At 66.7% G+C, this 56763-nt stretch carries 53 protein-coding genes and 1 tRNA gene (1 of these 54 only partly in view); 30 read left to right on the top strand and 24 right to left on the bottom strand.

Annotation, left to right across the window (positions count from 1 at the left end):
• Positions 1-93: 93 nt before the first annotated feature.
• The 7 genes from AC1RM6_RS16090 to AC1RM6_RS16120 all read right to left on the bottom strand — a co-directional run bounded on the left by AC1RM6_RS16090 (position 94) and on the right by AC1RM6_RS16120 (position 9035).
• On the bottom strand, positions 94-1926 hold the full coding sequence (locus AC1RM6_RS16090) for a flavin-containing monooxygenase (protein WP_493102953.1): 1833 nt from the start codon (positions 1924-1926) through the stop codon (positions 94-96).
• Positions 1927-2032: 106 nt separating this feature from the next.
• The gene (locus AC1RM6_RS16095; protein ID WP_493102955.1) at positions 2033-3223 is read right to left on the bottom strand and encodes an LLM class flavin-dependent oxidoreductase; all 1191 of its coding nucleotides are present in this window, start codon (positions 3221-3223) and stop codon (positions 2033-2035) included.
• A gap of 67 nt (positions 3224-3290) precedes the next feature.
• On the bottom strand, positions 3291-4667 hold the full coding sequence (locus AC1RM6_RS16100) for an aromatic ring-hydroxylating oxygenase subunit alpha (protein WP_493102957.1): 1377 nt from the start codon (positions 4665-4667) through the stop codon (positions 3291-3293).
• Positions 4668-4892: 225 nt separating this feature from the next.
• Positions 4893-5675 (bottom strand): enoyl-CoA hydratase-related protein, encoded by a 783-nt coding sequence (locus AC1RM6_RS16105; RefSeq protein ID WP_493102959.1) that lies wholly within the window; start codon positions 5673-5675, stop codon positions 4893-4895.
• Positions 5675-6946 carry an acetyl-CoA hydrolase/transferase family protein gene (locus AC1RM6_RS16110; protein ID WP_493102961.1) on the bottom strand — a complete coding sequence of 424 codons (1272 nt, stop codon included), beginning with the start codon at positions 6944-6946 and terminating at the stop codon, positions 5675-5677. The genes AC1RM6_RS16105 and AC1RM6_RS16110 overlap by 1 nt, the downstream gene beginning before the upstream one ends.
• Complete coding sequence (locus AC1RM6_RS16115) at positions 6943-7830, bottom strand: HpcH/HpaI aldolase/citrate lyase family protein (RefSeq protein ID WP_493102963.1); 888 nt, start codon at positions 7828-7830, stop codon at positions 6943-6945. The genes AC1RM6_RS16110 and AC1RM6_RS16115 overlap by 4 nt, the downstream gene beginning before the upstream one ends.
• A gap of 38 nt (positions 7831-7868) precedes the next feature.
• Positions 7869-9035, bottom strand: coding sequence for an acyl-CoA dehydrogenase family protein (locus AC1RM6_RS16120; protein ID WP_493102965.1), 1167 nt, complete (start codon positions 9033-9035; stop codon positions 7869-7871).
• 157 nt (positions 9036-9192) lie between these two features.
• Between AC1RM6_RS16120 and AC1RM6_RS16125 the strand changes: the two genes are divergently transcribed.
• Positions 9193-10368 (top strand): CaiB/BaiF CoA transferase family protein, encoded by a 1176-nt coding sequence (locus AC1RM6_RS16125; protein WP_493102967.1) that lies wholly within the window; start codon positions 9193-9195, stop codon positions 10366-10368.
• Positions 10369-10467: 99 nt separating this feature from the next.
• Here AC1RM6_RS16125 and AC1RM6_RS16130 read toward each other — a convergent pair whose 3' ends face one another.
• Both AC1RM6_RS16130 and AC1RM6_RS16135 read right to left on the bottom strand, forming a co-directional pair.
• Positions 10468-11076: an outer membrane protein gene (locus AC1RM6_RS16130; RefSeq protein ID WP_493102969.1), complete on the bottom strand. Its 609-nt coding sequence runs from the start codon at positions 11074-11076 to the stop codon at positions 10468-10470.
• A gap of 215 nt (positions 11077-11291) precedes the next feature.
• Positions 11292-12215, bottom strand: coding sequence for a DUF808 domain-containing protein (locus tag AC1RM6_RS16135; protein WP_493102970.1), 924 nt, complete (start codon positions 12213-12215; stop codon positions 11292-11294).
• 108 nt (positions 12216-12323) lie between these two features.
• Here AC1RM6_RS16135 and AC1RM6_RS16140 point away from each other — a divergent pair, with 108 nt between their 5' ends.
• Complete coding sequence (locus AC1RM6_RS16140) at positions 12324-13361, top strand: potassium channel family protein (protein ID WP_493102972.1); 1038 nt, start codon at positions 12324-12326, stop codon at positions 13359-13361.
• A 22-nt stretch (positions 13362-13383) separates the two neighbouring features.
• Here AC1RM6_RS16140 and AC1RM6_RS16145 read toward each other — a convergent pair whose 3' ends face one another.
• Both AC1RM6_RS16145 and AC1RM6_RS16150 read right to left on the bottom strand, forming a co-directional pair.
• Entirely contained in the window at positions 13384-14157 is a 774-nt protein-coding gene (locus tag AC1RM6_RS16145; RefSeq protein ID WP_493102974.1) for a VOC family protein, read from the bottom strand.
• Between the two features lie 99 nt (positions 14158-14256).
• A complete protein-coding gene (locus tag AC1RM6_RS16150) occupies positions 14257-14724 on the bottom strand; it encodes a VOC family protein (RefSeq protein ID WP_493102975.1) in 468 nt (155 codons plus the stop codon).
• Between the two features lie 115 nt (positions 14725-14839).
• Between AC1RM6_RS16150 and AC1RM6_RS16155 the strand changes: the two genes are divergently transcribed.
• Positions 14840-14974, top strand: a complete 135-nt coding sequence (locus AC1RM6_RS16155) for a hypothetical protein (RefSeq protein ID WP_493102977.1) — start codon at positions 14840-14842, stop codon at positions 14972-14974.
• A gap of 3 nt (positions 14975-14977) precedes the next feature.
• Here the strand turns inward: AC1RM6_RS16155 and AC1RM6_RS16160 are convergent, their stop codons facing one another.
• From AC1RM6_RS16160 to AC1RM6_RS16175, 4 genes are all read right to left on the bottom strand, one after another.
• Positions 14978-15529 carry a hypothetical protein gene (locus AC1RM6_RS16160; protein WP_493102979.1) on the bottom strand — a complete coding sequence of 184 codons (552 nt, stop codon included), beginning with the start codon at positions 15527-15529 and terminating at the stop codon, positions 14978-14980.
• Positions 15526-16689 (bottom strand): hypothetical protein, encoded by a 1164-nt coding sequence (locus AC1RM6_RS16165; RefSeq protein WP_493102981.1) that lies wholly within the window; start codon positions 16687-16689, stop codon positions 15526-15528. Before AC1RM6_RS16165 ends, AC1RM6_RS16160 begins: the two co-directional genes overlap by 4 nt.
• Positions 16690-16839: 150 nt before the next feature.
• A tRNA-Pro gene (locus AC1RM6_RS16170) sits at positions 16840-16916 on the bottom strand.
• 119 nt (positions 16917-17035) lie between these two features.
• On the bottom strand, positions 17036-18298 hold the full coding sequence (locus AC1RM6_RS16175; protein WP_493102983.1) for an MFS transporter: 1263 nt from the start codon (positions 18296-18298) through the stop codon (positions 17036-17038).
• 113 nt (positions 18299-18411) lie between these two features.
• On the opposite strand from AC1RM6_RS16175, the gene pnuC reads away from it, so the two are divergent.
• Together pnuC and AC1RM6_RS16185 are read left to right on the top strand one after the other, a co-directional pair.
• Entirely contained in the window at positions 18412-18990 is a 579-nt protein-coding gene (pnuC, locus tag AC1RM6_RS16180; RefSeq protein ID WP_493102985.1) for a nicotinamide riboside transporter PnuC, read from the top strand.
• Positions 18987-19523 carry an AAA family ATPase gene (locus tag AC1RM6_RS16185; protein WP_493102987.1) on the top strand — a complete coding sequence of 179 codons (537 nt, stop codon included), beginning with the start codon at positions 18987-18989 and terminating at the stop codon, positions 19521-19523. The genes pnuC and AC1RM6_RS16185 overlap by 4 nt, the downstream gene beginning before the upstream one ends.
• A 55-nt stretch (positions 19524-19578) precedes the next feature.
• Here the strand turns inward: AC1RM6_RS16185 and AC1RM6_RS16190 are convergent, their stop codons facing one another.
• Entirely contained in the window at positions 19579-20541 is a 963-nt protein-coding gene (locus AC1RM6_RS16190) for a CsgG/HfaB family protein (RefSeq protein WP_493102989.1), read from the bottom strand.
• Positions 20542-20797: 256 nt separating this feature from the next.
• Between AC1RM6_RS16190 and lepA the strand changes: the two genes are divergently transcribed.
• From lepA to AC1RM6_RS16235, 9 genes are all read left to right on the top strand, one after another.
• On the top strand, positions 20798-22609 hold the full coding sequence (gene lepA / locus AC1RM6_RS16195) for a translation elongation factor 4 (protein ID WP_493102991.1): 1812 nt from the start codon (positions 20798-20800) through the stop codon (positions 22607-22609).
• Between the two features lie 281 nt (positions 22610-22890).
• Positions 22891-23259 (top strand): carboxymuconolactone decarboxylase family protein, encoded by a 369-nt coding sequence (locus AC1RM6_RS16200; protein WP_493102993.1) that lies wholly within the window; start codon positions 22891-22893, stop codon positions 23257-23259.
• 361 nt (positions 23260-23620) lie between these two features.
• Complete coding sequence (gene rimP / locus AC1RM6_RS16205; RefSeq protein WP_493102995.1) at positions 23621-24181, top strand: ribosome maturation protein RimP; 561 nt, start codon at positions 23621-23623, stop codon at positions 24179-24181.
• 8 nt (positions 24182-24189) lie between these two features.
• Positions 24190-25803: a transcription termination factor NusA gene (nusA, locus tag AC1RM6_RS16210; RefSeq protein ID WP_493102997.1), complete on the top strand. Its 1614-nt coding sequence runs from the start codon at positions 24190-24192 to the stop codon at positions 25801-25803.
• The gene (locus tag AC1RM6_RS16215; protein WP_493102999.1) at positions 25803-26039 is read left to right on the top strand and encodes a tautomerase family protein; all 237 of its coding nucleotides are present in this window, start codon (positions 25803-25805) and stop codon (positions 26037-26039) included. Before nusA ends, AC1RM6_RS16215 begins: the two co-directional genes overlap by 1 nt.
• Before the next feature lie 85 nt (positions 26040-26124).
• Positions 26125-26829 carry a DUF448 domain-containing protein gene (locus AC1RM6_RS16220; protein WP_493103001.1) on the top strand — a complete coding sequence of 235 codons (705 nt, stop codon included), beginning with the start codon at positions 26125-26127 and terminating at the stop codon, positions 26827-26829.
• Positions 26830-26850: 21 nt separating this feature from the next.
• Positions 26851-29571: a translation initiation factor IF-2 gene (gene infB / locus AC1RM6_RS16225; RefSeq protein WP_493103003.1), complete on the top strand. Its 2721-nt coding sequence runs from the start codon at positions 26851-26853 to the stop codon at positions 29569-29571.
• Positions 29572-29624: 53 nt separating this feature from the next.
• Positions 29625-30035, top strand: coding sequence for a 30S ribosome-binding factor RbfA (gene rbfA, locus AC1RM6_RS16230; RefSeq protein WP_493103005.1), 411 nt, complete (start codon positions 29625-29627; stop codon positions 30033-30035).
• Between the two features lie 64 nt (positions 30036-30099).
• Entirely contained in the window at positions 30100-30693 is a 594-nt protein-coding gene (locus tag AC1RM6_RS16235; protein WP_493103007.1) for a hypothetical protein, read from the top strand.
• Here AC1RM6_RS16235 and AC1RM6_RS16240 read toward each other — a convergent pair.
• Positions 30678-31409 carry an HPP family protein gene (locus AC1RM6_RS16240; protein WP_493103009.1) on the bottom strand — a complete coding sequence of 244 codons (732 nt, stop codon included), beginning with the start codon at positions 31407-31409 and terminating at the stop codon, positions 30678-30680. The genes AC1RM6_RS16235 and AC1RM6_RS16240 overlap by 16 nt on opposite strands.
• A gap of 101 nt (positions 31410-31510) precedes the next feature.
• Here AC1RM6_RS16240 and AC1RM6_RS16245 point away from each other — a divergent pair, with 101 nt between their 5' ends.
• The 8 genes from AC1RM6_RS16245 to AC1RM6_RS16280 all read left to right on the top strand — a co-directional run bounded on the left by AC1RM6_RS16245 (position 31511) and on the right by AC1RM6_RS16280 (position 38563).
• The gene (locus tag AC1RM6_RS16245; RefSeq protein WP_493103011.1) at positions 31511-32116 is read left to right on the top strand and encodes a thymidine kinase; all 606 of its coding nucleotides are present in this window, start codon (positions 31511-31513) and stop codon (positions 32114-32116) included.
• On the top strand, positions 32107-32643 hold the full coding sequence (locus AC1RM6_RS16250) for an HIT family protein (protein WP_493103013.1): 537 nt from the start codon (positions 32107-32109) through the stop codon (positions 32641-32643). The genes AC1RM6_RS16245 and AC1RM6_RS16250 overlap by 10 nt, the downstream gene beginning before the upstream one ends.
• 50 nt (positions 32644-32693) lie before the next feature.
• Positions 32694-33077, top strand: coding sequence for a DUF6491 family protein (locus AC1RM6_RS16255; protein WP_493103015.1), 384 nt, complete (start codon positions 32694-32696; stop codon positions 33075-33077).
• A 46-nt stretch (positions 33078-33123) separates the two neighbouring features.
• The gene (gene truB, locus AC1RM6_RS16260; RefSeq protein WP_493103017.1) at positions 33124-34008 is read left to right on the top strand and encodes a tRNA pseudouridine(55) synthase TruB; all 885 of its coding nucleotides are present in this window, start codon (positions 33124-33126) and stop codon (positions 34006-34008) included.
• Positions 34009-34028: 20 nt separating this feature from the next.
• The gene (gene rpsO, locus AC1RM6_RS16265; RefSeq protein ID WP_493103019.1) at positions 34029-34298 is read left to right on the top strand and encodes a 30S ribosomal protein S15; all 270 of its coding nucleotides are present in this window, start codon (positions 34029-34031) and stop codon (positions 34296-34298) included.
• A gap of 199 nt (positions 34299-34497) precedes the next feature.
• Positions 34498-36852 (top strand): polyribonucleotide nucleotidyltransferase, encoded by a 2355-nt coding sequence (gene pnp, locus AC1RM6_RS16270; protein ID WP_493103021.1) that lies wholly within the window; start codon positions 34498-34500, stop codon positions 36850-36852.
• Between the two features lie 143 nt (positions 36853-36995).
• Complete coding sequence (locus tag AC1RM6_RS16275) at positions 36996-37508, top strand: CcdC protein domain-containing protein (RefSeq protein ID WP_493103023.1); 513 nt, start codon at positions 36996-36998, stop codon at positions 37506-37508.
• Between the two features lie 83 nt (positions 37509-37591).
• Positions 37592-38563: a sensor histidine kinase gene (locus AC1RM6_RS16280; protein ID WP_493103025.1), complete on the top strand. Its 972-nt coding sequence runs from the start codon at positions 37592-37594 to the stop codon at positions 38561-38563.
• Positions 38564-38588: 25 nt separating this feature from the next.
• On the opposite strand, the gene AC1RM6_RS16285 is transcribed toward AC1RM6_RS16280, so the two are convergent.
• The gene (locus AC1RM6_RS16285) at positions 38589-39044 is read right to left on the bottom strand and encodes a hypothetical protein (protein ID WP_493103027.1); all 456 of its coding nucleotides are present in this window, start codon (positions 39042-39044) and stop codon (positions 38589-38591) included.
• A gap of 39 nt (positions 39045-39083) precedes the next feature.
• Positions 39084-40502 carry a helix-turn-helix domain-containing protein gene (locus AC1RM6_RS16290; RefSeq protein ID WP_493103029.1) on the bottom strand — a complete coding sequence of 473 codons (1419 nt, stop codon included), beginning with the start codon at positions 40500-40502 and terminating at the stop codon, positions 39084-39086.
• 112 nt (positions 40503-40614) lie between these two features.
• Between AC1RM6_RS16290 and AC1RM6_RS16295 the strand changes: the two genes are divergently transcribed.
• The 6 genes from AC1RM6_RS16295 (at position 40615) to AC1RM6_RS16320 (ending at position 48207) form a co-directional block, all read left to right on the top strand.
• Positions 40615-42147, top strand: coding sequence for an acyl-CoA carboxylase subunit beta (locus tag AC1RM6_RS16295; protein ID WP_493103031.1), 1533 nt, complete (start codon positions 40615-40617; stop codon positions 42145-42147).
• A 56-nt stretch (positions 42148-42203) separates the two neighbouring features.
• Complete coding sequence (gene mce / locus AC1RM6_RS16300; protein WP_493103033.1) at positions 42204-42641, top strand: methylmalonyl-CoA epimerase; 438 nt, start codon at positions 42204-42206, stop codon at positions 42639-42641.
• Positions 42642-42665: 24 nt separating this feature from the next.
• Positions 42666-44810: a methylmalonyl-CoA mutase gene (gene scpA, locus AC1RM6_RS16305; RefSeq protein ID WP_493103035.1), complete on the top strand. Its 2145-nt coding sequence runs from the start codon at positions 42666-42668 to the stop codon at positions 44808-44810.
• Positions 44810-45805 carry a biotin synthase BioB gene (gene bioB, locus AC1RM6_RS16310; RefSeq protein WP_493103036.1) on the top strand — a complete coding sequence of 332 codons (996 nt, stop codon included), beginning with the start codon at positions 44810-44812 and terminating at the stop codon, positions 45803-45805. The genes scpA and bioB overlap by 1 nt, the downstream gene beginning before the upstream one ends.
• 16 nt (positions 45806-45821) lie before the next feature.
• Positions 45822-47804, top strand: coding sequence for an acetyl-CoA carboxylase biotin carboxylase subunit (locus AC1RM6_RS16315; RefSeq protein WP_493103037.1), 1983 nt, complete (start codon positions 45822-45824; stop codon positions 47802-47804).
• Positions 47805-47925: 121 nt separating this feature from the next.
• Entirely contained in the window at positions 47926-48207 is a 282-nt protein-coding gene (locus AC1RM6_RS16320; protein ID WP_493103039.1) for a hypothetical protein, read from the top strand.
• 110 nt (positions 48208-48317) lie between these two features.
• On the opposite strand, the gene eda is transcribed toward AC1RM6_RS16320, so the two are convergent.
• From eda to zwf, 5 genes are all read right to left on the bottom strand, one after another.
• A complete protein-coding gene (eda, locus tag AC1RM6_RS16325) occupies positions 48318-48929 on the bottom strand; it encodes a bifunctional 4-hydroxy-2-oxoglutarate aldolase/2-dehydro-3-deoxy-phosphogluconate aldolase (RefSeq protein WP_493103041.1) in 612 nt (203 codons plus the stop codon).
• Entirely contained in the window at positions 48926-49894 is a 969-nt protein-coding gene (locus AC1RM6_RS16330; RefSeq protein ID WP_493103043.1) for a glucokinase, read from the bottom strand. Before AC1RM6_RS16330 ends, eda begins: the two co-directional genes overlap by 4 nt.
• A gap of 4 nt (positions 49895-49898) precedes the next feature.
• Positions 49899-51719 (bottom strand): phosphogluconate dehydratase, encoded by a 1821-nt coding sequence (gene edd, locus AC1RM6_RS16335; protein WP_493103045.1) that lies wholly within the window; start codon positions 51717-51719, stop codon positions 49899-49901.
• 136 nt (positions 51720-51855) lie between these two features.
• Positions 51856-52560 carry a 6-phosphogluconolactonase gene (pgl, locus tag AC1RM6_RS16340; RefSeq protein ID WP_493103047.1) on the bottom strand — a complete coding sequence of 235 codons (705 nt, stop codon included), beginning with the start codon at positions 52558-52560 and terminating at the stop codon, positions 51856-51858.
• Between the two features lie 19 nt (positions 52561-52579).
• Positions 52580-54037 carry a glucose-6-phosphate dehydrogenase gene (gene zwf, locus AC1RM6_RS16345; RefSeq protein WP_493103049.1) on the bottom strand — a complete coding sequence of 486 codons (1458 nt, stop codon included), beginning with the start codon at positions 54035-54037 and terminating at the stop codon, positions 52580-52582.
• A gap of 142 nt (positions 54038-54179) precedes the next feature.
• Between zwf and AC1RM6_RS16350 the strand changes: the two genes are divergently transcribed.
• Together AC1RM6_RS16350 and AC1RM6_RS16355 are read left to right on the top strand one after the other, a co-directional pair.
• Positions 54180-54947, top strand: coding sequence for a GNAT family N-acetyltransferase (locus AC1RM6_RS16350; RefSeq protein ID WP_493103051.1), 768 nt, complete (start codon positions 54180-54182; stop codon positions 54945-54947).
• Positions 54948-55054: 107 nt separating this feature from the next.
• Positions 55055-56763 carry the 5' portion of a TonB-dependent receptor gene (locus AC1RM6_RS16355; protein WP_493103053.1) on the top strand. The gene runs 274 nt beyond the window's last position, so the window shows 1709 of its 1983 coding nt (coding positions 1-1709); the start codon lies at positions 55055-55057; the stop codon falls past the right edge of the window.

Below are 56763 nucleotides of genomic sequence, written 5' to 3' on the forward strand. Positions count from 1 at the left end.
GACCTGACCCAGCCGGTGGCATGACCCGTTCACCATGTCCCCGAACGCCGTCTACCTTGTACCCGGTCTAAACACCTCCGCCGGGGCGACGAATTATTTCCCCAGCATCATGCCTTCCATGTCGCCCTGATCGCGCCAGCCGTCGAGCACTTGGCCATAAGCATAGAAGCCCGGGCCATAAGGTTCGCCGGTGTTCGACCGCAGCTCTTGGGCGCCTTCGTTGTTGTAATAGCCGGGCGTGCATTCGCGCTGGAACTGGGTGAGGTCGAATGCGGTCTCGCGGATGATCCGGCACCAATCGGCCTCGGCCTCGGCGCTGGGTTCGACCGTGGTCGCGCCGCGGGCGAGGGTCTCCTTGATGATCCAGGCGATGTGGCTGACCTGCTGGTCGAACATCGCGGTGACGTTCGCGGCGAGGCCGACCTGGGTGTAGCCATTGTGGAACTGGTTGGGGAAGCCGTGGACGCTGAGGCCATGGAAGGTCTTATAGCCCTTGCGCCAATGGTCGTAGAGCGAGCGGCCGTCGCGGCCGGTGATCGCGTCGATCCCCCAGCGCCGGTCGATGTCGGTGGTGATCTCGAAGCCGCTGGCGAAGATCACGCAGTCGACCTCATATTCGACGCCGTTGGCGACGATGCCCTTCTCGGTCATCCGGTCGACGCCCTTCGCGGCCGACACGTCGACCAGGGTGACGTTGGAGCGGTTGAAGGCCTGGAGATATTCGTCGTTCGAGGTCGGCCGCTTGCACAGGAAACGGTAATAGGGCTTGAGCGCCTCGGCGGTCTCGGGATCCTCGACGATGCCGGCGACGCGGCGGCGCAGCCGCTCCATCACCTGATAATCCTCGACCTCGCGCATCGCCATATATTGTTCGAACGACAGCTGCGGCCAGCCGGCGGCCTCCATCTTCGCCTGCATGTTGCGGTTGATCTCGGTCCACAGGTCGCAGACCAGGTCGACCTGGCCGGGGGCGAAGCCGTCGATCGCGCCGGCGTGGAAATTGGCTTGGCGCTCGGCCTTCCAGCCGGGCTTGAGCGTCTTCACCCATTCGGGGTCGGTCGGCGGGTTGGGCCGCTCGTCGACGCTCGAGGGGGTGCGCTGGAAGACGTAGAGATGCTCGGTCTGGTGGCTGAGATGCGGCACGAGCTGGATGCCGGTGGCACCGGTGCCGATCAGCGCGACCTTCTTGTCGTGGAGATTGTCGAGCCGGCCGGTCGCGCCGGTCGGATCGCCACCGGTATAGGCATAGTCCCACCGCGCCGAGTGGAATTTATGGCCCTTGAAGCTGTGGATGCCGGGGACGCCAGGCAGTTTCGGCCGGTTGGCGGGGCCGCCGCCGATGATCACGAACCGCGCCAGTATCTCGTCATGGCGGTTGGTGCCGATCCGCCAGCGCGCGATCGCCTCGTCCCACACCAGCGACTTGATCAGCGTGTGGAAGATCGCATTGTCGTACAGGCCGAAATGATGGCCGATCCGCTGGCAATGCTCGTAGATCTCGGCGCCGTCGATGAAGCGCTTGGTCGGCATATAGCCGGTCTCTTCGAGCAGCGGCAGATAGCAGTAGGATTCATTGTCGCACTGGATGCCGGGATAGCGGTTCCAGTACCAGACCCCGCCGAAGTCGCCGGCATGGTCGATGATGTGGACGCCGTCGACGCCGGCTTCCTTGAGCCGCGCCGCTGCCAGCAGCCCCGAAAAGCCGCCGCCGAGGATCGCGACCTCGATCTCCTCGCGGATCGGCTCGCGCGGGGTCACCGGCTTGTGCGGATCGACCTCATAATATTCGGCGAAGTCGCCGTCGGCCTCGACATATTGGGTGCCGGCATCGCTGCGGATGCGCTTGTCGCGCTCGTGGCGATATTTCTCCCGCAGCGCCGGGATGTCGATATCGTCGGGCGTCCGCGTCGGCTGGCACTTCGTCATGGGAGCTATCCTGGTGGGTTTTGGCCTGGCGGGCTTTGGCCTGATCGGCGTGGGAAGCGGCCGGACATCGCTGCCCGGCCGGTCCTCATATATCCGGCGTGGCGGTTTATTCCGCGGCGTCGCGCAGCGGCAGCGCGCTGGCGTGGAGCGGGGCGTCCATCTTCTGGACGACCGGCAGCACCTCCTCGGCGAACAGGCGGGTGCTCTTCATCGCCTCCTCATAGGGCATGTCGCCGAACTGGCTGACGATCGTCATCTCCGAGAAGGAGCAGGCCTGCTGCGCCGCCTGGATGCGGCGGATGATCTCGTCGGGGGTGCCGATCAGCAGGTTCGACGGATGATAGCCCGGGGACTTGGGCGCGGCCGGCTTGGTCGGATCCTTGCCCTCGACCGCCGAGGCGAGCAGCGCGGTGGCGGCGCCTTCGCGCGAGGCATAGGCCTCATAGCCCTTGATGCCCTTGAAGTTCGAGGCGTCGGCGAAGCCATAATGGAGGTTCACGTCGACATTGGCCTGGACGATCCACGGATCGGCTTCGGCCGCCGCGGCGGCGTTCGGGGTGCAATAGGTGAACAGCACATTCTTCGGCTGGCACGGGGCGAGGCCGACCTCCTGCCGGATCGTGTTGACGAGCTGGACCTCCTTGCCGGCATCCTCGATCGGCTTGTTGCCGACGAACAGCGGCACCATGCCCTGGCGCGAATTGATCTCGAGCGAGTCGCGGGTCGACGAGGATCCGAAGATGCGGGTGGCGAGATCGGTGCTGAACGGCGCCGGACGCAGCGACATTTCGGGGATCTTGTAGATCTCGCCGTCATAGGAGAAGCGCTCCTGGGTGAAGGCGAGCTTCAGGATCTCGACGGTCTCGTAGAAACGCTGGCGGCTTTCCTCGCGGGGCACGCCGACCGCGTCGAATTCGGACTTGGCGACGCCGCGGCCGATGCCGATCGTGGTGTAGCGGCCCTTCGAGATGATATCGAGATAGGCGATCTGGTGGGCGAGGCGGATCGGGTGCCACCAGGGCGCGACCGCGACCATCGTCCCGAACGAGACGCGTTCGGTCTTGCCCGCGAAATAGCTGAGCGTCTGGATCGGGTTGGGGGTCATGCCATAAGGCGTGCCCTGATGCTCGGGTGCCCAGATGCCGTCGAAGCCGAGCGGTTCGGCGAGATCGCCAAGCGCCAGGCCGGCCTCGACGAAGGTCCAGTCGGGGGTTTCGGCGGGACGGCTATAATCCCCGCTCTGGACGCGCTCCCAGTCATTGGCGTTGTGCGCGAAAACTCCGAGATTGACCTTCATCGACCAGCTATTCCTTCGTTCGATGACGCGTCGGCCGATCGTGGCGCGGCGCGTCGGATGTGATGTTTCAGCCGAGCTTTCGCGGCGCGCCGCTGCCCATATATTTCGCCAGATTATGGTGGAGGCTGGGGATCGCCCGCTCGCGATAGGGGTTGGGCTGGGTGCCGCGGAAGCCGACATTCTTCATGCCCTGCTGGACCGCCGCCATATTGGCGAAATCCTGCTGCAGCACCGGCGGCCAGTCCTCGGCCTTGGTATATTCCCATTCGGTCTCGGGGGCTTCGCCCTCGGGATAGAGTTCGTAGACCGACGCCTCGAAGATGCACTTGTCCGGATCGGCGCGATAGGGCCGCGCCTGGTAGCAGAGCATGTTGTTGACGGCGTGGCCGATCTGGAAATTGGGGAAGATCTGCCAGGCGGTGCCGGCCTTGGCGTTGTGCGCCGGATCGACCTCGGGCCAGACCACGCCGCGCGCCGCGTCGGTCTCGCGCGCCGATTTCAGCCAATGCTGCAGCACTTCGCCCGACGGCGTGCCCTCGGGCAGTTCGTCCTTCAGCCGGATCGCCGCCTCGACGAGGGTGCGGGTGGTGTTGGTGTTGGCATTTTCCCAGGTGAAGACCTGCATCTCGGCGGTCGAGATGCGGGCGTCGCCGGTGCCGATGCGCAGCTTGGCCTGCTGGTTGGCGTCCATCGCCTTGGGTGCGTCATAGCCGATATTGCTGTGCAGCCCCTGGTTGCGCGCCCAGCCGGGGAAGTCGCCGAACGCCATGAACTCGGGATGGGTGCCCGGGACATGATAGGTCTCGTCGAACGCCTCCATCGCAACCTTCCAGTTGCAGTCGAAGACGATCCATTTGCGCCAGCGGCAGCGCATATTCTGAAGCTGGAACGGATCGAGCAGCGAGGCCGCGGGTTCGAGATAGTCGCGCAGCGGCTCGGCTTCCGGATCCATGTTGATCCAGATCCAGCCGCCCCAGTTGTCGCACTTGACCGCGCCGAGCCGGGTGTTCTCCTCGCCGAGCACGCCCTGCCAATGGTCCTTTTCGGGCACGTTCACGCAGCGGCCGTCGAGATCGAAGGTCCAGCTGTGGAAGCCGCAGACCATCCGCATCTTCTTGCCGCGGGCGTTGCGCGCGCCCGGCGGGGTGTCGACCAGCCGGCGGCCGCGATGCGGGCAGACATTGTAATAGGCCTTGATCGTGTCGGGGGCCGACCGGACGATCAGGATCGAATCCTCGAGGATGTCGAAGGTCAGATAATTGCCGACCTCGGGGATGTCCTCGATGCGGCCGGCCTGCAGCCAGGTCTTGCGCCAGAGCTTCGCCTGCTCGGCCCGGGCATATTCGGGCGAGATATAGGCCTCGACGCCGATCGTGACCGGTTCGGCCAGTTCCTCGGCGGATTGCACGACGGCGCCTTCCAGCTTGCCGAAAATCTCGTTCATGTCATCCTCACAGACTGAGACTGCCAAACCCCGGTTTCACCATCTCATTGCTGGCAGCGTTCCTAGAAAACCGCGCCGCATCGCTGTCGCGGAGTCGATTCGCCGATGGCGCCGACGCACGGCGTCCTCGATGGGCAGAATGGCACAGGCGGCCGCGGCCGCCTTGACCGATGCGGACAAAAAACTGCGGAGCCACGACCCCGGCGCCCCGGATGATCGCGACGTTCATCGCCCCTTCCATTCGGGGCGGCGCTTTTCGGCAAAGGCGCGCGGGCCTTCCTGCGCGTCCTCGCTGCGGTACATCGCCTCGGAGGCATGGCGCGCGGCCTGCAGCGCGGCCGCCCGGCCCATCTCGGTCGCGAGCATCACCGTCTCGCGGCCTGCCTTGACCGACAGCGGCGCGCCATCGAGGATCTCGGTCGCGAAGGCGATTGCGGTGTCGAGCAGCGCCTCGGGCTCGGCGAGTCGGTTGACCAGGCCGATCTCATAGGCGCGCTGCGCGGTGATCGGCTTTCCGGTCAGGATGATCTCCATCATGATCCGCTGCGGGATCATGTGGATCAGCGGCGACGCCCAGGGCGATCCGCGGCCCACCTTGACCTCGGTGATCGCGAAGCGCGCGGCAGTGCTGGCGACGCACAGGTCGCAGGCCTGCGCGATCATCCAGCCGCCGGCGAAGGCGACCCCGTTGACCGCGGCGATCGTCGGCTTCGACAGTTCGACCGTGTCGTAGGGCAGCGCGAACATGTCGCGCGGCGGCACCGCCATGCCGGTCTCGACCATCTCCTTGAGGTCGCCGCCGGCGCAGAACGCCTTGTCGCCGGCGCCGGTCAGGATCGCGACCCGCAAGGCGGGATCATGCTCGAACCGCTCCCAGGCCGCGGCGAGGCCGTCGCGGATATCCTTGCCGAGCGCATTGCGCGCCTCGGGCCGGTTGAGGGTGATGATCGCGATCCCGTCGTCGCGCGCGTCGAAGAGAACGGCGTCGTCCCTGAAGGATTCCGGCATCAATACCCCCTCTGCTGGATGGCGTGCGCGGCGCGGTCGAGTTCCTCGCGGAAATCGGGATGGGCGATCGCGATCAGCCGGCGGCTGCGTTCGGCCAGCGTCTGGCCCTTGAGCTCGGCGGCGCCATATTCGGTGACGATCACGTCGACGTCGCTGCGCGCGGTGGTGACCGGCCCCGACAAGCCGGTGGTGATCCGGCTGACCTTGCCGCCCTTGGCGGTGGCGGGCAGCGCGATGATCGCGTGGCCGCCCGGCGACCGGCTGCCGGCGCGGACGAAATCGACCTGGCCGCCGGTGCCGCCGAGATAATGGTCGCCGCTCTGTTCGGCGTTGACCTGCCCGGTGAGATCGACCTCGACCGCCGAATTGATCGTCACCAGCCGTTCGAGCCGGACGAGCGTCGCGGGGTCGTGGGTATAGGCGGTGCTGCACATCCGGATCAGCGGATTGCGGTCGGCGAACTGGTACAGGCGGCGGGTGCCGATCAGCGCGCCGTTGATCGAGACGCCGGTGTCGATCGCCTTGCGGGCGTTGGTGATCACCCCCGCCTCGACCAGCTCGACCAGCCCGTCGCCGAGCATCCCCGAATGGACGCCGAGGTCGCGCCGATCATGGAGCAGCCGCAATATCGCGTCGGGAACCGCGCCGATCCCGGTCTGGAGCACCGCGCCGTCGCCGATATAGGCGGCGCAGTGGCGGGCGATCGCCTCGTCGGTCGCGCCGATCTTCGCCGGGGCGACCTCGACCGGCATGCGCGAGACATGGACCGCGCAGTCGATCCGCGACGCCGGCAGCAGTTCGCCATAGGTGAAGGGGACCTGGTCGTTGACCTCGGCGATCACGACCCGCGCCTTGGCCACCGCCGCCTGGACATGGTCGGCGATCAGCCCGAAGCTGTGGTTGCCGTCGGCATCGGCCGGGCTGACCTGGACGAAGGCGACGTCGCTGCCGATCAGCCCCTGCTCGATCATCGGACCGACCTGGCTGACATGGCAGGGGACGATCCCCAGCCGGTGCGCGGCGGCGAGGGTGCGCAGCGCGCCGATCGCCCCCATGCTCGACACCGCGATCGTCTCGCCGGCGGCGGCGTCGAACAGCCCCGAAAAGCTGGTGGCGATGAACGCCGAAAGCGGACCGATGCCGCCGGCCTGGGCGAGCAGCGCCTCGACCAGGCTGGTCGGCTCGCCGCACGCCTGGCCGATCAGGATGCGATCGCCGGGCCGCAGATAGCGGCCGAGATCAAGTCCGGCGGCATCGGTCGCGAAGGTCATTTTCGGCCAGCCTGCGCCAGCAGCGTCTGCGCGCGGGCCAGATAGGGACGATCGAGCATGCCGCCTTTGTAGCCGATCGCGCCGACTCCCGGGTTGGCGGCGAACAGATCGACGATCTCCTGCGCCTGGGCGAGTTCCTCGGCGCTCGGGGTGAACGCCTCGTTGATCACGTCGACCTGTGCCGGATGGATCGCCAGCATGCCGCGATAGCCGTCGCGGCGGACGCCCTCGGCGCGCTTGCGCAAGGTCTCGAGGTCGCGGAAATCGCCCTGGATCGTCTCGATCGGGGCGACCCCCGCGCTCGCCGCGCCGAGCAGGCACAGGCTGCGCGCGAGTTCGTAGGTGAAGGAATAGCTGCCGTCGGGGTTGCGGTTCGAGCTGGCGCCGATCGAATCGGCGAGATCCTCGGCGCCCCAGGTCAGCGCGACCACCCGCGGCGCGTCCTTATAGTCGCCGGTGGTGAACATCGCCGCGGCGGTTTCGGTGATCAGCACGATCACCTTGGTCGATCCCTGCGCGATCCCGTTCGCGACCTCGAGCGCCGACAGATAATGGTCGAGCCGGTCGACATCGGGGCGGCCATAGACCTTGGGCAGCATGATGCCGCCGGGCCGTGCCGGCATGACCGCGGCGAGATCGGCGAGGGTGTGCGGGCCGTCCATCGGATTGACCCGGACCCAGATCCGCTCATGGCCGGTCGCCTGGCCCTTGATGAAGTCGTGCACCATCGTGCGCGCCTTGGGCTTTTCGGATTCGGCAACCGCGTCCTCGAGATCGATCAGGACGATGTCCGCGGGGCCCGCGGTCGCCTTCTCCATCTTCTTGTCGCTGTCGCCCGGCGCGAACAGCCAGGAGCGCGCGCTGAAAATATCGGTCTGTGCCATATCCTGTCCCCTTCCAATCGCTATCGCATCTGCCGGGGTCAGTAGGATTTGGGAAGGCCGAGCACCTTCTCGGCGAGGAAGTTCAGGATCATGTGCGGGCTGACCGGCGCGGTGCGCGGGATCAGCACCTCGCGCAGCAGCCGCTCGACATGATATTCCTGGGCATAACCCATGCCGCCCAGGGTCAGCATCGCGGTGTGGCAGGCCTCGAACGCGAATTCGGCGGCGAGATATTTGCCGGCATTGGCCTCGACCCCGCAGTCGAGCCCCTTGTCGAACAGGGTGGCGGCCTTCATCACCATCAGATTGGCGGCCTCGAGCTGCGCCCAGCATTTGGCGAGCGGATGCTGGATGCCCTGGTTCATCCCGATCGGCCGATCGAACACGATCCGCTCGCGGGCATAGCGCGCCGCGCGCTGGATCGCGTTGCGGCCGATCCCGACCGCCTCGGCGCCGAGCAGGACGCGTTCGGGATTGAGGCCGTGGAGGATGATCTTGAAGCCGTCGCCCTCGGCGCCGATCCGGTCCTCCTCGGGAATCCACAGGTCGGAGATGAACAGCATGTTCGAATCGACCGCGTGCCGGCCCATCTTGTGGATCAGCCGGACGTCGATCTTGGTGCGGTCGAGATCGGTGAAGAACAGCGACAGCCCCTCGGTCTTGCGCTTGACCTCCTCGAGCGGGGTGGTGCGCGCGAGCAGCATCATCTTGTTCGCGACCTGCGCGACCGAGATCCAGATCTTCTCGCCATTGACCAGATAGCCGCCGTCGCGCTTTTCCGCGCGGGTCTTGAGCTTGGTGGTGTCGAGCCCGGTATTGGGTTCGGTCACCGCGAAGCAGATCTTGTCCTGGCCGCTGAGCACCGGCGGGATCATCCGCTGCTTCTGCTCCTCGGTGCCGAAGATCGACACCGGCTGCATGCTGAACACCGGGCCGTGGATGCTCGACGCCGCGGTCATGCCGCCGCCGGCCTCGGCGACCGCCTGCATCATGATCGCCGCCTCGGTGATGCCGAGGCCCGAGCCGCCGACCGCCTCGGGCATCGCGACGCCGAGCCATCCGGCGTCGGCCATCGACGTCAGGAACTCATGCGGGAAGACCCCGTCGCGGTCGCGTTCGAGCCAATATTCGTCGGAAAAGCGCGCGCACTGCTTGAGCACGGACTCGCGGATATTCTCCTGATCCGACGTGAGCGAAAAATCCACGATTCCGACCCCTGCTCCTGGAAATTGTCGATCGCGCCGTAGCAGCCGGTGGCGGCCAAGACAATGGGCTGTGCCGATATCCGTTCAGTAAACCGAAATACGAATGGATTTCGACGTGCGGATCGTCTAGTCAGTCCGCGACATCAGGGAGGATTTCATGGGCAAGGACACCAAGGGCAAAGGCCCGCTGGCCGGCGTTCGCGTGGTGGATCTCACCAGCATGGTGATGGGGCCCTACGGCACCCAGATCATGGCCGACATGGGCGCCGACGTGATCAAGATCGAGCCGCCCGAGGGCGACAATACCCGCTATATCTCGGTCGGCCCGGCCCCCGGGCTCAGCGGCGTGTTCGTCAATGTGAACCGCGGCAAGCGCAGCGTCGTGCTCGACCTGCGCTCGGAGGCCGGCAAGGCGGCGCTGCGCGCGCTGATCGAGACCGCCGACGTCTTCATCCACTCGATGCGCGCCAAGGCGATCGCCCGGCTGGGCTTCAGCTATGACGATGTCGCCGCGATCAACCCCGGGATCGTCTACACCAATTGCTATGGCTATGGCCGGCGCGGCCCCGATTGCGACCAGCCCGCCTATGACGATACGATCCAGGCCGAATGCGGCCTGCCCGCGGTCCAGCAGCTGTTGACCGGCGAGGCCAATTTCGTCGGCACGATCGTCGCCGACAAGGTCGCCGGGCTGACCGTGCTCTATTCGACGATGATGGCGCTGTTCCACCGCGCGCGCACCGGTGAGGGCCAGGAGGTCGAGGTCGGGATGTTCGAGACGATGGCGTCGTTCATGCTGGTCGAACATGCCAATGGCGCGATGTTCGATCCGCCGCTCGGCGCCGCCCATTATCCGCGGGTGGTCGCGCCGAACCGCAAGCCCTACCGCACCGCCGACGGCCATATCGCCGCGCTGATCTACAACGACAAGCATTGGTCGCTGTTCGTCGAGGCGGTGAAGCCGGCCTGGGCGACCGCCGATCTCGCCACGCTCGAACAGCGCGCGCGGCGGATCGACGAAGTCTATGGCCTGCTCGGCCAGACCTTCCTCGAGCGCACCAGCCAGCAATGGCTCGACCTGTTCCGCACCCTCGGCATTCCCGCGGCACCGCTGCGCACCACCGACGAGCTGTTCGACAACCCGCATCTCAACGCGGTCGGTTTCTTCGAGACGGTCGATTCGCCGCACGGCAAGATCCGCTTCCCGGGCATCCCCAGCTGGTTTTCGCAGACGCCCGGCGAAATCTCCGGTCCGGCACCCGAACTGGGCGCCGACACCGATGCGGTGCTCGCCGAACTGGGGCTTGCCGCGGCGCCCGGCCGCGCCGCCTGAAACACGATCGGGCCGGTCTGCCAGGACCGGCCCGATCGGATCGTGAAATATGGGGAAGCAGGCCGGCGCCTTGGGGGAGCGGCGCCGGCCCGCGGCGCATCAGAAGTGGTAGGCGACCCCGAACAGCACCTGCTGGCGGTCATATTTGCCATGGCCCTCGCTCAGGTCCGAATAGCGATATTCGAGCCGGGTCGAGATCTTCTGCGACAGCGCCCGCTCGACGCCGGCGCCGAGCGTCCAGCCGTCGAGATTGGCGGTGCCGCTGCGGATCAGCGCGCCATTGGCGATCGTCGTCGCCGCGCGGACATTGGTGTAGCCGGCGCGGCCGTAGAGCAGCGTGTCGGGGGTCACCAGATAGCCGGCGCGGGCGCTCAGATCGATCGAGCGCTTCGGGTCGATCGCGACGCTGCCGCCGGTGACGTTGCGCAGGCTGCGGTCGTTGCTGCCGAAGCTCAGATCGGCCTCGCCGCCGACGACGATCTTCGGGCTGAGCTTATAGTCGTAGCCGGCGACCAGTCCACCGATCAGCGAGTCGTTGGTGCGGTCGATACGGACATCGCCGACCGGCGTCCCGATGCCGCCGATCTTGTCATGGTTCCACCCGGCCTGGACGCCGACGAAGGGGCCCGAGAAGGTTTCGGCCGAGGCGGCGGAGGAGAAGCCGGCGGCGGAAATCAGCGCGGCGCCGATGAGCAGATAGGTCTTCATGATGATACTCCCAGATCGGTGGGCCGCGGCGATCCGCGGTCGTTGAAGCCGATCTAGGACTCCCGAACCCTCAGGATAATCCGTATAAAATAGAAGCAGACGTTCGATTTAATCGAACAAATCCATGGGGTCCGACCACAGCATTTCAAGCGATCGAAATGCTGTGGGGGCGCCAAGTCCAGGTTGGACGATGCCGCGATCCGCCGCTGCGGCGATCAATGCTTCAGCTTGTGCAGCCCCAGCGCGATGACCCCGCCAACCAGCAGCCCGACGATCGCGCCGCCGATCGCGGTGACGATCCAGCCGGCGATCCCGGCGGCCGCCGGCAGCGCCCGGGCGGCGGCTTCGGCGGCGTGATGGATGATCGCCTCGGGCGCGGCGACGCCGAGTTCGTGCAGGCCATGGACGAGGATGCCGCCGCCGACCCAGATCATCGCCGCGGTGCCGACGATCGACAGGGTGCGCATCAGGATCGGCATCGCCTTGACCAGCCCGCGGCCGAACGCCTGCACCGCCGGCGACCGGCGCTGCGCGAGGTGCAGGCCGATATCGTCCATCTTCACGATCAGCCCGACCACGCCATAGACGCCGATGGTGATGCCGATCCCGACCAGCGCGAGCACGATCGCCTGGGTGAGGATCGGCTCGTGCGAGACGGTGCCGAGTGCGATCGCCATGATCTCGGCCGACAGGATCAGGTCGGTGCGGACGGCGCCCGCGACCTGCTGCTTTTCGAGTTCGGCCGCGTCCATCGCGACGGCCGCCTCTTCCTCGCCATGGTCGCCGCCGAACGCCTCGATCACCTTCTCGGCGCCTTCGAAGCAGAGATAGGCGCCGCCGAGCATCAGCAGCGGGGTGATCAGCCAGGGCGCGAAGGCGCTGAGCAGCAGCGCCACCGGCAGCAGGATCAGCAGCTTGTTGCGCAGCGATCCGACCGCGATCTTGGCAATGATCGGCAGTTCGCGTTGCGGGCTCAGCCCCGCGACATATTGCGGGGTGACCGCGGCATCGTCGACCACGACCCCCGCCGCCTTGGCCCCGGCCTTGCCCGCGGCGGCGCCGACATCGTCGAGCGAGGCGGCGGCGAGTTTGGTGATGCTCGCAATATCGTCGAGCAGGGCGACCAGTCCGGAGGCCATGATGATCCTTGAAGTTGAGGCGTTGCAGGGGCCTAGCCTGATAATCGCTCCGACCTCAAGGCGGCGGAATCATTATTCCCTGGATGGCGCATGCGGATAGAAGGGCCCATGTCCCGGCTGTCCTCTTCCGACGTCGATGCGCCGCTGCAGCTGCGCCGGCGCAGCGCGGTGCCGGTGTGGTTGGCGCTGCTGTGGCGGGTGGGGCTGGCCTTCGCGATGATCGGGCTCATCCTGTTGGTCCACTGGCTCGACCGGGACGGGCTGCGCGACAATATCGACGGATCGATCAGCTTCGTCGATGTGCTCTATTTCACGATGATCACGGTGACGACGGTCGGCTATGGCGACATCGTGCCGGTGACCGACCAGGCCAAGCTGTTCGACACCTTCGTGGTGACTCCGGTCCGGCTGTTCGTCTGGCTGATCTTCCTTGGGACGGCCTATGATTTCGTCCTCAAACGCGTGTGGGAGCGGTGGCGAATGCGCGTCATTCAGAAAAATCTCCATGGCCATGTCGTGGTCGCGGGCCATGGCACCAGCGGTGGCGAGGCGGTCGCCGAACTGGTCAAGCGCGGCACCGTGCCCGCCGGGATCGTGGTGGTCGATCCGGATGCGGCGGCACTCGACCAGGCCGAAGCCTGTGGCGCCACCGTGATCGCCGGCGACGCGACCCGCAATCTCACCCTCGAAGCGGTGCAGATCGCCCGCGCCCGCGCGATCATCGTCTCGGCGGGCCGCGACGATACCTCGATCCTGATCGTGCTGACCGCACGGCGGCTCGCTCCCGACGTGCCGATCAGCGTCGTCATCCGGTCGGAGGACAATGAGGCGCTGGCGCGGCAGGCGGGGGCCGATACGGTGATCAACCCGGCAAGCTTCGCCGGGCTGCTGCTCGCCGGATCGACCGACGGCCCGCACAGCGCCGACTATATGATGGACCTCGCCGGCGCGCATGGCCGGGTCGCGCTCCACGAGCGGCCGGTCGCGCCGGCCGAGATCGGCAAGCCGCTGCGCGACATCGACAGCGGGCTGGGCGTGCGCGTCTATCGCGACGGCACCTGCTACGGCTTCGCCGACGCCGAGGTGCGCAGCCTGAAGGCGGGCGACATCATCGTCGAGATCGTGCCGGGCGACGCGGCGATCTGACCCATAGCCCGGCGCGATCCTGCTATTGTGCCTGCTGGACGACCGCGAACGCCGCACCCTGCGGATCGGTCGCCATCACGATCCAGCTCCCGCCGGGCACCTCGTGCGCGGGCATCAGGATCGTGCCGCCGGCCGCTTCGATCCGTTCGGCGGCGGCGTGGATGTCCTCGACGTTGAAATAGAACAGCCAGTGCGGGACCGGTGTGCCCGGCATCATCGTCATCATGCCGCCGACCGCGGGGCCGCCGACCGCGAACAGCTGGTAGGTGCCCATCGGCCCCATGTCGATCGCGAGGTCCCTGGTCCAGCCGAACTGGCCGGTATAGAAATCGAAGCCCGCGGCGCCATCGGTGCTGTGGAGCTCGTGCCAGCCGACCTGGCCGATCGGGGTCGACGGTGTCGGCATCGGCTCGGTGCTGGAGGGGGTCAGCAGCATGAACGCCGCGCCCTGCGGATCGGCGAGCACCGCGAAGCGGCCGACCCCGGGAATGTCGTCGGGCGCGCGCAGCACGGTGCCGCCCGCCGCCGCGATCGCTGCTGTCTTCGCATCGACATCGTCGACATGGATATAGCCGCCCCAATGCGGCTTCACGCCATGCGTGCACATCTCGTCGGTGATCTGCATCGCGCCGCCGAGGCCGGCGCCACCGGCGCTGAGCACGACATAGCGGTCGCCGCGTTCGGACGGGAAATCCTGCGTCTGCCAGCCGACGACCTTCGCGTAGAAGGCGAGCGCCCCCTCGAGATCGTCGGTCAGCAGTTCGTACCAGAAGAACATGTTCGAAGCCGTCGCCATGGCAAACTCTCCTTGATCGTCCGGGGCTAAGACGAGTGACTGCCGCGCGATCCGACATCGCGGATCGGAAAAATGCCGATCGGCTGCGGTGCGGCCGGGTTAACCGCCCATCTTCGCGAGCATCTCGGTCATCCGTCGGCCCATTTCCTCAGGCGGGACATCCTCGACATGGCTGGCGAGCATCCATTTATGCCCGAACGGATCGATCACGCAGCCCATCCGGTCACCCCAGAACTGGTCCTCGAGCGGCTTGTCGACGGTGCAGCCGGCATCGATCGCGCGCTGGAAGGCGGCGTCGACCCCGTCGAGATAGACCATCAGGCTGGATGTCGAGCCGCCGCGTGATGTCGGGCCGAGGATGTTCGCGTCGGGCATCTCGTCGTTGAGCATGATCACGCTGTTGCCGAGGCGCAACTCGGCATGGACGATCTTGTCGCCCATCGGCATCCGCATGATCTCGGTCGTGCCGAACGCGGTCGCATAGAAGGCGATCGCCTCGGCGGCGCCGTCGATCGTCAGATAGGGCTGCACGCTATGATAACCTTCGGGGGGATTCTGCACGGCCATGATCGCCTCCACGCTCGGTCCGAGCCCGACTCGGGCCGGAACAAAAGGTGAATATTCTTATCGTGAAGCGAGCTTGGACGCCAGATATGACCGTTGCGGGTCATGCCGTACGATAGTGACCCTTGACATCTACACGCCGTCCAACACCGGCTATCTGGGCTCGGCGCTTCGCGTTACCGAGGAGATCATCGACGCGATCGTGAAGCTGGCGCCCGGCGCGTTCTGCCAGCCGTGGAACCAAGACGGCTGAGACCTACCGTCCGAGGCGGTTAAGCTCGCCGTTCGGGCCGCAGTCTTGTTTGTCCTTGGCTGACGTCTCCATACCCGCTTCGTCTCTCAAGTAGAAATCGACACAGAGCCTTTGGCCGCGGGCGATCGCGATCGACTGAAATAAATCCTTGATGTTCTCTCGTGGCATATCTCGGTCCAACTCATCGCTGACCTTGACCAGTGATTGGCGATAGCGATCTGCATAATCCCAGCGGGCTCCATCCAGAACGTTGCTCGCCCGGTCCAGCGCTAAATACTGATCCTGAATATTTTTCTGAACGGCCTCTCGCTTGGCATCCGCAGGTTTATTTCTGAGGAATTCGAGCATGTAGGCCCGAACCGCCGGATCAAACCGCTGACCCGACTCAATGAACGTTGTCACTTCAGCAACGCGCTCTTGCCGATGCGTCTGGATCGCCCACAAAATGACGCTTCCGAAGATGGAAACAGCCGTCGCCGTGACCAGCGTCAAAACAAAGGTCAGGGTGCGGAAGCTCCAATGCGACTGCGGGGCGCTCTGGGCGGAGGCATTCATGGCTTAGCCTTTCCCTGCCGATGGCGAACGCGCATCTTAACCGAGAGCCCGGTCGACAGTTTCGCAGCGACCGCATTCTCGCAGACGCGCTCCCATTCATCAAGCTTCATCAACTTCATGGCGCCCTCAACGCGCTTAGCTACCTCTATGGTGCAGGGATCATCTCTGCCTGCGACGGAATTGGTCACTTTTACGATCTGCGGAACCTGAGCCACCGGGGCCGCCCCCGCGGGTAAAGACAGCGCAGTTGCCGCTGCATAGAGCGCGGCGATGACTATCGGCTTAACCGTGGCGTCGACCAGCCGCTGAAAACCCTTGGAATTGATATTCTGTTTCAGCTCTGCCGCGAGCTCGGGGTGTTGCTCGAGGAGGTCGATCGCCTGTTGAAAGCTCAGCTCGCCGGTCATGCCCAGCTCAAGCGCGATGAGGACGCCGCTCACGTAATTAACAAAGGTCTGGATGCGATAATCGTCGAGCGTGGTGAACTCTTCCTTCGTCGTGTTGAGGCGAGCGGTGTATTCGCCGGCGAAGGCATATTGGTCGAACCCTGCGCGCAATACCTCGAGGCGGAGCGTGCGATCAAGCTGCATAATGGGGTTTGGCGTGCCGAAGCGCTCTCGGACGGCTGGCTTGAAGGCAGACCGCGGCTTCGCGCGCAACCAGCGCACTTTGCGAGCCGGGACCGGCTCATTGTCATAAAGCGCCTTATTTCTGAACATAACGGGCGCTTCGACGATTTCGCCGATCAGCACGTCATCATAGTAGTGAGGCCCGGGGACCACGATGATGGCGCCTGGTTTCAGGTCCCAATAGAGCCGCTTCACGGCCCCGACATATCGGCCCAGCCGCTTTCGCGCGTCCTTCCCTTCGTAATCCGAAAGATCATCAGATGGCTTCGGTCCCTGCCGACCACCATCAATATAGGCGCCGACATCCATCGAGCGCGTGATCATCTGACGCAACTGGCGATCTTTCGGCGCAGCAGCGTCGAACGCCAGCGTCAGACCCGGGAAATCGAGGAAGACGTGGTCCGTATCGCGATAAAGCTCATACATCCAGTAGGAGCGCCCCGGCTGGATAATGTAGACGTCCTCATCGGGATTGATGACCCGTGTCGCGATATCGACCGAGAAAGTCCCGGCTATGTCGGATATGTTCAAGCTTTTTGTCCCCCCGGCCTTTCGGGCGACTACTCTATAAGAACACTCGAAGCTATTCCGGAACAGCACCAGCATGGAACAGTTTGATCCACACCGGACTAACACCGGAGCAAGGCTTCTGAGATTCTAACGCTTTGCTAGGAAAATCAATGGTCGGGGAGAGAGGATTCGAACCTCCGGCCCCTGCCTCCCGAAGACAGTGCTCTACCAGGCTGAGCTACTCCCCGACGGAGTGTCCGGTCTTTCATGGCCTCGGGGGCCGACCGGTCAAGCGCTAAGTCGGGGCCGTATAAGGGGGCGATCCGGGCTATGCAAGGGGGTATCTGGAGCGAATTTTCGTGTCCGATCAGGCGGTCATCGGCTGCGGTGCGGGACCCCTCGCCACTGTCACCGCGGTGACCGCCGCGAGCAGGCCGAACAGGCCGGCGATCAGGAAGGCATAATGATAGCTGCCGGTCTGTTCGCGGATCAGTCCGGCGCCGAAGGCGGCGGTGGCGGCGCCGAGCTGGTGCCCGGTCATCACCCAGCCGAACACGATCGGCGCGCGATTCTCGCCGAAATGGCGATTGGCCAGCGCGACCGTCGGCGGCACCGTCGCGATCCAGTCGAGCCCGTAGAAGACCGCGAACACCAAGAGGCCGCCGGCGCTGAAATCGAGGAAGGGCAGCACGATCAGCGACAGGCCGCGCAGGCCGTAATAAGCGAAGAGCAGCTTGCGCGGATCGTAGCGGTCGGTGAGCCAGCCCGACGCGGTCGTCCCGAACAGGTCGAAGAAGCCCATCAGCGAGAGCAGTCCGGCGGCCTGTACCGCGGGAATGCCGTTGTCGCCGCAATAGGCGATCAGATGGGTGCCGACGAGGCCGTTGGTGGTCAGCCCGCAGATGAAGAAGGTCCCGAACAGCAGCCAGAACATCGGCACCTTCGCCGCATCGACCAGCGTGTGGATCGCCAGCATCGCACCGCGCGGCGGGGCAGGGGGCGGCAGTTCGCCGGGGGCGGCACCATAGCGGACGGTGCCGATCGCCGCCGGGCTTTCGGGCATCAGCAGCCAGACGACCGGCACCATCGCCCCCGCGCCGATGCCGACGAACAGCGCGACCGGTTCCCAGGCGCCTTGGCGGGTCAGCCAGGCCATGAACGGCAGGAAGATCAGCGCGCCGGTCGCGGTGCTGGCGGTGAGCAGGCCCATCACCAGCCCGCGCCGCGCGGCGAACCAGCGGTTGACGATCGTCGCGCCGAGCACGGGGGCGACCGCGCCGCTGCCGATCCCGGACAGCACGCCCCACAGCAGGACATAATGCCAGGCCTGGGTCATCCAGAGACTGGCCAGCGTCGCCGCCGACATCAGCAGCAATCCGCCGAGCAGCACCCGGCGGATGCCGAAACTCTGCATCATCGCCGCGGCGAAGGGCCCGACCAGTCCGTAGAGGAAGATGCCGACCGCGGCCGCGAACGAGACGGTCGCGCGGTCCCAGCCGAAATGGAGTTCGAGCGGAAGGATCAGCACACTCGGCGCCGAGCGCAGGCCGGCGGCGATCAGCAGCGCGACGAAGGTCAGGGCGACGACGACGAAGGCGAATCGCTGTCCGCGGGGGCGGGCGTGGAACATCGGCGGCGCTCCGTCATCAGTATCTGGCAGAAATCCGCGCATGCGCGGTGCCCGCACATCCTGTCAAACGCAATTGCTGGCGGCACCCCGCCAGCGCTGCTATCGCCCGCGCCGTGAACCCGCTCGAAATGATCGCCGCCGCATTGGGGCTGGCCAATATCGTCCTGCTCGCCCGGCGCAGCATCTGGAACTATCCGTTCGCGCTGGCGATGGTGACGCTCTACGCGATCATCTTCTACGAAGCGAAGCTGTACAGCGACGTGCTGCTGCAGATCTTCTTCTTCGCGATCAATATCTATGGCTGGCTGAACTGGCTGCAGTCGAAGGCCGATGCCGGCGAAGTGATCGCCGAGACGATGTCGGCGACGTCGCGGATCGGCTGGACGATCGGCGGGGCGATCGCGATTTTTGGCTGGGGCTGGCTGATGGCGCGCTATACCGACGCCGCGCTGCCTTGGTGGGACGGGGCGATCGCGATCGGCAGCGTGATCGCCCAAATCTTGCTCTCGCGGCGATATTGGGAGAATTGGGTGCTGTGGATCGCGGTCGATATGGTCGCGATGGGGGTTTACTGGGCGAAGGATCTGCACATCACCGTGGCGCTTTATGCGATCTTCTTCGCGATGTCGGTCTGGGGGCTGATCGCATGGCGGCGCAGCATGGCGCCGCATAGCCGGAGCGCCGCACTGTGATCCGCCCGAAGATCATCTCGCTGCACGGACCCGAAAGCACGGGCAAGTCGACCCTCGCGGCGGCGCTCGCGCGCCGGTTCGGGACGATATGGGTGCCCGAATATGGCCGGACCTATTGCGAGGAACATGGCACCGACCTGGTGATGGCCGACCTGATCGCGATCGCCGAAGGCCATCGCGCGACGGTGAGGGCCAATCTGCAGTTCGCGCGCAACGGCCTGTTGTTCACCGACACCGATCCGCTGATGACCGCGGTGTGGGCCGACATGATGATGGAGGCGCGAGATCCCTGGTTCAACCGGCCATGGGAGCCCGCCGACCTCTATCTGATCCCGGGGATCGACATGCCGTTCGTCCAGGACCATGTCCGCATCTATGGCGACCAGGTCGAGCGGCGGCGCTTCTACGAGCTCAGCATCGCCGAGCTCGACCGGCGCGGGGTGCGCTGGATCGGCATCGACGGGCCGCCGGCGACCCGGTTCGACAAGGCGATCGCCGCATTGGCGGCGGCCGGCATCGTACCCTCGGCCTGATCGTCGGCCGACAGGCGGAACAAGGTCGGAAGGTTGCCCTTCCGACCTGCCACGATCAATTCGACGGCGCGAGCTTGGTGTTCAGCACCCAGCCGACATTGTCGTTCTCGTCGGCGACTTCCCACCAGAGCCCGTTCTTGTTGCCGGTCGGATAGACGATCGACCCCACCGGCAGGGTGCGCAGCACCGCGGCCGTCGCGACCGCGGTCTTGCGCATCGCGACCGGTCCCTGGGTGGTGAAGGTCTTGCTCGGCGCGGCCTCGGCGGTGCCCGCCGCGCCCGGCTGGATGAGGCCCAGGCCGGTGACCATCTTCGCATAGGCCTGGATGAACGACAGGGTCACGATCCGGCCGATGTCGGTGCTGTCATAGCCGCCGCCGACCGCGCCCGCGACCCCGATGAAGCCGCCGCCGCCGAAGCTGAGATCGTTCTTGGCGGCATAGCCGTCCTCGACCGCGATCGTCTCGGTCGTGCGCACATTGGTGAGCGACAGCACGGTGTTCGCCTCGAGCTTGCGCGATTTGATCCCGCCGATCAGTCCGCCGATCGGACCGCCGAAAACGCTGGCGACACCGCCGGCCACGCCCGATCCGCTAACATTGCTGTTGGCGCCCTGGACCTCGGCGACCAGGACATAGTCGGCGGCCTTGATCTGGCCCTGGCCGACATTCGATTTGCGCTGGAGGCCCAGATTGCCGCCGATGTCGCGTTCCTTCGACGCCGCCGCGAGGCCGGTGCCGCGATCGACGAGGTTGAAGCAGCCGGATCGTTGGACCAGCACGCGCAGCAGCTTCGACGGCGCCGCGAGCGAATATTGGGTCCAGGCATTGGCGTCGTCGCCATCGGCGATCGACAGGGTCCCGAGCTTGCGCGCGCAGGTCGGAACGTCCTGCATCGCCTGCTGCTGGAGCTTCTGGCCGCCCGAAGCCTTGGCCGGCCGCTCGGCCGCCGCCGGGCTCATCGCCGCAACGATCATCGCCGTCACGCCCACACCCAAACCGGTTTTGCGCATCTTCATCTTCCCCCTATCCTTCCGGCCATATCGGCCGACGATCGTTTCAAGGTTTCGACCCGGAGCTTCCGGTGCATCGCTCGATCCGCCGGAAGCTTAGTCTCGCCGTTTCTCTAGGCAAAAGGATTCGCCGGGACTGTGCGGAATCTCACACCGGGGCGCCATAATCATCCCTCGCGACAGGGTTATTGCAGGCGGTGCTTTGGCATATGCGACGAAGCCTGCTATCGGCGCCCCGAAATCCTCGCATTCAGAGAACCCCGTGACCGTTCCGATTGACCGCATCCGCAATTTTTCGATCATTGCCCATATCGACCATGGCAAGTCGACCCTGGCCGACCGGCTGATCCAGCGCACCGGCGGGCTGACCGAACGCGAGATGTCGGCGCAGGTGCTCGACAATATGGACATCGAGAAGGAGCGCGGGATCACGATCAAGGCGCAGACCGTGCGCCTGAACTACACCGCCAAGGACGGCCTCGAATATACGCTCAACCTGATGGACACGCCGGGGCATGTCGACTTCGCCTATGAGGTGAGCCGCAGCCTCGCCGCCTGCGAGGGCGCGCTGCTGGTGGTCGACGCCGCGCAGGGGGTCGAGGCGCAGACGCTGGCCAATGTCTATCAGTCGATCGAGCATGATCATGAGATCGTGCCGGTGATCAACAAGATCGACCTGCCCGCGGCCGAACCCGACAAGGTGAAGAAGGAGATCGAGGACATCATCGGCCTGCCCGCCGACGATGCCGTGCTCGCCAGCGCCAAGTCGGGGATCGGCATCGACGAGGTGCTCGAGGCGATCGTCACCCGCATTCCGCACCCCAAGGGCGATCGCGACGCGCCGCTCAAGGCGATGCTGGTCGACAGCTGGTACGACCCCTATCTCGGCGTCGTCATCCTGGTGCGCGTGGTCGAGGGCGTGCTGAAGAAGGGCCAGCAGATCAAGTTCATGCAGCACGGCACGCTGCACCTGGTCGACCGCGTCGCCTGCATGCGCCCCAAGCTCGAACAGCTGAGCGAGCTGGCCGCGGGCGAGATCGGCATCATCACCGCGCAGATCAAGGAAGTCTCGCAGACCGCGGTCGGCGACACGATCACCGATGCGAAGAAGCCGACCGCCGAGCCGCTGCCGGGCTTCAAGGAAGTCCAGCCGGTGGTGTTCTGCGGGCTGTTCCCGGTCGATGCCGCCGATTTCGAGAAGCTGCGCGACAGTCTCTACAAGTTGCGCCTCAACGATGCCTCGTTCAGCTTCGAAGCCGAATCGAGCGCGGCGCTGGGTTTCGGCTTTCGCTGCGGCTTCCTCGGCCTGCTCCATCTCGAGATCATCCAGGAGCGGCTGACCCGCGAATATGATCTCGACCTGATCACCACCGCGCCGTCGGTGGTCTATCGGATCCAGCTTGCCCACAACAAGGGCGAGATCGAGCTCCACAACCCCGCCGACATGCCCGACATCATGCAGATCGGGTCGATCGAGGAGCCGTGGATCGAGGCGACGATCTATGTCCCCGACGAATATCTCGGTTCGCTGCTCAAGCTGTGCCAGGACCGGCGCGGCATCCAGAAGAACCTGACCTATGTCGGCGGCCGCGCGCAGATCACCTATGAGCTGCCGCTCAACGAGGTGGTGTTCGACTTCTACGACCGGCTGAAGTCGATCAGCCGCGGCTATGCCAGCTTCGACTATCACCAGATCGGCTATCGCGAGGGCGACCTCGTCAAGATGACGATCATGGTCAATGGCGAGGCGGTCGACGCGCTCAGCATGATCGTCCACCGCGGCACCGCCGAATCGCGCGGCCGCGGCATGTGCGAGCGGCTCAAGGACCTGATCCCGCGCCATCTGTTCAAGATCCCGGTGCAGGCCGCGATCGGCGGCAAGGTCATCGCCCGCGAGACGATCGCGGCGATGCGCAAGGACGTCACCGCCAAATGCTATGGCGGCGACGCCAGCCGCAAGCGCAAGCTCCTCGACAAGCAGAAGGAGGGCAAGAAGCGGATGCGCGAATATGGTTCGGTGAGCATCCCGCAGGAAGCCTTCATCGCCGCGCTGCGGATGGGGGATGAGAATTAGGCCGAGTGTTCGCTGACTGCCGCATCGTCCTCGATACGGCGGTCACGCGATCGCTTATTTCGCCAGTTCGCCCAAAGCGCGCCTGCGGCGCACCATGACTGCGCGGGCGACGGTGACCTGGCGTTGGTGATCATGCGCGACGGCACCACCCCCGGTCGATCGACCTTCGCCTATCGCCGCGGACACCCCGATTTCGTCATTCTCCGGTCGCTTGTCCATGATGCGACTATAGCGCTACGCCGCTGAAAGACGAAATCGGATCGTGAATGGGATGGGTCGACATGAATGACGACGAGCGCGCCGCGAAAGGCAATGCTACCTTCCGCGAGGTGATGGGGATCGCCGAGGGCGAGCTTCCCGCGACCTCGCCGTTCAAGGCGGCCGCGCGCGATATCCTGTTCGCCGAGGTGTGGAGCCGGCCGGGGCTGGACCGGCGGTCGCGGCGCTGGATCACCCTGGCGGCCGCGGCCGCCGCCGGATCGTCGATCGCGGTGAGGACCTACGCCCGTGCGGCGGTCGCCAGCGGCGACATCAGCATGGCCGAGCTGCGCGAGTTCGCGCTGCAGCTCGCCATGTTCCAGGGTTTCCCCAAGGGAGTCGAGGTCGACATGATTCTCGACGAGCTCGAAGCTGCCCGACCGACTGTTTGAAAAATGCGCGTAAGAGCGCATTTTCGAGGCGGCACCAGCCCGCTCCTCCGCCCGACCTCCGACAGCGTATCCTGAATGGGAGGTCGGGCGGGGGAGCGTCGCCTTCTTCGGGTGCGATATGCCTCCGGCATATCGCAGGCCATGCTGGGAGCATGGCCGACCCGAAGACGTCTGACGCTGGCTGGTGCCGCATGCGCCAAAGGCGCATCTCAAACGGCCTGATTTACCGCGTCATCGGGCCTATTGCTCCCGCCGCGCAATCGGCCTATATCGCGGCTACTTCTCGACATTGGAAACACTGCCGGGGCCGCTAGCGAAAGCTTGCGGCGACGAACTCTCTTGCGTTCTATTGTGAGGTGGCATGGCGGATATCGCCGCGATTGTTAAGCTGATCGAACCCGAGGTGGAAGCCCTGGGGCTGGCGCTCGTGCGCGTGCAGATGAACGGCGGCAAGAGCGATCCGACCCTGCAGATCATGGCCGAGCGGCCCGACACGCGGCAGCTCGACCTCAGCGATTGCGAGGCGCTGTCGCGGCGGATTTCCGACAAGTTCGACGAGCTCGATCCGATCGAGGAAGCCTATCGACTCGAGGTCAGCTCGCCCGGCATCGATCGGCCGCTGACCCGCCCGCAGGACTGGTCCGACTGGGCCGGGTTCGAGGCTCGGGTCCGGGTGGCGCCGCCGATCAACGGGCGCAAGCAGTTCGATGGGCGGATCCAGGGCCGCGATGGCGACTCGGTGACGCTCTATGTCGAGCGGCTGGGCGAGGTCGATGTGCCGATCGCGCAGATCATCCAGGCCAAGCTGGTGCTGACCGACGCCCTCATCAAGGCCACCGCGCCGCTCTCGACCGAGGGCGCGGACAAGATCGTTGAAGACGCGCCGCGAAGCGGCGACAGCAAGATTCAAACGGAAGGATAATCATCGTCATGGCCACCGCCATTTCCGCCAACAAGGCCGAACTGCTCGCGATCGCCGATTCGGTCGCCCGCGAGAAGCTGATCGATCGCGAAATCGTGATCGAGGCGATGGAGGACGCGATCCAGCGCGCGGCCCGTGCCCGCTACGGTGCCGAGAACGATATCCGTGCCAAGATCGACCCCAAGTCGGGCGACATGCGCCTGTGGCGCGTCGTCGAAGTGGTCGAGCTGGTCGACGACTATTTCAAGCAGGTCTCGGTCGCCGACGCGCAGAAGCTGCAGAAGGGCGCCGACGTCGGCGACTATATCGTCGATCCGCTGCCCCCGATCGAATTCGGCCGCATCGCCGCCCAGGCCGCCAAGCAGGTGATCTTCCAGAAGGTCCGCGATGCCGAGCGCGAGCGCCAGTATGACGAGTTCAAGGATCGCGCCGGCGAGATCATCACCGGCGTCGTCAAGCGGGTCGAATTCGGCCATGTCGTCGTCGACCTCGGTCGCGCCGAAGGCGTGATCCGCCGCGACCAGCAGATCCCGCGCGAGGTCGTTCGCGTCGGCGATCGCGTCCGCTCGCTGATCCTCAACGTCCGCCGCGAGAATCGCGGGCCGCAGATCTTCCTCAGCCGTGCGCACCCCGACTTCATGAAGAAGCTGTTCGCGCAGGAAGTGCCCGAAATCTACGACGGCATCATCGAGATCAAGGCCGCCGCCCGCGATCCGGGCAGCCGCGCCAAGATCGGCGTCATCAGCCATGACAGTTCGATCGATCCGGTCGGCGCCTGCGTCGGCATGAAGGGCAGCCGCGTCCAGGCGGTCGTCCAGGAGATGCAGGGCGAGAAGATCGACATCATCCCCTGGTCGCCCGACACCGCGACCTTCGTCGTCAACGCGCTGCAGCCCGCCCAGGTCGCCCGCGTCGTCATCGACGAGGAGGACAGCCGCATCGAGGTGGTCGTTCCCGACGACCAGCTGAGCCTCGCGATCGGCCGCCGCGGCCAGAATGTCCGCCTCGCCAGCCAGCTCACCGGCTCGGCGATCGACATCCTGACCGAGGCCGACGCCAGCGAGAAGCGTCAGAAGGAATTCGTCGAGCGTTCGGAGATGTTCCAGAACGAGCTCGACGTCGACGAGACGCTCGCGCAGCTGCTGGTCGCCGAAGGCTTCGGCGCGCTCGAAGAGGTCGCCTATGTCGAGCTCGACGAGCTCGCGACGATCGAAGGCTTCGACGAGGAACTGGGCGCCGAGCTGCAGAGCCGTGCGCAGGAAGCGCTCGACCGCCGCGAAGCGGCGGCCCGCGAGGAGCGCCGCGCGCTCGGCGTCGAGGACGCGCTGGGCGAACTGCCCTATATCAGCGAAGCGATGCTGGTGACGCTGGGCAAGGCGGGCATCAAGACGCTCGACGATCTTGCCGACCTGGCGACCGACGAGCTGATCCAGAAGAAGCGCCCCGAGCAGCGCCGCCGCAACAACAGCCCCGATCGTCCGAACAACGATCGCCGCGACCGGGCCGAGCGCGAGGACATCAAGGCCGGCGTACTCGCCGACTATGGCCTGTCCGAAGAGCAGGGCAACGAGATCATCATGGCCGCCCGCGCCCACTGGTTCACCGACGAGGCCGAAGGCTGATGCCGTTCGTCGACATCCGTCTGGCGGGCAGCGCCACGCGCGAGCAGAAGGCCGCGATCGTCGCCGACGTGACCCGGTCGCTGGGCGAGCATCTCGGCAAGCCGGCCGCGGCGGTGCAGATCAACATCACCGAGCTGTCCACCGAGAATTACGGATCGGGGGGCATTCTCATCGCGGACCGGGCGCCCAGCCCGGCGCCGACGCAGGAGGTCGCTTCTGCGGATGGCAAAAGATGAGCAGCGAAAAGGCATAAGCCGCCGTCCTTCACCCCTTCCGGTCACGGAAGGGGCAGGGGCGGCCGACTCTTTCGCAGACGGGGCCGTGGAGGCCGGCGCGGAAGCGCCCGCCGGCCGTCCGGCGAAGCATGTTCCCGAACGCAAATGCATCCTGTCGGGCGAGCATGGCGCGCGCTACGACCTGATCCGGCTCGCGCTCGGTCCCGACGGATCGGTGCTGCCCGATCTGCGTGCGAAGGCGGGTGGACGCGGTGCCTGGATCGGGGTCGATCGGGTGACGCTGGAGGCCGCGATGGCCAAGGGCCGCCTCAAGGGGGCGCTCGCCCGCGCCTTCAAGACCGGCGAATTCACCATTCCGGCCGAACTGCCGCAGATGATCGAGGACGGCTTGCGCCGTGCCGCGCTCGACCGGCTCGGGCTCGAGGCGCGCGCCGGCGCGCTGCTCGCGGGTTCGGACCGGATCGCCGAGGCCGCGCGCCGCGGTCAGGTCGATCTGCTGCTCCATGCCGCCGATGCCTCCGAAGACGGCCGCCGCAAGCTCGACCAGGCTTGGCGGGTGGGGCGCGATGAAGAGGGAAGCGGCGCGCGGGGCATGGTAATTCCGGCAGACCGCACCATATTGTCGATGGCGCTGGGACGCGAAAATGTGGTACATGTGGCGCTGACCGCGCCGGCGTCCGCTGCGCGCGTCTCGACCGCGTTTGGCCGCTGGTGCGGCTTTTTAGGACGTTCGAGTGGTACCGAGCCTTGCGGAGTCGCTCCGCAGGGTCCATCGGCGCCAGCTAAGTGAAGTGAAGGGTTCGGTTATAATATGAGTGATAACGACAAGCCGAAGCTGGGCATGCGTGCACCGCTGGGCCTCAAGCGGACGGTCGAGACCGGTCAGGTGAAGCAGAGCTTCAGCCATGGCCGTTCGAACACCGTGGTCGTCGAGGTGAAGCGCCGCCGTATCCTGGGTCGGCCGGGCGAAGCCGAGCCCCATGTGACCGAGGAAGCCCCTGCACCGGTGGCGGCCCCAGCGCCAGCGCCCGCTCCGGTCGCCACGCCGGCCCCTGCACCGGCGCCCGCGCCCGCACCGGTGGTCGCCGCACCGGCGCCTGCCCCCGCGCCAGCGCCGGTTGTGGCGCCCGCCGCGCCGGCGACGCCCGTCGTCGAGACCCCCGCACCGGCCCCGGTCGCTGTGGCGGCTCCTGCGCCGGTCCGTGCTCCAGCGCCCGCACCGGTCGCGCCGGTCGCACGCGCGCCCCAACCGGTGGTCTCGCGGCCGACCCGCGCGCTGACCCCGCTCGAACGGCGCGAACAGCAGGAACGCCTGCTGCGCGAGGCCGAGGAAGCCCGCATGACCGCGCTCGAGGAAGCGCGCCGCCGCGAGGATCGCGCCAAGCAGGACGCGACCGAGGAAGAAAAGCGCCGCGCCGAGGATAATCGCCGCGCCGCCGAGGAAGCCGCCGCCGCGGCTGCTGCGGCACCGCCGCCGGCTCCGGCCGAAGCCGCCGCTCCCGCCACCGCCGAGGCTCCGGCCGAAGGCGGCGACGCCGCCCGTCCCGGCGTTCCGGCACCGCGCCGCTTCACCCCGGTCACGCCCGCCAAGCGTCCCGATCCCGCGCGTCCGCAGCAGCGCGACCGCAAGGGCGACGACCGCCGCCAGTCGGGCAAGCTCACGGTCACCCGCGCGCTCGACGACGATAGCGGCGCGCGCGCGCGCTCGCTCGCTGCCCTCAAGCGCTCGCGCGAAAAGGACAAGCGCGCCCACCAGTCGGGCAGCGTCCAGCAGAAGCAGGTCCGCGACGTCGCGGTGCCCGAGACGATCACCGTCGGCGAACTCGCCAACCGCATGGCCGAGCGTGGCGCGGACCTGGTGAAGGCGCTGTTCAAGATGGGCATGCCCGTCACCGTCAATCAGTCGATCGACCAGGACACGGCCGAGCTGCTCGTCACCGAGTTCGGGCACAACATCAAGCGCGTGTCCGACAGCGACGTCGATCTGGTCGCCTCGGACGATATCGACGCCGACGACACGATGCAGTCGCGTCCGCCGGTGGTCACGATCATGGGCCATGTCGATCACGGCAAGACCTCGCTGCTCGACGCGCTGCGCGGCACCGATGTCGCCTCGGGCGAAGCCGGCGGCATCACCCAGCATATCGGCGCCTATCAGGTGACGGTGGCGGACGGATCGAAGATCACCTTCCTCGACACCCCGGGCCATGAAGCGTTCAGCGACATGCGCGCGCGCGGCGCCAACATCACCGACATCGTCGTGATCGTGGTCGCCGGCGACGACGGCCTGCGTCCGCAGACGATCGAGGCGATCAGCCATACCCGCGCCGCGGGTGTGCCGATGATCATCGCGATCAACAAGATGGACAAGCCGGGCAGCAATCCGCAGAAGGTCCGCGAGGCGCTGCTCCAGCACGACGTCCAGGTCGAAAGCATGGGCGGCGACGTCCAGGAGGTCGAGGTTTCCGCGCTCAAGAAGACCGGCCTCGACGAACTGATCGAGAAGATCCAGCTTCAGGCCGAAGTGCTCGAGCTCAAGGCCAATCCCGATCGCTCGGCCGAAGGCACGGTGGTCGAGGCCAAGCTCGACAAGGGCCGTGGTCCGGTCGCGACGATCCTGGTCGGCCGCGGCACGCTGCGGGTCGGCGACATCTTCGTCGTCGGCGCCGAGAGCGGCAAGGTGCGCGCGCTCGTCAACGACAAGGGCCAGCAGGTCAAGGAAGCCGGACCCTCGGTTCCGGTCGAGGTGCTCGGCCTGTCGGGCGTCCCCGGCGCCGGCGATCCGCTGTCGGTGGTCGACAGCGAGGCCCGCGCCCGCGAGGTCGCGGCCTATCGTGCCAGCGTGCTGCATCAGAAGCGCACGACCTCGGCGCCGGCCAGCCTCGAGTCGATGTTCTCGGCGCTGCGCGAGAAGCAGGCTCAGCAATATCCGGTGGTGGTCAAGGCCGACACCCAGGGCTCGGTCGAGGCGATCGTGGGTTCGCTCAACAAGATCTCGACCGATCTGATCCAGGTGCGCATCCTGCATTCGGGCGTCGGCGGCATCACCGAGAGCGACGTGTCGCTGGCGGCGGCGTCGAAGGCGCCGATCATCGGCTTCAACGTCCGCGCCAATGCCAAGGCCCGCGAGATCGCCACCCGCGATCAGGTCGCGCTCAAATATTATGACGTGATTTACGATCTGCTCGACGAGATCCGCGCCGCGATGGCCGGCCAGCTTGGTCCGGAATATCTGGAGCATGTCGTCGGCCGCGCCGAGATCCGCGAGGTCTTCTCGGCCGGCAAGCATGGCAAGGCCGCCGGTCTGCTCGTGCTCGAAGGCTATATCCGCCAGAAGCTGCGCGCGCGTATCCTGCGCGACGACGTCATCATCTATAACGGCCAGATTTCGTCGTTGCGCCGCTTCAAGGATGACGTTCCAGAGGTTCGTGCGGGTCTCGAATGCGGCATCACGCTCGAATCGACGACCGACATCAAGCCGGGCGACATCGTCGAGACCTTCGAGGTCGAAGAGCGCGCTCGCACGCTGTAAGCCCTTAACCCTCTCCCGCTTGCGGGAGAGGGCAAGCAAGGAAAAAGCTCGCCATGGCGCGCCATAACGATACCGCCGAGGGAAAGTCGGTCCGCCTGCTGCGCGTGGGCGAACAGGTGCGCCATGCGCTCAGCGACCTGCTGATGCGCGGCGAGGTGCATGACGAGGTCTTGGCCAAGCATATGGTCTCGGTCACCGAGGTGCGGATGTCGCCCGACCTGCGCCACGCCGTCGCCTTCGTGAAGCCGCTGCTCGGCGAAGACGAGGAGGCGGTGCTCAAGGCGCTGCGCACCAACACCGCCTTCTTCCAGAAGGAGATCGCGCGGCGGGTGAACACCAAATATGCCGCGAAGCTCAAATTCGTCGCCGACGACAGCTTCGATGAGGGCAGCCATATCGACGCGCTGCTGCGCAAGCCCGATATCGCGCGCGATCTCACCGCCGAAGACGAAGACGAGGCGTAAGCGGCTTTCCCGGTCGTTCCGGCTGCGCCATGATGGCGTGCGCGGGGAATGAGAGGGAAAGCTCATGGGTCTCGAAGCCGTCTGTACCTGTTGTATCGACAATGAAGCCGCCGAAGCCAAGGCGCTGCTCGAGGCGCGCGAACTGATCCTGCGGGCGCCGTTCAAGCGGACCATCGCCATCGCCGCGATGGAGAATGTCCGGGTCGAGGACGACGAGCTGCTGTTCTCGGCCGGCGGCGCGCGGATCGCGATCGGGCTCGGCGCCGCGACCGCCGCCAAATGGGCGAAGAAGATCGCGACCCCGCCGCCGAGTCTCGCGGCGAAGCTGGGGATCGGCCATGCCAGCCTGGCGCTGGTGATCGGGCCGGTCGAGGATCCCGCGCTGGTCGAGGCGCTCGACCAGCATGTCGCCGCCGGCGCGGCCGACGCGAAATTGAGCCTTGCGGTCGTCGACAGCGCCGCCGCGCTCGATGCCGCGCTGGCCGCGCACGCGGCGCTGCCCGCCGGAAGCCCGATCTGGCTGGTCTATGTCAAGGGTGCGAAGGCCGGGTTCGGCGACGGCGCGGTGCGTGCGCATATGCGCGCGATCGGTTTCATCGACAGCAAAAGCTCGGCGGTATCCGACACATTGTCGGCGACGCGTTACGCCCGGCGCTGAGGTTCCCGTTGCCGTTCGGCGGCGTGCCGCTCGGCGACGTGGAGCAGGGCCTCGAGATCGTCGGGATCGACGTCGAGGATGTCGGGATAGTCGGCGATCGCCCGCCGCAGGTCGGCCCGGGAGAAATGGTCGCTCGGTGCGGGCAGCGCCTGCTTGGCGACATGCGGATAGCTGTGTCCAGAGAAGCGATGGAAGCCCCAGGCAGCGGCGGTGAGCAGGATCGCATCGATCGCGACCGGCATCAGCGCGAAGCCATAGCCCGCCGCGGCGACGTCGTGACCGCCGAACACCGCGGTCAGCGCGACCGCGCCGCCCGGTGGATGCAGGCAGCGCAGCCCGACCATCGCGATGATCGCGGCGGCGACCGCGACCCCGGCGGCGATCATCGGATCGGGCAGCAACCGCGCGACGGCGATCCCGACCAGCGCCGAGACGATGTTGCCGCCGATCACCGCGCGCGGCTGCGCCATCGGGCTTGCCGGCACCGCGAACAGCAGCACCGCCGCGGCGCCCATAGGCGCGATCAGCAGCGGCACCTGCGCATGGACGGCCAGACTGCGCAGCAGCAGGCCGATCGCGGCGATCGCCACCAGTGCGCCGAGGCCGGCGATCATCCGGTCGCGGGTTGCGCCATCGTCGGGAGTCGCGATCAGCATCGCATGATAGCGGCTCCAGCGGAATTTCACCCGCGGCAGGTCGGCGTCCGGCTTCTTCATGCCGGCGCCTATCCCAGATCGGCCCGATGCGGGCGAGAAAGATGTTCTTTGCCGGGCCGACCCATCTGGACGAAGCCGGGTCGGCTGGACGATGAGGGGCGATGGCCAAACTCTATTTCTATTATGCGGCGATGAACGCGGGCAAATCGACGACCCTCCTCCAGGCCGACTTCAACTATCGCGAGCGCGGCATGACGACGATGCTGTTCACCGCTGCGTTCGACGACCGTTTCCGTACCGGCGCGATCAGCTCGCGGATCGGGCTCGAGGCCGAGGCCAATCCGATCGAGGCCGATACCGACATCTTCGCTACGGTGTCGCGGGCGATGGCGGCGGGGCCGGTCGGCTGCGTGCTGGTCGACGAGGCGCAATGGCTGAGCCGCCACCAGGTCTTCCAGCTGTCGGCGATCTGCGACGAGCTCGACATTCCGGTGCTGGCTTACGGCCTGCGCTCCGATTTCCGCGCCGAGCTCTTCCCGGGCAGCGCGGCGCTGCTGGCGATCGCCGATTCGCTGGTCGAGCTGAAGGCGATCTGTGCGTGCGGTCGCAAGGCGACGATGAACCTCAGGGTCGATGCCGATGGCAAAGCCGTCACCGAAGGCGCGCAGATCGAGGTCGGCGGCAACGAGCGCTATGTCGCGCTGTGCCGGCGGCATTTCATGGCCCAGATGGGCTGGGCGGGCAGGGGAGGCCGGATATGCGGGTGACCAAGCGGACGATCCTGGTGCTGGCGCCGCTCGCGCTTGTCGGCTGCGCGACCGTCCCGTCGGGCCGCCCGGTGCCGGTCGCACAGGTCCAGGCGCTGATCCCCGGCCAATATGATCCGGGCAATCCGTTCGCGAAGATCATCCGCGGCGAGCTGCCCGCGGCCAGGGTCTATGAGGATGACCGGGTGGTCGCCTTCATGGATCACAAGCCGGTCGAAAAGGGCCATGTGCTGGTGATCTCGAAACGGTCGACGGCGCGGAACCTGCTCGAAATCGACCTCGCCGATCTCGACGATGTCCTCGCGGTGGCCCGCCGCGTCGGCCAGGCGCAGATGAAGGCGCTGGGCGCGCAGGGTTTCTCGATCGAGCAGAATAACGGCTATGGCCAGACGGTCTTCCACCTCCACGTCCATGTGATTCCGCGCTACAAGGGGCAGCCCTGGGGCGAGAAGGGCGTCGAGCAGCGCGATGTCGCCGAACTCGCCGACGAGGCCGCGCGGATCGGCGCGGCGATGCCGGCGCGCTGAGGGGGGCCGGGTCAGCAAGGGTTCAGCCGACTCGTGGCAGGAGCGACGGCATGAGGAAATATGGTTTTTCGCTGATCGTCCCTATGCTGGTGCTGGCCGGCCAGGCGACGGCCGCCGAACCGAAACAGGCCCGGATCCCTTTCGCCGACACGATCCGCGAATGGCAGACCGACAGCATCTCGAGCCTCTATCTGCGCGCCGACGGCAAGCAATGGTATCGCGCCGAGACGATGGGGCCCTGCATCGGGCTCGATATCGCCAATGCCGTCGGTTTCGATCCCGGTCGCGGGTCGGGCAGCTTCGACAGCTATTCGACGCTGGTCGTCGGGGGACGCCGCTGCCCGCTCAAGAACCTGGTCGAAAGCGGTCCGCCACCGACCAAGGCCGAGAAGGCGGCGGCCCGCGCCGCCGCGAAGGCCGACCGGCCCGACTGACCATTTCGCTGGCCCGTGCGGGCCGTGACCGCTAGACGCGCCCGCCATGCATGGATGGATCATCATCGACAAGCCGATCGGGCCGGGATCGACCCAGATGGTGTCGGCGGTCAAGCGCGCGCTCCGGATCGGCGGCTACGGCAAGTACAAGGTCGGGCATGGCGGGACGCTCGATCCGCTCGCCTCGGGGGTGTTGCCGATCGCGATCGGCGAGGCGACCAAGCTCAGCGGGCGGATGCTCGACGCCGACAAGGCCTATGATTTCACGATCGGCTTCGGAGTCCAGACCGACACGCTCGATGGCGAGGGCAAGGCGGTCGCGGTCTCGCCGGTGATCCCCGATATTGCCGCGATCGCAGCGGTGCTGCCGCGTTTCACCGGACTGATCGAACAGGTGCCGCCGGCTTATTCGGCGATCAAGATCGACGGCGAGCGCGCCTATGACCGCGCCCGCGCCGGCGAGGAGGTCGAGATGAAGCTGCGCGCGGTGACGATCCACCGGCTCGACCTTGTCGGGGTGGACGGGCCGTTCGCGACCTTTTCGACCCGGGTGTCGAAGGGCACCTATATCCGCAGCCTCGCGCGCGACATCGCGGTGGCGGCCGGCAGCGTCGGCCATGTCACGATGCTGCGGCGGACCAAGGCCGGGCCGTTCACCCTCGAACAGGCGAATCCGCTGGACAAGCTCGACGAATTCGCTAAGGGCCAGCGGCTTGAAGAGATCCTCTTGCCGCTGACGGCGGGGCTGGACGACATCCCGGCTCTACCCGTCACCCCCGATCAGGCAAGGGCGCTCCGCGAAGGGCGAAGACTGATCGGGACCGCCGCCACCACCGGCCTCCATCTGGCGATCCTGGGCGATGAGCCCGTCGCGCTGGTCGAGGCGATCGGACCTGAGGTCCGGGTCGTGCGCGGTTTCAACATGAGCTGATGTCGCGAAGGAAGATACGAATGACGATTACCGCCGAGCGCAAGACCGCCGTGATTGCCGACAACGCCCGCAGCGATGGCGACACCGGCAGCCCCGAGGTCCAGGTTTCGATCCTGACCGAGCGCATCGCCAACCTGACCGAGCATTTCAAGACCCATGCGAAGGATAATCACTCGCGCCGCGGTCTGCTGATGCTGGTCAACAAGCGCCGCAGCCTTCTCGACTATCTCAAGAAGAAGGACGCGGACCGCTACACCGCATTGATCGCCAAGCTGGGCCTGCGCAAGTAAGCCCAAAGTTCCGAACGGCCCCCATGCGGGGCCGTTCGCATTTTCCGGCCAGCCGCAATTCGGCGATTGGCAGGGCGGCGGGCACAAGATCCCGTCACGGCGGGCCGAAGCAGGCCTGCCCCATATGATGGCCATCACAGAAACCCGGCCATCGGCATAGGCCCCGGACGCATAGGGCGTTCGGAGAGAAGGAACCCAGATGTTCGATATCAAGAAAGTTGAAATCCAGTGGGGCGGACAGACCCTCACCCTGGAAACGGGTCGTGTCGCCCGCCAGGCCGATGGCGCGATCATCGCGACCCTCGGCGAAACCGTCGTGCTGTGCGCCGTCACGGCCGCACGCAGCGTGAAGGAAGGGCAGGACTTCTTCCCGCTCACCGTCCATTATCAGGAAAAATATTCGGCCGCGGGCCGTATCCCCGGCGGCTTCTTCAAGCGTGAGCGCGGCGCGACCGAGAAGGAGACCCTGGTCTCCCGCCTGATCGACCGCCCGATCCGCCCGCTGTTCCCGGAAGGCTTCTACAACGAGATCAACGTGATCGCGCAGGTTCTCAGCTATGATGGCGAGAACGAGCCCGACATGCTCGCGATGGTCGCGGCCTCCGCGGCGCTGACGATCTCGGGCGTGCCGTTCATGGGCCCGATCGGCGCGGCGCGCGTCGGCTATGTCGACGGCGAATATGTGCTCAACCCGAATGTCGAGCAGATCAAGACCGGCGATCTCGACCTCGTCGTCGCCGCCACCGGCGACGCCGTGATGATGGTCGAATCTGAAGCCAAGGAGCTTTCGGAAGAGGTGATGCTGGGCGCGGTGCAGTTCGCGCACGCCGCCTGCCGCGAAGCCGTCAACGCGATCATCGACCTGGCCGAGCAGGCCGCGAAGGATCCGTGGGAAATGGCCCCCCAGGCCGACCTGACCGCCGCCAAGAAGAAGCTCAAGGACCTGATCGGCAAGGACATCGCCGCCGCCTACAAGGTGACCGACAAGTCCAAGCGTTCGGGCCTGCTCAACGAGGCGCGCGCCAAGGGCAAGGCGGCTTTCGCCGACGCCGCCCCGCAGGACCAGATGGCCGCCGGCAAGCTGATGAAGAAGCTCGAGGCCGAGATCGTCCGCGGCGCCATCCTCAAGGACGGCCAGCGCATCGACGGCCGCACCACCACCCAGATCCGTCCGATCGAGGCGATGGTGCACTTCTTGCCGCGCGCGCACGGTTCGGCGCTGTTCACCCGGGGCGAGACCCAGGCGATCTGCACCACCACGCTGGGCACCAAGGAAGCCGAGCAGATGATCGACGGCCTGACCGGCCTGTCGTACGAGAGCTTCATGCTCCACTATAACTTCCCGCCTTATTCGGTCGGTGAAGTCGGCCGCTTCGGCGCCCCGGGCCGCCGCGAAGTCGGCCATGGCAAGCTGGCGTGGCGCGCGCTGCACCCGGTGTTGCCGACCAAGGAGGAATTCCCCTACACGATCCGCGTCCTGTCGGACATCACCGAGTCGAACGGCTCGTCGTCGATGGCGACGGTGTGCGGCGGTTCGCTGTCGATGATGGATGCCGGCGTGCCGCTGAAGCGCCCGGTCTCGGGCATCGCGATGGGCCTGATCCTCGAAGGCAAGAAGTTCGCGGTGCTTAGCGACATCCTCGGCGACGAGGATCATCTCGGCGACATGGACTTCAAGGTGGCGGGCACGTCCGACGGCATCACCACGATGCAGATGGACATCAAGATCGCCGGCATCACCGAAGAGATCATGCGCGTCGCGCTGGCGCAGGCCAAGGAAGGCCGCGCGCACATCCTCGGCGAAATGTCGAAGGCGCTCGATTCGACCCGTACCGAGCTCAGCGCGCACGCGCCGCGCATCGAGACGATGTCGGTTCCCAAGGACAAGATCCGCGACATCATCGGCACCGGCGGCAAGATCATTCGCGAGATCGTCGCCACCACCGGCGCGAAGGTCGACATCGACGATGACGGCACCGTCAAGATCAGCTCGTCCGACACCGCACAGATCGAAGCCGCCAAGAACTGGATCATCGGCATCGTCGCCGAGGCCGAGGTCGGCAAGATCTACAACGGCAAGGTCGTCAACCTCGTCGATTTCGGCGCGTTCGTGAACTTCATGGGCGGCAAGGACGGTCTCGTCCACGTCTCGGAGATCAAGAACGAGCGGGTCGAGAAGGTCGCCGACGCCCTGACCGAAGGCCAGGAGGTCAAGGTCAAGGTTCTCGAGATCGATCCGCGCGGCAAGGTTCGCCTGTCGATGCGCGTCGTCGATCAGGAAACCGGCGAGGAACTGCCCGACACCCGTCCGCCGCGCGAAGGCGGCGATCGTGGCGATCGTGCTCCCCGCAGCGATCGTGGCCCGCGCCGTGACGGCGACCGTGGTCCGCGTCGCGATGGCGGCGATCGTGGTCCCCGCCGCGAAGGCGGCGATCGCGGCCCCCGTCGTGATGGCGGCGATCGCGGTCCGCGCCGCGAGCGTTCGGAAGGCGGCAATGATGACGGCCCCGCGCCCGATTTCGCCCCGGCCTTCCTGACCCGCGACGACGACTGAGGTCGAAGCCTCGGGACCCTATCAGGGTCACGCAATGAACGAGGGGAGCCTTTACGGGCTCCCCTTTTTCATGTGCGGGCTATTTCATTTCGTCCGTCTGGTGCACATGTTAGCGGAACAGCGCCGAGGGGAGACGCGACTCTATGCCGACGAATCAGGCCGACTGGATCCGCTATGGGGTCACCGGGCTCATCATCGGCATCGTCCTGTTCATCCGCTGGCGGCGCATGGGGCAGGTCCGCAAGCTGCGGCTCGAGACCTTGTGGATCATTCCGACGATCTTCACCGGCGTCGGCATCTTCCTGCTGATTCAGTTGCCGCCGCCGCCACTGGGCTGGCTGTGGATCGCGATCGCCCTGATCCTGGGCAGCGCGGTCGGCTGGCAGCGCGGCCGCTTCATCGCGATCGGGGTCGATCCCGAGACCCATGAGCTCAACCAGAAGACGTCGCCGGCGGCGGTGGTCTTCCTGGTCGCGCTGCTGGTCTTTCGCATGGCGCTGCGATCGTTGGTGACGATGGGCGATGAGCGCTGGCATCTGGGGGCAGGGCTGGTGGCCGACATCTTCCTCGCGTTCGCGGTCGGCGTGCTGACCGCCTATCGGGTCGAGATCTTCCTGCGCGCGCGGCGCCTGCTCGGCGAAGTACGGGGCGGATGACCGAAGCGTCGCCGGACGGGCGGCTGCTGGCAAACCTTCCGGCCAACGGGCGGAAGCGCCCGTTTGTCGACCTTCTGGAACGATTGCCGCTGGCCGGTGACGTTCCCGCATTCGGCTATGCGATGGCGGTGCTGTTCGCGCTCGGCGGACTGCTGCTCCGGATCGCCGCCGATCCGGTGATGCCCGCCGGCTTTCCGTTCGTGACCTTCTTCCCGGCGGTGATCCTGGCGAGCTTCCTGTTCGGCCGCGGCCCGGGCACCCTGGCCGGGATATTGTGCGGGCTGATCGCCTGGTACTGGTTCGTGCCGCCGTTCGGGGCGGTCAAGATGTCGGTGCCGGTCGCGGTGGCGATGGGTTTCTTCACCCTGGTGGTGGCGACCGACATCGCGCTGGTCCACTGGATGCAGCAGGCCAATGCCCGGCTGCGCGACGAGCGCGAGCGCAGCCGGGCATTGGCCGAGCGCAGCGACATCTTGTTCCGCGAACTGCAGCATCGCATCTCGAACAATCTCCAGGTGGTGGGCGGGCTGCTGTCGCTGCAGAAGCGCGACGTCGCCGATCCCGATGCCAGGGCCGCGCTCGACGAGGCGGCGCGGCGGCTCGGCCTGATCGGCCGGCTCCATCGCCATCTCCACGATCCGAGCGGCGAGCAGCTGCGCTTCGACGGCTTCGTCGGGCAATTGACTGCAGACCTGATCGATTCGAGCGGCCGCACCGATATCCACTTCGTCGTCGAAGCCGACGATTCGATCGCGCTCGAGGCCGATGCGGCGATACCGGTGGCGCTGATCGTCGCCGAGGCGGTGTCGAACGCGATCGAACATGGCTTTGCCGGCGGTCGCGCGGGGCTGATCTCGATCCATATCCGCGACCATGGCGGTGCGATCGACCTGACCGTGGTCGACAACGGCCATGGCCTGCCGCCGGGCTTCGCGCTGGCGAACAGCGACAGCCTCGGGCTGCGGCTCGCGCAGATGCTCGCCCGGCAGCTCGGCGGCGAGTTCAGCCTCACCCATGGCCTGGGGTCGGTGGCGCGGTTGCACCTGCCGCGATGAGAAGCACCGACCGTGCGCGGCGATTTCAGCTCCGCCGGAGGGCCTTCGACACCGCCCAGCCCATCGCCAGCCCCACGCAGAACAGATGCGAGAACAGCGCATTGCCGAACGCCCACAGGGTCGGCTTCGGATAGGAACCGAAGCGGGCGGGCATCACGATCCAGTACATCACCAGATAGATGGCGAGGCCATAGAGCATGCCTCCGACCAGCGGATGCTTCAGGATCGCCGGGATGCGGATCGCCGCGAGGGTGAAGATCGTCACCATCGCCGTCATCAGCGCATAATGGACCAGCACCCCGAGCAATGCGGTCGCCAGCCCGCCCTCCTTCATCGCGTCGCCGAACGGGCCGCTCGCGACGAAATGGAGCACCTGGACCGGGCCCACCCCTTTCACCGCGCTGAACCCGAAGGCGCTCAGCAGATCGAGCGTTCCCGCGACCGCGACTCCCGAAGCGATGGCGCGTGCGACTCGTTTCATGGCGAAAATCCTCCCCTGTATTGGGAGGCTAACACAGGCCTATAGCACCCGATAGGGCACGACATTGCGGATGTCGGCGTCGACCAGGATCGATCGGTCGGCGGGCGGGAAGGCGCGCTGGTCGCAGCTCTCGCGCGGGCATAGCCGGCACGAGACCCCGATCGGGGTCGCGGCGCCGGGATTGGCGAGGTCGAGCGCGTCGGCATAGATGAACTCGCGGGCATGATCGGCCTCGCAGCCGAGCGCGACCGCGAAGCGGCGGGGGGCGCGGGTGAAGCTGCCCGATGGTTTGACCAGCCCCTTCGCCATCGAGACATAGCGGACCCCGTCGGGCATTTCGGCGAGCTGGACGAGGATGCGGTCGGGGATCGCCACCGCCTCATGGACGATCCACAGCGGGCAGGCGCCGCCGAAGCGCGCGAACTGCAGCCGGGTCGCCGAATGGCGCTTGGTGATGTTGCCGGCCATGTCGACCCGGCAGAAGAAGAAGGGGATGCCGCGCGCGCCGGGTCGCTGCAGCGTCGACAGCCGGTGGCAGGCCTGTTCGAAGCTGACCCCGAAGCGCTGGCACAGCCGGTCGATATCGTGGCGGGTCGCGCGCGCGGTCTCGCGGAACCGGTCATAGGGCATCAGCAGCGCCCCCGCGGCATAGTTGGCGAGGCCGACCGCGAGCAGATTATAGGCCTCGGTCGAACGCAGCTTGGCCTGCCGCGCGACCGCGTCGATCAGCGGCCGGAACTCGATGAGCGCCAGCTGGTGCGCGATCATGAAGCGGCGGGTTTCGGCCGGCAGCGACGCGCCGATCGTCAGCAGCCCGCGTGCGCGATCGAAACGCCGCATCGTCCCGCTTTCGTCGGTCGACGACACCATGTCGATGCCATGGCGCGCCTTCAGGCAATGCGCGATCAGCGTCTCGGGCAGCGGCTGGGCGTCGAGCTCCTGCGCCAACAGTTCGGCGGCACGGTCGATCGTGTCGACATAGTTGCCGGCCTCGTGGAACCAGTCGCGCACCTCTTCCCAGGGCAGGCGGTCGTCGCCGGGCACCCCGCTGGCGATCCGGTCGTCGACCAGTTGCAGCCGCTCGTCGCTGCGCCGATAGGCATTGTGCAGCCGCACGAAGCGATCGGCGAACAGCGGCTGCTGCTCGACCATGCGGTGGAGCAGATCGGCACCGACCGGCTCGCCCGCGAACAGCGGATCGGCCATCGCCTCGCGCATCGCCGCCAGCCGGCTTTCGACATCGTCGGTCCGCGATGCGCCCCAGTCGATCGGGAAGGCGCGGGCCAGCGCCTCGGTCACCGCCGGGGTGACCGGGCGGTCGTCATTTTCGAGCTGCGACAAATAGCTGACCGACAGCGCCAGCCGCTCGGCCATCGCCGCCTGCGACAGCCCGCCGCGCAGGCGCAGCGCGCGCAGTTCATGCCCGGCGAACAGCCTGTGCCTCGTCCTGCGCGCCATCGGTCCTCCATTATGCAGAATCATGGTTCGCAATTCCGCAAATTCACATTTGCACTGGCCGGCAAAGATTGGAAAGGGAGCGGCTCCATATTTCGGAAGAGAGAAGCGCCTGATGCTCGCCACCCTCCAGAAACTCGAAGCGAAGCGCGCCGCGGCCCGGCTCGGCGGCGGACAGGCGCGGATCGACACCCAGCACAAGAAGGGCAAGCTCACCGCGCGCGAGCGCATCGAGGTGCTGCTCGACGACGAATCGTTCGAGGAGCTCGACATGTATGTCGAGCATAATTGCACCGATTTCGGGATGGAGCAGGAGCATATCCCGGGCGATGGCGTCGTCACCGGGTCGGGCACGATCAACGGCCGGCTGGTGTTCGTGTTCAGCCAGGACTTCACCGTCTATGGCGGCGCGCTGTCCGAACGCCACGCCCAGAAGATCTGCAAGATCATGGACATGGCGATGAAGGTCGGCGCGCCGGTGATCGGCATGAACGATTCGGGCGGCGCCCGAATCCAGGAAGGCGTCGCCTCGCTCGGCGGCTATGCCGAGGTGTTCCAGCGCAACATCCTCGCCTCGGGCGTGGTCCCGCAGATCAGCCTGATCATGGGGCCCTGCGCGGGTGGCGCGGTCTATTCGCCGGCGATGACCGACTTCATCTTCATGGTGAAGGACAGCTCGTTCATGTTCGTGACCGGCCCCGACGTGGTCAAGACCGTCACCAACGAGGTCGTCACCCAGGAACAGCTCGGCGGTGCGGTCACCCACACCACCAAGTCGTCGGTCGCCGACAATGCGTTCGAGAACGATATCGAGGCGCTGCTCGCGACCCGCGATTTCTTCGACTATCTGCCGCTGTCGAACCGCGATGCGCTGCCGGTGCGGCCGACCGACGATCCCTGGGACCGGCTCGACGCCAGCCTCGACACGCTGATCCCCGACAATGCCAACAAGCCCTACGACATGAAGGAGCTGATCGCGAAGGTCGTCGACGAGGGCGATTTCTTCGAGGTCCAGCCGGGCCATGCCCCGAACATCGTCGTCGGTTTCGGCCGGATCGAGGGGCGCCCGATCGGCATCGTCGCCAACCAGCCGCTGGCGATGGCGGGCGTGCTCGACATCAACTCGTCGAAGAAGGCCGCGCGCTTCGTGCGCTTCTGCGACGCGTTCGACATCCCGATCGTCACCTTCGTCGACGTCCCCGGCTTCCTGCCCGGCACCGCGCAGGAGCATAACGGCATCATCAAGCATGGCGCCAAGCTGCTCTTCGCTTATGGCGAGGCGACCGTTCCCAAGATCACCGTCATCACCCGCAAGGCCTATGGCGGCGCCTATGACGTGATGAGCTCGAAGCATCTGCGCGGCGACCTCAACTATGCCTGGCCGACCGCCGAGATCGCGGTGATGGGCGCCAAGGGTGCGGTCGAGATCATCTTCCGCAAGGAGGCCGGCGACCCCGAGAAGCTCGCCGCGCGCACCAAGGAATATGAGGACCGCTTCGCCAACCCGTTCGTCGCCGCGTCGAAGGGTTTCATCGACGAGGTGATCATGCCGCATTCGACCCGCCGCCGGATCGCGCTCGGCCTGCGCAAGCTCAAGAACAAGAGCCTCGAGAATCCCTGGAAGAAGCACGACAACATCCCGCTGTGAGGCGCCGCCGCGGGGGTATCCCGCGGCATGGATGACGATGTTGGAGAGGTAGGATCATGAAACTCGGCCGCTTGAACCATATCGGCGTCGCGACGCCTTCGCTGGTGGACAGCATCGCCTTCTATCGCGACGTGATGGGCGCGACGAAGATCCACGAACCGTTCGATCTGCCCGCGCAGGGGGTGAAGGTGTGCTTCGTCGACACCCCCGGCGAGAACGGCACCGCCGGCACCCAGATCGAGCTGATCGAGCCGTTCGACGAGACCAGCCCGATCGCCGGCTTCATCAAGGCCAATCCGGCGGGCGGCCAGCATCATATGTGCTATGAGGTCCCCGACATCCATGTCGCCCGCGAGGAGTTTCTCGCGCTGGGCAAGCGGGTGCTCGGCGAGCCGCGGATCGGCGCGCACGGCACGCTGATCTTCTTCGTCCACCCCAAGGATATGGGCGGGGTGCTGACCGAAATCATGGAAACGCCCAAGGGCGCGCACTGAGCAGCGGTAGAAGGCAGTAGAGACATGACTGACAAGACTCTGGCCGACTGGCAGGCCGCCGCCGCGAAAGAGGTCAAGGGCAAGGACCTGACCTGGCAGACCCCCGAGGGTATCGCGGTCAAGCCGCTCTACACCGCCGAGGATGTCGAGGGGATCGATCCGGGCCTGCCCGGCTATGCCCCCTTCACCCGCGGCGTGCGCGCGTCGATGTATGCCGGGCGTCCGTGGACGATCCGCCAATATGCCGGTTTCTCGACCGCCGAGGCCTCGAACGCCTTCTATCACCGCAACCTCAAGGCGGGCCAGAAGGGCCTGTCGGTCGCCTTCGACCTCGCCACCCATCGCGGCTATGACAGCGACCATGCCCGGGTGACCGGCGATGTCGGCAAGGCCGGGGTCGCGATCGACACGATCGACGACATGAAGATCCTGTTCGACGGCATTCCGCTCGACAAGATGTCGGTGTCGATGACGATGAACGGCGCGGTGATCCCGATCCTCGCCTTCTTCATCGTCGCCGGCGAGGAACAGGGCGTGCCGCGCGCGCAGCTCGACGGGACCATCCAGAACGACATCCTCAAGGAGTTCATGGTCCGCAACACCTATATCTACCCGCCCGAACCCTCGATGCGGATCATCTCGGACATCTTCGGCTACACCTCGCGCGAGATGCCGAAGTTCAATTCGATCTCGATCTCGGGCTATCATATGCAGGAAGCCGGGGCGACGCAGGTCCAGGAGCTGGCCTTCACGATCGCCGACGGCCAGGAATATGTGAAATATGGCGTGGCCTCGGGCCTCGACATCGACGCCTTCGCCGGCCGCCTGTCCTTCTTCTTCGCGATCGGCATGAACTTCTTCATGGAGATCGCCAAGCTGCGCGCGGCGCGGGTGCTGTGGCATCGGGTGATGACCAATCTCGGCGCCAAGGACGAGCGCTCGAAGATGCTGCGCACCCATTGCCAGACCTCGGGCGTGTCGCTGACCGAGCAGGATCCGTACAACAACGTCATGCGCACCACGATCGAGGCGATGGCGGCGATGCTGGGCGGCACCCAGTCGCTCCACACCAATGCGCTCGACGAGGCGATCGCGCTGCCGACCGACTTTTCGGCCCGGATCGCGCGCAACACCCAGATCGTGATCCAGGAAGAGACGGGGATGACCAAGGTCGTCGATCCGCTCGGCGGCTCCTATTATGTCGAGGCGCTCACCCAGGAGCTGGTCGACAAGGCCTGGGCGATCATCGAGAAGGTCGAGGCCGATGGCGGCATGGCCAAGGCCGTGGCCGCGGGCTGGCCCAAGGCGATGATCGAGGAGGCCTCGGCGGCCAAGGCGGCGCGGATCGACCGTGTCGAAGAGGTCATCGTCGGCGTCAACAAATATAAGCTGGCGCAGGAAGACCCGATCGACATCCTCGACGTCGACAATGTCGCTGTCCGCGAGTCGCAGATCGCCCGCATCGCCAAGGTGAAGGCCGGCCGCGACGAAGCCGCCTGCCAGGCCGCGCTCGATGCGTTGCGCGAAGGTGCGCGCGGCACCGCCAACCTGCTCGAACTCGCGGTCGAGGCGGCGCGCCACCGCGCGACCCTCGGCGAGATTTCGGCGGCGATGGAGGATGTGTTCGGGCGCTATGGCACCAACCCGACCCCGGTGAAGGGCGTTTATGGCGGCGCCTATGGCGACGATCCGCGCTGGACCGGGCTGATCGACGGGGTCGACGCGATCGAGCGCCGCAAGGGGCGCAAGCCCAAGCTGTTCGTCGCCAAGATGGGCCAGGACGGCCATGACCGCGGCGCCAATCTGGTGTCGTCGGCGTTCGGCGATCTCGGCTTCGACGTCGTCGCCGGGCCGCTGTTCCAGACCCCGAAGGAAGCCGCGGAGCTGGCGATCAAGGCCGATGTCGACGTGGTCGGCGCCTCGTCGCTCGCTGCCGGTCACAAGACGCTGATCCCCGAGCTGATCGGCCATCTGCGCGATGCCGGCCGCAGCGATATCAAGGTGATCGCCGGCGGGGTCATCCCCGCGCAGGATTATCAGACGCTGCGCGACGCGGGGGTCCAGGCGATCTTCGGCCCGGGCACCAACCTGGTTGCGGCGGCGGCCGAAGTGCTCCAGTTGCTCGGCCATAACCAGCCCCCCGAGGGCGTCGATGAGGCCGCCGAGTGATGATCCGTAATGACTGGACCCGCGAACAGATCGCCGCGCTGTTCGACCTGCCGTTCAACGACCTGCTGTGGCAGGCGCAGGGCGTGCACCGCCAATATCATGACGCCAACGCCGTCCAGCTTTCGACCCTGTTGTCGATCAAGACCGGCGGTTGCGCCGAGAATTGCGGCTATTGCAGCCAGGCGGCGGGCAACGACACCGACCTGAAGGCCACCAAGCTGATGCAGGTCGAGGAGGTGCTGTCGGCGGCACGCGAGGCGAAGGCCGGCGGTTCCGAGCGCTTCTGCATGGGCGCGGCCTGGCGCAGCCCCAAGGATCGCGACATGGATGCGATCGTCGCGATGGTCGAGGGCGTCAAGGCGATGGGGCTCGAGACCTGCATGACCCTGGGCATGCTCAGCGACAGCCAGACCGAGCGCCTCGCCGAGGCGGGGCTCGATTATTACAACCATAATCTCGACACCTCGCCCGAATATTATGGCGATGTCGTCACCACCCGGACCTATGACGACCGGCTGCAGACGCTCGAGCGCGTCCGCGGCGCCGGCATCAACGTCTGCTGTGGCGGGATCGTCGGCATGGGCGAGAGCCGCGCCGACCGGGTCGGCTTTCTCCATGCGCTCGCGACCCTGCCCGAGCATCCGGGCAGCGTGCCGATCAACGAGCTGGTGCCGATCGAAGGCACCCCGCTCGGCGATATGCTCAAGGGCGTGCCGACCTCGCAGATCGACGAGATCGAATTCGTCCGTACCGTCGCGGTCGCGCGCATCACCATGCCCGGCTCGGTCGTCCGTCTGTCGGCCGGCCGCGAGAGCATGTCCGACGCGACCCAGGCGCTGTGCTTCATGGCCGGCGCCAACTCGATCTTTACCGGCGATCGCCTGCTCACCACCGGCAATGCCGGCGGCGACAGCGATGCGAAACTCTTCGCGAAGCTGGGCTTGAAACCTTCGCTGGCGAGCGCGCACGAGCCGCACGCCATCGCGGCTGAATGACTCTGAAGGGGCACTGATGTTCAAGAAGATCCTGATCGCCAATCGCGGCGAAATCGCTTGCCGCGTGATCAAGACCGCGAAGAAGATGGGCATCAAGACGGTCGCGGTCTATTCGGACGCCGATGCGCGCGCGCCGCATGTCGAGATGGCCGACGAGGCGGTGCATATCGGCCCGCCGCCGGCCTCCGAATCCTATCTGATCGCCGATCGGATCATCCAGGCGTGCAAGGACACCGGCGCCGAGGCGGTCCATCCGGGCTATGGCTTCCTCTCCGAGCGGACCAGCTTCGCCCAGGCGCTCGAGGACGCCGGCATCGCCTTCATCGGCCCACCGATCGGCGCGATCGCGGCGATGGGCGACAAGATCGAATCGAAGAAGCTGGCCAAGGAAGCCGGGGTCAACGTCGTCCCCGGCTATGTCGGCGAGATCGATTCGACCGATCATGCGGTCGAGATCGCCAACGGCATCGGCTATCCGGTGATGATGAAGGCCTCGGCCGGCGGCGGCGGCAAGGGCATGCGCCTGGCCTATAGCGAGAAGGACGTCCGCGAAGGCTTCGAGGCGACCAAGCGCGAAGGCCTCGCCAGCTTCGGCGACGACCGCGTGTTCATCGAGAAGTTCATCGAGAGCCCGCGCCACATCGAGATCCAGGTGCTCGGCGACAAGCACGGCAACACCCTCTACCTGAACGAGCGCGAATGCTCGATCCAGCGTCGTCACCAGAAGGTCGTCGAGGAGGCGCCGTCACCCTTCGTCACTCCAGAGATGCGCAAGGCGATGGGCGAGCAGGCGGTGATGCTGTCGAAAGCGGTCGGCTATTACAGCGCCGGCACCGTCGAACTGATCGTCAGCGGCGCCGACACCACCGGCCAGGGCTTCTACTTCCTCGAAATGAACACCCGCCTGCAGGTCGAGCATCCGGTGACCGAGATGATCACCGGCCTCGACCTGGTCGAGCAGATGATCCGCGTCGCCTATGGCGAGAAGCTGGCGATCACCCAGGCCGATGTCGGCATCAACGGCTGGTCGGTCGAGAACCGGGTCTATGCCGAGGATCCCTATCGCGGCTTCCTGCCGTCGACCGGGCGCCTCGTGCGCTATCGGCCGCCGGCCGAGGCCGACAATGTGCGCGTCGACGACGGTGTCTATGAAGGCTCCGAAATCTCGATGTTCTACGACCCGATGATAGCCAAGCTGATCACCTGGGCGCCGACCCGCGAGGAGGCGATCGACAAGCAGGTCACCGCGCTCGACCGGTTCGAGCTCGAAGGGATCGGCCACAACATCGATTTCCTGTCGGCGCTGATGCAGCATCCGCGCTTCCGTTCGGGCAACATCACCACCGGCTTCATCGCCGAGGAATATCCCGAGGGCTTCGTCGGGGCACCGGCGGGGGCGCGGCTGACCGTCAAGCTGGCGGCGATCGCGGCATTGGTCGCCACCGCCGACGCCGCGCGCGCCGCGCAGATCGACGGGCGCCTCAACGGCCCGGCCGAGCCGCCGAGCAGCTGGGTCGTGCGCCTCGACGGCGCCGAACATCGGGTCGAGCTCGAAGGCGAGGCGGTGACCGTCGACGGCACCGCGGTCGTCGTCGATGCGCCCTATGTCCCGGGGCAGCGGCTGGTCGAGGCGGTGGTCGACGGCGAGACGCTGTCGGTCAAGGTCGAGCGCAAGCGCACCAGCTGGAAATTCACCGCGCGCGGCGCCAGCCATGTCGTGCAGGTGCTGACCCCGAAGGTCGCCGATCTCAGCCGGCACATGATCGAGAAGATCCCGCCCGACATGTCGCGTTTCCTGCTCTGTCCGATGCCGGGGCTGGTGACGACGATCTACGTCAAGGAAGGCGACAGGGTCGAGGCCGGCCAGCCGCTCGCGGTGGTCGAGGCGATGAAGATGGAGAATATCCTGCGCGCCGAGAAGGCGGGCACCGTCAAGACGGTGAGCGCGGCGGCGGGCGAAAGCCTCGCCGTCGACGCGGTGATCCTCGAATTCGAATGAGCGTGAAACGGGGAGCCCGGGGTCGGGCGCCCCGTTAACCAATGTCTTTAACGGGGCGTTGGGCGTGTCTTGATATTCCGGCTCCGGAACAGGGGGAATCGCCCCGGGTACGGAGATCGACATGGCACGCACGCTGATCCGCAATTTCACCTTCGCCGCTGCGGCGCTGCTGGCGGCGCCGGCGCTCGCGGCCCCCGCGCCCAATTGGGCCGATCAGCTGAGCCAGTCGCTGTTCGCGCAGCAACAGCAACAGCCCGTCCATGTCACCCAGGCGGCCGACGCCAAGTCGGGCGCACAGGTCGTCGAGATTTCGGCCGACGGCACCGTCAGCATCGCGATGGCATCGCCCGCGCGCGCGACCCAGGTCGCGCAGGCCGGCAGCACCGTCGCCAGCCCGCACTGACCCAAACACCTCCCGTTCGCGTCGAGCGAAGTCGAGACGCCGGGCGTGATATTGCCCGGGGTGTCTCGACTACGCTCGACACGAAAGGTTGAAAGAGAATGATCCCGGCGTCAGCCGCCGAGCTTCGCCGCCGCCGCTGCCCGCTTCGTGATCTCGGCGACGTCGGGTGCGCCCGCGGGCACGATCCACGATCCGCCGACGCACAGCACCGCGTCGAGCGCGAGCCAGTCGGGGGCGGTCACTTCGGTGATGCCGCCGGTCGGGCAGAAGCGCGCCTTGTAGAGCGGGGCCGCGAGCGATTTGAGCGCCGGGATCCCGCCATTGGTGGTCGCCGGGAAGAATTTGAAATGGGTCAGCCCCATGTCGAGCCCGCGCATGATGTCGCTGGCATTGGCGGTGCCGGGCAGGAAGGGCACGCCGCTGTCGATCGCCGCACGGCCGAGCGGCTCGGTCAGCCCCGGCGAGACGATGAACTGCGCGCCGGCGTCGAGCGCCGCCTTGAGGTCGTCGGGGTTGAGCACGGTGCCGGCACCGACTACCGCGCCTTCGACCTTCGCCATTTCGCGGATCACCTCGAGCGCCGAGTCGGTGCGCAGCGTCACCTCGAGCGCGCGCAGGCCGCCCGCGACCAGCGCCTCGGCGATCGGGCGGGCATGCGCGGCATCATGGACCACCAGCACCGGGATGACCGGCGCGAGCCCCATAACCTGTTCGACGTTCATAATTTGTCCTCCTGATAGGCTGCGGCGGCGCCGAGCAGGCCGGGTTCGTCGTGCACCGCCAGCCGGATCGGAAACTCGGCCATGCGTTGCTCGAAGCGGCCCTTGGCGCGGAACCGGTCGTTGAACAGCGGGCCGGCGAGCCGGCCGCGGATGCGGTTGGAAAGCCCGCCGGTGACGACGATCGCATTGGCGCCGTGCGCGAGCGCGAGATCGCCGGCGATCGATCCGAACGCCATCACGAAACGGTCGAGCGCCTGCGCCGCCAGCCGGTCGTCGACCCCGGTCGCCGCCGCCCACAATGCGGCATCGTCGCGCGGCACGATCGCCTCGTTGCCGATCAGCGCCAGCGTCTCGTGAATCTCGGCCAGCCCCGGCCCCGACACGATCCGTTCGGTCGAGACCCGGCGGTGGCGCTCGCGCAGCCGCTGGAGCAGGCGCTCCTCGAAGCCGTCGAGCGCCGCGAAGTCGAGATGACCGCCTTCGGTGGCCAGCACGATTCGGCGGCCATCGCGACGCAGCAGCTGGGCGACGCCAAGACCCGTGCCCGGCCCGATTACGGTGGTGACCCCCGATTCCGGAAGCGGGCCCTCGGGACCGCCCAGATAGACGAGTTCGCTGTCGTCGAGCACGCCGACTGCCGCCGCCATCGCCGCGAAATCGTTGAGCAACTCGACCGGGCCGTCGATCTCCAGCTCGTCGGCGAGCGTCGCCGGGCGGATTGTCCAGCTGTTGTTGGTGAAGCGGATCAGCTCACCCTCGACCGGTCCCGCGATCGCGATGCTCGCCGCGCATGGCAGCCGGCGGCCGCTGTCGCGCTCGAAGGCGCGCCACGCGCTCGGCAGGTCGGGATATTCGGCCGTCCGATATTTGCGAGTCTCGCCGAGCTTCGGGCGCGGCCCGCCGCCCAGTTCGGCCAAGGCGAAGCGCGCATGGGTGCCGCCCAGATCGACTGCGACGATATCCATGCGCCTAGAGGCCCGCCGCCGCGAGCATCGCCGACCCGCCCTGTTCGGCGCCGTCGGCGCCGTGGCGCATGAAGGCGAACAATTCGCGCCCGGTGCCGAGCGCGGGGGGCGGGGCCTGGGCGGGTTCGCGCGCGGCGAACTCGGCCTCGTCGACCAGCAGGGTCAGGCTGCCCTGTTCGGCGTCGAGCCGGATCATGTCGCCGTCGCGCACCCGCGCCAGCGGACCGCCGCCGAGCGCCTCGGGGGTGAAATGGATCGCCGCGGGCACCTTGCCTGAGGCGCCCGACATCCGCCCGTCGGTAACCAGTGCGACCCGGAAGCCCTTGTCCTGCAGCACCCCGAGCTGCGGGGTGAGCTTGTGGAGTTCGGGCATGCCGTTGGCGCGGGGGCCCTGGAAGCGGACGACGACGACGACGTCCTGCTCGAGCTCGCCCGCCTTGAACGCCTTGCCGACATCGTCCTGGTCTTCGAACACCCGCGCCGGCGCCTCGATCACCCAGCGCGATGGATCGACCGCGCTGGTCTTGATCACGCCGCGACCGAGATTGCCCTGGAGCAGCCGCATGCCGCCATCGGGCTGGAAGGGGTTGGAGGCCGGGCGCAGCATCGCCTCGTCGCGCGAGGCCGCGGGGGCCGGATCCCAGACCAGCTTGCCGTCGTCGAGCCGGGGTTCCTGCGCATAGGCTGACAGGTCGTCGCCGGCGACGGTCATGATATCGCCGTGGAGCAGGCCGTTTTCGAGCAAGGTGGCGATCGTGTAGGCCATGCCGCCGGCGGCGTGGAACACGTTCACGTCACCCGATCCGTTCGGATAGACCCGCGCGATCAGCGGCACCGCCGCCGACAGCCGGTCGAGATCCTCCCAATCGAAAATGATTCCCGCCGCGCGGGCGATCGCCGGCAAGTGGATCGCATGGTTGGTCGATCCGCCGGTGGCGAGCAGGCCGACCGCGGCGTTGACGATCGCCTTCTCGTCGACGCACAGCCCCAGCGGGCGATAGTCGTTGCCGTCCCAGCCGATCTCGGCGAGCCGGTGGACTGCGGCGCGGGTCAGTTCCTGGCGCAGCTTGGTGCCCGGATTGACGAAGGCGGCGCCGGGCATGTGCAGGCCCATCACCTCCATCATCATCTGGTTCGAATTGGCGGTGCCGTAGAAGGTGCAGGTGCCCGCCGAATGATAGGAGGCCGATTCGGCGTCGAGCAGTTCGTCTTCGCCGATCTTGCCCTCGGCATAGAGCTGGCGGACGCGGACCTTCTCCTTGTTGGCGAGGCCCGACGGCATCGGCCCGGCGGGGATCAGGATCGACGGCAGATGGCCGAAGCGCAGCGCCCCGATCAGCAGCCCGGGGACGATCTTGTCGCAGATGCCGAGCAGCGCGGTGCCCTCGAACATGCCGTGGCTCAGCCCGATCACCGTCGACATCGCGATCGCATCGCGGCTGAACAGCGACAATTCCATGCCGCGCTGGCCCTGGGTCACCCCGTCGCACATCGCCGGCACGCCGCCCGCGACCTGCGCGGTGATGCCGACTTCGCGCGCATAGACCTTCATCTGCTCGGGGTAGCGGCCATAAGGCTGATGCGCCGACAGCATGTCGTTATACGCGGTGACGATACCGAGGTTCATCGCCTTGCCGCCGCGGATCGCGATCTTGTCCTCGCCGGCGGCGGCGAAGCCATGGGCGAGGTTGCCGCAGGCGAGGTTGGGCCGGTCGACGCCGCTTTCGCGCTCGCGCCGGATCAGGTCCAGATAGGCACGGCGGGTCGGCGCCGATCGCTCGACGATCCGGGCGGTGACCGATTCGACGGCGGGGTGGAGGCTCATGATGCGCTTCCTTGGCTGACTTTGCAGGACGTGGGACGACGGGAATCAACCGGCGACTCGAAAAGTCGCGGAAAAAAGATGTTAGCCGGAGCCGGCTTCGCCTCCAATTGGGCGAAGCCGGCGCCGGGCGAGACGCTTATTCGCTCCAGTGGATGTCGATCGCCTGTTCGGCCTCGGCGAGGACGCGGCCGACCGGCACCGTCGACGAGGCGCCATCCTTGATCGCGCGCTCGAGGACCTTCTTCTTGTCCTTGCCGGTGAGCACGATCATCAGCGTGCGCGCCGACAGGATCGCGGCCTTGGTAAGGGTCACCCGTGCGACCGGCGCCTCGGCCGGCAGCGGTTCGGGCAGGACGCCGGCGGCGCGGCGGACCTTGGGGCCGTTGAGCGCCTCGTCGAGGTCCGGGCCGGGGAAGATCGACGCGGTGTGGCCATCGGCGCCGACCCCGAGCCAGACGAGATCGGGCGGCCAGTGGAGTTCCTGCAGCCGCGCATCGGCGGCCTTGCCGGCCATGCGGTGGTCGGCGGCCTTGTCGGTGGTGATCGGCAGCACCCGCGCGCCCTTGGGCAGGAAGACCTTGGCGATCATCGCCGCGTTCGACAGCGGATCGGTCATCGGCACCAGCCGGTCGTCGGTCGGGATGATCGTCACCCGCTTCCAGTCGATCTTCGCCTTGGCGAGTTTCGCGAAGATCGGTTCGGGAGTCTTGCCGCCGGGCAGCGCGATCAGCGCCTGGCCGCGCGCGTCGAGCGCGCTTTCGATGATGAACCCGACATCGCCCGCCACCGCTTCGGCCAGTTCGTCGGCATCCTCATAGTCCCACCATTCGGCTTCTATCATTACGTCAGTCCTCGAAAATTCAATCGTGCCAGGTCACGCCGTCGCGCTCGGTAAGCGCGATCGCGGCCGAAGGGCCCCAGGTGCCGGCGGTGTAGGGTTTGGGCTTCATTGCATTGGCCGTCCACCCGTCGCGAATCGCATCGACCCATTCCCATTGCGCTTCGACCTCGTCGCGGCGAACGAACAATGTCTGATCGCCTTCGATCAGGTCGAGCAGCAGCCGTTCATAGGCGATGCGGCGGCGGCTGTCGGCGAAAGCGTTGGGCATTGCAATATCGAGCGGCACTTCGCGCAGGCGGATGCCGTCGCGGTCGAGACCCGGCTCCTTCGACATCAGCAACAGGCGGACATTCTCATCGGGCTGCAAACGGATGATCAGCCGGTTGGGTTGCAGCACCGCGCCGCGCGCGTCGAAGATCGAATGGGGTACGCCCTTGAACTGGATCAGGATTTCGGACTGGCGGCTGGGCAGCCGCTTGCCGGTGCGCAGGTAGAAGGGCACGCCCTTCCACCGCCAATTGTCGATATTCGCCTTGATCGCGACGAAGGTCTCGGTGTTCGACGGCTTGCCCAGTTCGTCGGCATAGCCCGGCACCGCGCCGCCGGCGACCGCACCGGCGCCATATTGGCCGATGACGGTGTGGGTCGACGCGGTCATCCGGTCGATCTTGCGCAGCGAGCGCAGCACCTTGACCTTTTCGTCGCGGACCGAGGTCGAATCGAAATGGGCGGGCGGCTCCATCGCCACCAGCGCGAGCAGCTGGAGCATGTGATTCTGCAGCATGTCGCGGATCGCGCCGGCGCCGTCGTAGAAGCTGACCCGGCCTTCGAGCCCGACCGTTTCCGATACGGTGATCTGGACATGATCGATACCGCCGGCCTTCCACAGCGGCTCGAACAGCGCATTGGCGAAGCGCAGCGCCAGCAGGTTCTGGACAGTTTCCTTGCCCAGATAATGGTCGATGCGGAAGATCCGGTCCTCGGGGAAGACGCTCGCCACCGCATCGTTGATCACCCGGCTCGATGCGAGGTCGTAGCCGAGCGGCTTTTCGAGGCCGATCCGGACATTGTCGCCGGCGAGCCCTGCCGCGGCCAACCCGGCGATCGTCGATCCGAACAGCGACGGCGCGGTCGACAGGAAGATCGACAGTCCGCCCGCGGTCGACCCCACCACCTCGGCGAGCGCGGCGAAATCCTTCGGATCGGAGGCGTCGGCGGGCACATAGCGCAGCCGGGTCAGGAAGGCGGCCAGCGCCTCGTCGCTCATCCGCTCGGCCGGGACATATTGCTGGAGCGCGTCGGCGGCCTTCTCGCGAAATTCCTCCTCGGTCATCACCGACCGGGCGGTGCAGATGATCGCGAGATCCGGCGCCAGCAGCCCGTCGCCGGCCAGTCCGAACAGCGACGGCAACAGCATCCTGTATGACAAATCCCCGGTCGCACCGAACAGGAGAAGCTTCTGACTCGCGGCTGGCACTGGGCGTTTCCCCTTTAAATCGGCCCCTTATATCGGGAGCGTCACGGTCACTTGTAGCAAAAGCGTAAGCGAGTGGTAGCCGCTGCGTCGCACCGCTGCGTTACCGATCGCTGACAATCGGTGATCGGGATGGACTTCGTCGATGACAAGCGAAAGACGGCTCAGCGTTCGGCTCGCACAGGACGCCGGCGATATCGAAGCGGCCCAGGCGTTGCGCTATCGGATTTTCGTCGATGATATGGGCGCCAAACTCGCCGGCGCCCGCGACGGTCGCGACATCGATCCCTATGACGCGCTGTGCGATCACCTGCTGGTCGAGGATCATGCGGTGGCCGGGGCGCCGGTGGTCGGTACCTACCGGCTGCTGCGCCAGAGCGTCGCCGACCGGCATGACGGCTTCTACTCGGCGCATGAATTCGATCTCGGGTCGATCGTCACCCATGCCCGGCGCGAGGGCGTCGAACTGCTCGAACTCGGCCGCTCGTGCGTCGATCCCGCCTATCGCGATGCCGGCACGATCCAGCTGCTGTGGCGCGCGATCGCCCAATATCTGCGTGCGCACCGGATCGGCTACATGTTCGGCTGCGCCAGCTTCACGGGGACCGATCCGGTCGAGCATGAGGCGGCGCTGTCGCTGCTCGCGCACGACTTCGCGGCGCCGCCCGAGCTCAGGGCGCGGGTGATCGGCGCGCACGGCATCGACATGGCGCGGCTGCCGATCGGCGGCTATGATCCGCGCCTCGCGCAACGCCGGCTGCCGCCGTTGATCAAGGCCTATCTGCGGGTCGGCGCCCAGATCGGCGAGGGCGCCTATATCGATCATGATTTCAACAGCATCGACGTGTTCGTGACGGTGCCGGTCGCGGGTATCACCGCGCGCTACGCCGACCGGTTCGAGGTCGCCGCCTGAACCGGCTTGACGGCTGATGGCGGGCGGATGATGGCGACGGGGTGATCCCGCGCCGCCATGTCCCTGCCTTCGTGGCGCTTGCTCTCGTCCCCATCCTTGGCCCGCCCGTGCTCGGCCCAAGCGTCGCGATCGCCGCCGACGACGAGATCGTCGTCACCGGCCAGGGGCTCGGCGGCAGTCCGGGCGACGCCGCCTATGACATCGTCGCGATCGACCGCGACCGGCTGGTGATGTCGGCGAGCGGGCGGATCGAGGATGTGCTGCGCGACGTCGCAGGTTTCCAGCAGTTCCGGCGTTCGGATTCGCGATCGGCGCATCCGACCAGCCAGGGCGCGACGCTGCGCGGTCTCGGCGGCAATGCCGCGACCCGGGCGCTGATCCTGCTCGACGGGGTGCCGATGGTCGATCCGTTCGGCGGTTGGGTCGGCTGGGCGGGGCTCGATCCGGCGCGGATCGGCCATGTCCGGGTGACGCGCGGCGGCGGCAGCGGGGTGTTCGGCCCCGGCGCACTGGCGGGTACGATCGAATTGTCGAGTCTGACCCCCGATGAGGCGCCCGGGCTGATCGCCGGCCTCAGCCATGGCAGCCGCGATTCGGTCGATGGCGATGCCAGCCTGACCCAACGGCTCGGCGGCGGCTTCGCGACCCTGTCGGCGGGCTATGCGCGCGGCGACGGCTTCGTGCCCGTCGTCGCCGACAGCCGCGGACCGATCGACCGGCCCGCCTTTTACGAGCAGAGCCGCGCATCGGCGCGCGCGGTGTTCCCGGTTGGAGGCGATACCGAGCTTCAGACGAGTGGCAGCTTCCTGCTCGACCGCCGCGACCGCGGGGTGCCCTTCACCGGCAACGCCAATCTCGCGCTCGACGCGAGCATGCGGCTGGTCGGCAAGGGCAATTGGGGCTGGGAGGCGACCGGCTGGCTGCAGCAGCGCGAATTTTCGAGTGGCTTCGCCAGTATCGGCGCGGGCCGCGCAACCGTCAGCGAATCGCTCGACCAATATCGCGTGCCTGCGACCGGCGCGGGCGGGCGATTCGAGGTTCGGCCCCCGCTCGGATCGGCCGTCGTGCTGCGAACGGGGGGCGACGTGCGCCATGTCGACGGGCGCACCCAGGAGTTCGTCCTGTCGAGCAATGTTCATCGCAAGGCGGGCGGCGAGCAGACGGTCGCTGGCGCCTTCGCCGATCTGTCGGTCGAACCCTCGCCCGCACTGACCTTGACCGCGAGCGGGCGGATCGATCGCTGGTCGCTCGATCATGGCTTCCGCAGCGAATATAACCGCGCGACCGGGGCGGCGATCATCGCGAACACGCTCGGCTATGTCGATCGTTCCGGGTCCGAGCCGACCGCGCGGGCCGGCATCGCCTGGAAGGCGGCCGGGGCCGTCACTCTGCGCGCGGCGGCTTACACGGGTTGGCGGTTGCCCACGCTCAATGAACTCTACCGCCCTTTCCGTGCGGGCAACGACACCACCAACGCGAACCCGGCGCTCGATCCCGAACGGGTCAAGGGCGTCGAGGCCGGGGCAGCCTATCAGCCGCTGCCCGGCTGGCGGTTGGGGGTGACCGCGTTCTGGAACCGGCTCGACGACGCGATCGCCAATGTCACCGATGCCGGATCGACGACGGTGCGCACCCGACGCAACCTCGATGCGATCCGCAGTCGCGGGATCGAGGTCGATGCGAGTGCCGCGATCGCCGACTGGCGACTCGCCGCAAGCTGGTCGCATGTCGATGCGCGGGTCGGCGGATCGGGACTGGCCGCCGCACTCGACGGGCTGCAGCCGGCGCAGACTCCGCGCGATCAGGCGAGCGCCTC

Source organism: Rhizorhabdus sp. GW822-FHT03C02, assembly GCF_058801765.1.

Excerpts from the sequence above, each read along its gene's own strand:
- AC1RM6_RS16135 (WP_493102970.1), bottom strand. The coding sequence starts at position 12,215 with ATGGCCTCCGGACTGGTCGCCCTGCTCGACGATATTGCGAGCATCACC.
- pgl (WP_493103047.1), bottom strand. The coding sequence starts at position 52,560 with ATGATAGAAGCCGAATGGTGGGACTATGAGGATGCCGACGAACTGGCC.
- bioB (WP_493103036.1), top strand. The coding sequence starts at position 44,810 with ATGATCCGTAATGACTGGACCCGCGAACAGATCGCCGCGCTGTTCGAC.
- AC1RM6_RS16245 (WP_493103011.1), top strand. The coding sequence starts at position 31,511 with ATGGCCAAACTCTATTTCTATTATGCGGCGATGAACGCGGGCAAATCG.
- AC1RM6_RS16200 (WP_493102993.1), top strand. The coding sequence starts at position 22,891 with ATGAATGACGACGAGCGCGCCGCGAAAGGCAATGCTACCTTCCGCGAG.
- AC1RM6_RS16250 (WP_493103013.1), top strand. The coding sequence starts at position 32,107 with ATGCGGGTGACCAAGCGGACGATCCTGGTGCTGGCGCCGCTCGCGCTT.
- rimP (WP_493102995.1), top strand. The coding sequence starts at position 23,621 with ATGGCGGATATCGCCGCGATTGTTAAGCTGATCGAACCCGAGGTGGAA.
- AC1RM6_RS16240 (WP_493103009.1), bottom strand. The coding sequence starts at position 31,409 with ATGAAGAAGCCGGACGCCGACCTGCCGCGGGTGAAATTCCGCTGGAGC.
- edd (WP_493103045.1), bottom strand. The coding sequence starts at position 51,719 with ATGAGCCTCCACCCCGCCGTCGAATCGGTCACCGCCCGGATCGTCGAG.
- rpsO (WP_493103019.1), top strand. The coding sequence starts at position 34,029 with ATGACGATTACCGCCGAGCGCAAGACCGCCGTGATTGCCGACAACGCC.
- infB (WP_493103003.1), top strand. The coding sequence starts at position 26,851 with ATGAGTGATAACGACAAGCCGAAGCTGGGCATGCGTGCACCGCTGGGC.
- truB (WP_493103017.1), top strand. The coding sequence starts at position 33,124 with ATGCATGGATGGATCATCATCGACAAGCCGATCGGGCCGGGATCGACC.
- rbfA (WP_493103005.1), top strand. The coding sequence starts at position 29,625 with ATGGCGCGCCATAACGATACCGCCGAGGGAAAGTCGGTCCGCCTGCTG.
- AC1RM6_RS16105 (WP_493102959.1), bottom strand. The coding sequence starts at position 5,675 with ATGCCGGAATCCTTCAGGGACGACGCCGTTCTCTTCGACGCGCGCGAC.
- AC1RM6_RS16095 (WP_493102955.1), bottom strand. The coding sequence starts at position 3,223 with ATGAAGGTCAATCTCGGAGTTTTCGCGCACAACGCCAATGACTGGGAG.
- mce (WP_493103033.1), top strand. The coding sequence starts at position 42,204 with ATGAAACTCGGCCGCTTGAACCATATCGGCGTCGCGACGCCTTCGCTG.
- AC1RM6_RS16290 (WP_493103029.1), bottom strand. The coding sequence starts at position 40,502 with ATGGCGCGCAGGACGAGGCACAGGCTGTTCGCCGGGCATGAACTGCGC.
- AC1RM6_RS16140 (WP_493102972.1), top strand. The coding sequence starts at position 12,324 with ATGTCCCGGCTGTCCTCTTCCGACGTCGATGCGCCGCTGCAGCTGCGC.
- nusA (WP_493102997.1), top strand. The coding sequence starts at position 24,190 with ATGGCCACCGCCATTTCCGCCAACAAGGCCGAACTGCTCGCGATCGCC.
- AC1RM6_RS16115 (WP_493102963.1), bottom strand. The coding sequence starts at position 7,830 with ATGGCACAGACCGATATTTTCAGCGCGCGCTCCTGGCTGTTCGCGCCG.
- AC1RM6_RS16090 (WP_493102953.1), bottom strand. The coding sequence starts at position 1,926 with ATGACGAAGTGCCAGCCGACGCGGACGCCCGACGATATCGACATCCCG.
- AC1RM6_RS16295 (WP_493103031.1), top strand. The coding sequence starts at position 40,615 with ATGCTCGCCACCCTCCAGAAACTCGAAGCGAAGCGCGCCGCGGCCCGG.
- scpA (WP_493103035.1), top strand. The coding sequence starts at position 42,666 with ATGACTGACAAGACTCTGGCCGACTGGCAGGCCGCCGCCGCGAAAGAG.
- AC1RM6_RS16160 (WP_493102979.1), bottom strand. The coding sequence starts at position 15,529 with ATGAATGCCTCCGCCCAGAGCGCCCCGCAGTCGCATTGGAGCTTCCGC.
- AC1RM6_RS16190 (WP_493102989.1), bottom strand. The coding sequence starts at position 20,541 with ATGAAGATGCGCAAAACCGGTTTGGGTGTGGGCGTGACGGCGATGATC.
- pnp (WP_493103021.1), top strand. The coding sequence starts at position 34,498 with ATGTTCGATATCAAGAAAGTTGAAATCCAGTGGGGCGGACAGACCCTC.
- AC1RM6_RS16130 (WP_493102969.1), bottom strand. The coding sequence starts at position 11,076 with ATGAAGACCTATCTGCTCATCGGCGCCGCGCTGATTTCCGCCGCCGGC.
- AC1RM6_RS16145 (WP_493102974.1), bottom strand. The coding sequence starts at position 14,157 with ATGGCGACGGCTTCGAACATGTTCTTCTGGTACGAACTGCTGACCGAC.
- AC1RM6_RS16125 (WP_493102967.1), top strand. The coding sequence starts at position 9,193 with ATGGGCAAGGACACCAAGGGCAAAGGCCCGCTGGCCGGCGTTCGCGTG.
- AC1RM6_RS16110 (WP_493102961.1), bottom strand. The coding sequence starts at position 6,946 with ATGACCTTCGCGACCGATGCCGCCGGACTTGATCTCGGCCGCTATCTG.
- AC1RM6_RS16315 (WP_493103037.1), top strand. The coding sequence starts at position 45,822 with ATGTTCAAGAAGATCCTGATCGCCAATCGCGGCGAAATCGCTTGCCGC.
- AC1RM6_RS16320 (WP_493103039.1), top strand. The coding sequence starts at position 47,926 with ATGGCACGCACGCTGATCCGCAATTTCACCTTCGCCGCTGCGGCGCTG.
- AC1RM6_RS16175 (WP_493102983.1), bottom strand. The coding sequence starts at position 18,298 with ATGTTCCACGCCCGCCCCCGCGGACAGCGATTCGCCTTCGTCGTCGTC.
- AC1RM6_RS16255 (WP_493103015.1), top strand. The coding sequence starts at position 32,694 with ATGAGGAAATATGGTTTTTCGCTGATCGTCCCTATGCTGGTGCTGGCC.
- eda (WP_493103041.1), bottom strand. The coding sequence starts at position 48,929 with ATGAACGTCGAACAGGTTATGGGGCTCGCGCCGGTCATCCCGGTGCTG.
- AC1RM6_RS16100 (WP_493102957.1), bottom strand. The coding sequence starts at position 4,667 with ATGAACGAGATTTTCGGCAAGCTGGAAGGCGCCGTCGTGCAATCCGCC.
- AC1RM6_RS16350 (WP_493103051.1), top strand. The coding sequence starts at position 54,180 with ATGACAAGCGAAAGACGGCTCAGCGTTCGGCTCGCACAGGACGCCGGC.
- AC1RM6_RS16285 (WP_493103027.1), bottom strand. The coding sequence starts at position 39,044 with ATGAAACGAGTCGCACGCGCCATCGCTTCGGGAGTCGCGGTCGCGGGA.
- AC1RM6_RS16235 (WP_493103007.1), top strand. The coding sequence starts at position 30,100 with ATGGGTCTCGAAGCCGTCTGTACCTGTTGTATCGACAATGAAGCCGCC.
- AC1RM6_RS16215 (WP_493102999.1), top strand. The coding sequence starts at position 25,803 with ATGCCGTTCGTCGACATCCGTCTGGCGGGCAGCGCCACGCGCGAGCAG.
- AC1RM6_RS16275 (WP_493103023.1), top strand. The coding sequence starts at position 36,996 with ATGCCGACGAATCAGGCCGACTGGATCCGCTATGGGGTCACCGGGCTC.
- AC1RM6_RS16330 (WP_493103043.1), bottom strand. The coding sequence starts at position 49,894 with ATGGATATCGTCGCAGTCGATCTGGGCGGCACCCATGCGCGCTTCGCC.
- AC1RM6_RS16150 (WP_493102975.1), bottom strand. The coding sequence starts at position 14,724 with ATGGCCGTGCAGAATCCCCCCGAAGGTTATCATAGCGTGCAGCCCTAT.